The sequence below is a fragment of the Kitasatospora sp. NPDC043950 genome, from assembly GCF_056435345.1.
This window is the reverse complement of sequence record NZ_JBWKER010000003.1, coordinates 111,609-169,279: the sequence shown is the minus strand read 5'-3', so window position 1 is coordinate 169,279 and position 57,671 is coordinate 111,609. Positions and strand designations below refer to the sequence as shown.

The window sequence follows — 57,671 nt, the reverse complement described above, 5'->3', positions numbered from 1 at the left end:
TCTCACCCGGGTCGGGCGGAGTGCGCACCCAGAACACCGCCTGGGCGGAGGAACTGGCCAGCCACGGCTACGTGGTCGCCGCCCTCGACCACCCGTACGACTCCGCCGCCGTCGTCCTCTCCGACGGCCGGACGATCACCACCGAGACCACCTCCACCGGCGACCCGGACCAGGACGAGAAACTGGCGGCCGACTGGACGGCGATTCGGGCCGCCGACCTCGGCTTCGTCCTCACCCAACTGGACGGCCTGGACCGGGGGGAGGCCGCCGACCCGCTGAGCGGACACCTGGACACCGGCCGGGCCGCGGTGGCCGGACACTCCATGGGCGGCGCCGCCGCCCTCCAGGCAGCCCGGCAGGACCGCCGCTTCCACGCCGTCATCGATCTGGACGGCTACCCCCACGGCCCCGCCTCCCCCTCCCTCGACCAGCCGACGCTCGCGCTCACCCAGGCCATCACCCCGGCAACCGACCCGCGCTACCTGCCCCGCCTCACCGAGGCGCTCAAGTCCAGCACCGCGACGAGCTACCGGCTCACCATCCCCGGCGCCGCACATCTCACGTTCATGGACGGCCCCCTGTATCTGCCGCCCGTGCCCTCGATCGTCGGCTCCCTGGGCCGCACGGAGAGCCCGCGCGTCGTCGCCGCGGCCACCCTCGCCTTCCTGGACGCCACTCTGCGAGGCAAACCCGGCGACCTGGCCGGCGTTCTGCCGGCCTACGGCAACCTCACCGTCCACCGCCCGGACAACAGCGGCTGACCAACTGTTCCGGGGCACGTACGCCTGCCGGACGAGGACAACGGCATCAGACGAGATCATCAGCCGGACGGCCGTGCCCGAAACCGCTGGTAGGCGGCCCCGCGTCGTTGTTCACCTGTGGGCGAACGCGCGGAGCAGGCGTACGTACGGGGTCCAGCGGGCCGGGCGGGCCACCGTGCCCGTGCAGGCGAGCTCGGCGCGGTCCAGGCCGTCCTCCAGGCAGGCGTCGTGCATCGGGCGCCAGGCCGCCGGCCAGGTCAGGCGCGCCAGGCCGCCGGCCTTCATCGCGAGGGTGTGCCGCAGCACGGTGCGTTCTTCGTCGACGGGCAGCACCGTGAACTCGTGGAAGCCGTGGAATCCGCGCGGCCCGCTGAAGGTGAAGCGGACCCAGGCCCCGGGCACGTAGGCGGTGACCGTGTAGCGGACCGGGCCGTGGCCGCCGGTCGCGCCGACCGCCAGTGGGCGGTCGAACTCCATCGCGGGCCAGTCCGAGTGCGGCCAGAGCCGGTCCGCCGGGCCGCCTGACAGGTTGTCGACGAGCGCGCCCACCTCGCTCGCCTTGGCGGCCAGCAGGCGCTCGTGCACGTTGTAGACGCCCATGCGTCCTCCCCTTCAGATTATTAGAGACCATCCTCTAATAATCTGGAGGGTACCCTCTGATTCATGGCGAGACCACCCCGCTTCGACACCGACCAGATCCTCGACGCCGCCGTCCGGCTGGCCGCCTCCGCCGGGCCGGCCGGCGTGACCATGTCCGCCGTCGCCCAGGCGATCGGCGCGCCGAGCGGGTCCATGTACCACCGCTTCCCCGGCCGTACGGCACTGCTCGCCGAGATGTGGCTGCGCACCGTGGAGCGTTTCCAGGAGGGGTACTTCGCCGCACTCGGCAGCGCGCCCGACCCCCACCCGGCCGCCCGCGCGGCCGCCCGGCACGTCATCTCCTGGAGCCGCGCCCACCCGCAGGAAGCCTCGCTCCTCCTCTACGGCGCCGAGGAGTTCGGCCGCGCCGACTGGTCCGAGGACCACAAGGAGCGCGCGGACCTCGGCAGCCGGCGCGTGCTCGACTCCATCGCCTCCCTCGCCGAAGCCCTCGGCGCGGCGGGCCCCCGGGACCACGAGCGCATCACCCTGGCCCTGATCGACCTGCCGCTGTCGGTGGTCCGCCGCCATCTGCGCGCCGGGCAGCCACTGCCACCGCACGCAGAAGACCTCACCGAGGAATGCACGACGGCTCTGCTGGCCGGCGCGGGGGCTCCGTGATCGGACTCCCCGAAGCCGGAGTCCTCCGCGGAGCTACACCGTCAGGCCCTGGCCGCCGGGGCGACGAGCGCCTGACGGACGGCGCAGTACCAGCTGGCGGGGCCGGTGGGGCAGTCGGGGCCGTCGACGTTGCGGGAGAGTGCGTACTCCCAGCCCGCGGCACCGGCGAAGTCCGGGTACTTGTCGGCGAGAGCGCGCAGGGTCCGCTGGAGGACCGGCATGTCGACGTAGCCCCCGCAGTCCAGGTTGTCGTTGGTGATGCCGGCGGCGACGACCTTGGACGCGGGGAACTGGTTCTGGATGACCGCGTCGTAGTCGGCGGTGTCGGCGAGGCTGCCGTTGCCGCAGTAGAACTGGGTGTTGTACCAGCGGATCAGGGGGCCGACCTGCTTTTCGAGCGTGCGGTAGTCGAGGAAGGGGAGGTTGCCGCCCTCGGGCAGGGTGAGCTCTCCGGGCCCTGGGGCGAGAGTGATCAGGAAGTCCGGCCCGAAGTCGGAGCGCAGCTGGCGGATGAGCCTCTCGGCGGTCGCCTCGTGGAACGCTTCCTCGACGTCGAGGTCGATGCCGTCCAGCCGGTACGTCCTGAGGGCGTCGCGGACGGGCGGGTAGTACATGCCGAAGTCCTTGTCGAGCAGCCCGTACGTCCCCTGCGCGGCGCCGCCGAGGAGTGCGGTGACCTTGACGCCCTTCGCCTGCACCGAGGCGATGTCACGCCACATCTGAACGTACTTGAGCGCGGAGGGCGGGTCGTCGTTCAGGGTGAGGATCGGGTACTGGGTGGGGTTGTTGAGGTGGAACGCGGCCACCTCCACCACGTCCGCGTGACCGATCAGGGGCACCGGGGAGACGTAGTGGCTGTCCGGGTCACCTGTGGTCGTGCCGGTCTGGTAGAACGCGACGACGTGGCGGGTCGCCGACGTCTTCGCCGCGGGAGAGGTGCCTCGCACCCCATCCGGGTGTCCGTGACTGCTCATGGACGGGTTCCTCCTGGTGGTCGGCCACAGACCTGCTGTGGGTCACCAGGAAGCGTGCCGCCCCGCCTGGAGGGTCGCGCGCATTCCCACCACGCGTCCTGGAATTCCACTCCGCCAGCCCCGTACCACCGCCGCCGCCCATCGGCCCGGCCCGCCGGGTCGAGGCCGGCGAGGTCGGTGTCGCGCTCGGCCCGACGAGCTCCCCGCCTCGCCGGCTCGGGGGAGGCTCAGTCGACGCAGAACTCGTTGCCCTCGACGTCCTGCATCACGATGCACGAATCGTGGCCGTCGTAGAGCAGTTGCACGCGTACCGCGCCGAGCGCGACCAGCCGGGTGCACTCGGCTTCGAGCGTGGCGAGGCGCTCTTCGCCCACGAGCCCGGTGCCGACCCGCACGTCGAGGTGCACCCGGTTCTTGACGACCTTGCCTTCGGGAACGCGCTGGAAGAACAGTCGCGGGCCCTCGCCTGAGGGGTCGCTGCAGGCGGACCACGAACCCCGGTCCTCAGCAGGCTGGGAGCGGTCGTACTCGTCCCAGGTGGCGAACCCCTTCGGCGGCGGCGATTCGTACCCCAGCACCTCGCACCAGAAGCGGGCGACGCGCTGGGGTTCCGCGCAGTCGAAGGTGACTTGGAACTTCTTGATCAATGACATAAGCGCACCATAACAGGGGTGCTGTCGCTCATCTCCGGCCCAGGAGCCGCACGTTGGCGCTCCCGAAACGGCAGGGGCGCGGGTCCTCCAGGAGAACCGGGAGCCACGCAGCCGCGGGAGTGCTAGCCGAACGACGTGGTGACGGTGTGGTGGAGCCGGGCGATCTCGTCCTCCCAGTCGGGGACCGCGCGGGCGGGGACCAGGATGACGTGTTCGACGCCGACGTCCGCGAACTCGGCCAGGCGCTCGCGCAACGCCCGGTCGCCGCCGACGGCATAGACATCGCGGCTGGTGCAGCCCTGTTTGTGGGCCGAGACCTCGGCGTCCAGCTCGCGCCGGAGTTCGGGGGTGTCGATGGCGGGCGGCACGTAGACGAGCTGCACCGCGCGGGTGATGTGCTCGGTGCGGCCGAGGTGCTGCCGCTCCTCGTCGAGGACCTTCAGGCGCCGGCGGTACTCGGCAGGGGTGATGAACGCGGGGACCCAGCCGTCCGCGAGGGCGGCGACGCGCCGTACGGTCCCCTCCCTGCCTCCGCCCAGCCACACGGGCGGCACCCCGGTCGGGCCGCTGCCGCTGGATTCCCCGGCGGACTCCCCGACGAGGCGGCGCAGGCGGCGCAGGATGTCCTCCAGGGCGGCGGCCGCTTCGGCGGGGTCCCGGATGAGGGCCTCGCGGGGGCCTCCGATGCCGAGCTGGGCGACGAACCGGCCGTTGGACCGCCGGTACAGGTCGGTCAGTTCGCGGACCACGGCGGAGGGTTCCAGGCCGGCGGCGACCAGGACGTGCGGACCGAATACCAGGGCGGATGTCCGGTGGGCCACTTCCCGTGCCAGCTCAAGCGGCGGGGGCATGTCGTCCCCGTTGTTGTTGTAGAACCAGAACGAATCGAATCCGTGCTGCTCCACCGCGTCGAGCAATTTCCACAAGTGGTCCCGCGTCACGTCATGACGCAACGAGGTACCGAAACAGAAGCCGAATTGCAGACCCATGAGACCTCCCTGTCGAGATATTGCCTGCGGGGCACGGCCGCCTGCCAGGCGGGCGGTCGATGAATTGGCGGGAGCCATATGAATACCGACTTCAGGTCCGCGATCCACAGGATTTTCCACTCCTGTCGAACCCTTTCGAACCCTGTCGAAATAAGGGGTCTCCGCTCACCGTGCGCAGCCGACGAAGCAGATCAGATACACCTTCGCCTGGAACGTACCACAGGGGTCAAGCCTTCGAGAAGTGCGCCAATCCAGGCCCGAAGCTCATTTACCGAGCCATATAACATCCTTTAACCAATCTTCGCAAGGTCCACAGGTTTCACTCAAACCAACGGTGTGATTCGCCCCAAAGTGCGCTCTTGCGCCGCCCCCGAGGCGGCAGGGGCGTCGGCGGAAGCACTGGATCCGGTGTCGGGAGAGGCGGGCATAGCCCTATGTCCAGAAAGTCGCCTTCCCTGCACCTTCGAGAATGAGACATTCCGTTTGCTCGTTCTTGAAAAACTCCCAGGGTACATACAGACTCGTTTCGTGAACGGACCCCGGCGTGCCGGAGGTCCGACCCGGGGCACCGATCCCCGAGGGCGCCGACCGCACCTTCACGTACGCGCCCCTGGTTCCCCTCTCAATTCGCCGTCGCCGGCATCCGCCCGCTCACGGGCGAACTCTTCGAGTTTGCAGAGCCCCATGCCCGGATGGCCGCACGGCTTCATTCTTCCTCTCGACACCCCGCGCTCGGACCACCGGCCGAGTGCCGCCAGCACGTACGGAAGGGGCAACCGAAGTGAACAGGAGCGACCTGGTTTCGGATTCGGGTCCGGCGCCGGATGCCGAATTCGCGTTCCCGCTCTCGGCCCCGGAGTTCGGTATCTGGCTCACCTGTCGGGACCAGCCGGAGTCCTTCAACATCCACCGCGTCTGGGAACTGCGCGGGCAGCTCGACGAGCAGGCCCTGAAGGGCGCCGTCGAGGAGACCGTCGCCCGGCACCCCGTGTTCGCCCGCCGGCTCGTCGACGAGGACGGCGTGCCCTCCTGGGTTCCCGGCGTGCCGCAGCCGCGATGGACCGCGATGGACACGGCCACGACGGTCGACGCCACGCCCTGGGCGCCCGTCGGACGCCACCGGTTCGACCTGAGACGAGACTGCCCCGTCCGCGTCGACCTGTTCCGGCACCGACCGGACCACCATGTGCTCTCCCTCCTGGTGCACCACATCGCGTGCGACGGGGCGTCGCTGGAGAACGTGCTGGCGGACATCGGTGCCGCGTACAACGCGCGCACCGGCGGCGGGCCCCCCTTCACACCGTCACCGGCACCGCCCGCGGTGTCCGACCCGCCCGCGCCGGCGGAGCCCTCCCGCTTCTGGCCCCTCGAACTGGCGGACGCCCAGTGGCCGGAGGCCCTGCCGCGCACCCCGGGCCCCCGGACGGCCGAAGCCGACGTCCTGGTGCTCCCGCTGCCCCCGGACGAGGCCGACGCGGTGCGCGCGGCGGCCCGCCGCCTGCGCGTCACCCCGTACCTCATGGGACTCGCCGCCCTCTACGCGGCGTTCGCCACGCAGGGCAACGCCCCCGACGTCATGGTCGCCACACCGTTCGCCTCCCGGACACCGGCCACCGTGTCGCTGGTCGGCTGCTTCGCGCGGATGGTCCCGCTGCGCCAGCGGTGGCCCTCGGGAGCCTCCGGCACCGAGCTCTGCGACGGTGTGCGGCGGACCGTCGCCGAGGCGCTGTCCCACGCGCACGAGCCGATCCACGAGAGCGCGGACCTCTTCGACGCCGCGGCGCCCGGACTCACCGTCAGTTTCCAGCTGCGGGACCCCCTTCCGGGGCCGGCACTCGGCGGGCTCACCGTCCGTGCGATGGAAGCGGCGTGGGCGGCGGGCACCGTACCCGGGGCGGAAGCGGTGCGTGAGCCGGCGGCACCCGTCGCAGGCGCACCGGAGGCGCCCGGAGCGACTGAAGCGACTGAAACCCCCGGAGCCCCTGAAGCCCTCGAAGCTCCCGGAGCCGCTCCCCCGGCCGGGCACCCCGGCGGGACGAACGGCCTCACTCGTTTCGACCTCGAATTCGACCTGTGCTTACGGGCGGACGACGCCTCGGTGACGGTGACGCGCCGGGTGCGCGGCGGCACGACCCACGCGGCCGCCGCCGAACTGCTCGCCGTCTACCGCCGGGTCCTGCTCGCCCTCGCCCGCGACCCGGGGGCACCGCTGCCCCGCTCGACGAGCGCGGCGACGCCGTCCCTGATCGTCGCGCCGGCCGATCCGTCGGCGCACGCACAGCCCCTCATGGACCGGTTCGACGCCTGGGTGCGCACACAGCCCCGGCGGCCGGCGGTGCGGTGCGGCGACGACCTCCTCACCTTCGCCGGCCTGGACCGCGAGGTCGCCCGGCTCGCCGCCGCCCTGCGCCGCCACGGCGCGGGCCCGGGCACCGCGGTGGGCGTCCTGCGCGAGCGGGGCGTCGCCCTGGTCGCCTCCGTGCTGGCGGCGTGGCGGGTGCGGGCCCACGTCGTCGCCCTCGACCCCTCCCAGCCCGACTCCCGTCTCGCCTACGTCGTGGCGGACACCGGCACCCGTCTCGTGCTGTGCGACCCCGCGTCACGCCACCGGCTCGACGCCTCGCTCACGATCGTCGACGAGGACGCGCACGCCGGGGCCCCGGACGCGGAGAACGCGCACACCGAGGCCCCGGACGCCGAGAACGCGCACGCCGAAGACGCCCGCCCCCACGATCTGGCGTACGTCCTGCACACCTCGGGCACCACCGGCCGCCCCAAGGGCGTCATGGTCGAGCACCGAGGTCTCGCCGTCCTCGTCGACGCGCAGCCGGCGGGAGCCGGGGCCGCCCGGGTCGGCGTCACCGCCGCCGTCTCCTTCGACGTCTTCTTCCAGCAGCTCCTCTACCTCTTCCGGGGCAGCTGCCTGGTGGTGGCCGACCAGGCCACGTACCGCGATCCGCAGGCGCTGGTGCAGTGGGTCGAGCGCAACGACGTGCGCCTGCTCAGCACCTCGCCGTCGATGTTCGCCGCCATGCGCCCCTTCGGCGTGGAGGAGATGTTCCAACGCACGGGCCTGGAGCTGGACTTCGGGGGCGAGGCGGTCGACGCCACGACCTGGCGCAGGCTGCGCGAGCTGGGTGTCAGGGGATCCAACGGCTACGGTCCGACCGAGGTCACGATCCAGACCACGTGGTGCGGTTTCGACGAGTACGGGACCCCCAGCATCGGCCGGCCCCTCGACGGCACCTCGGCCTACGTCCTGGGCCCCGACCTCCGCCCCGTGCCGGTCGGTTCCCGCGGCGAGCTGTACCTCGCGGGGCCGCTGGTCACCCGCGGCTACCTCAACGCCCCCGCGCTCACGGCCGAGCGCTACCTCCCGGACCCCTTCACCACGGCACCCGGCGCCCGGATGTACCGCACGGGGGACCGCGTCACCCTCGGTGCCGACGGACACCTGATCTACCACGGCCGGACCGACCACCAGCTGAAGGTGCGCGGCCAGCGGGTCGACCCGTACGAGGTGGAGGAGGTGCTGCGCGGCACGCCGGGCGTCCAGGACGCCCACGTGGCACGCCAGGGTCCGATCGGGACGGCGGGGCTCCTCGCCTGGGTCACCCCCCGCCGCCCCGGGCCGGTTCCGGTGCCGGGGGAGCTGCGCAGCCTCGCGGCCCGGCGGCTGGCGCCCGCCGCGGTGCCCGCGCACATCGAGGTCGTCGACGCGTTCCCGCTCACGCTCAGCGGAAAGGTCGACGAGCGTGCCCTGCCCGTGCCCGTGCCCGTGCAGCCGCCGGACGGCGGCGCGGACCCCGCCGTCCGGCTCTGGACGCTGACGCTCGGCCGCCCGCCCGCCTCGAACGGGGACAACTTCTTCTCCTGCGGCGGGAGTTCACTGGACGCGGCCCGGCTCGTCGCCGAGGTCAACCAGGAGTGCGGGGTGCGCGTCGACCTCGCCTCGTTCTTCGGCGACCCGACACCGGAAGGGTTGCGGCACCTGATCGCGCGGGCCGCGCCCGCCGGCGGCGAGGACCCGTCCACGGCTGCGCCCGCCGGTCTGTCGGCCGCCCAGCGGCGGCTGTGGCTGCTGCACCGGGCGGAGCCGGACAGCCATGAGTTCACCGTGTACTGGGCGCTGCGGCTGAGCGGTCCGCTGGATCCCGGGCGCCTGGAGACGGCCTGGCACGACGTGCTCACCGCCCACCCCGAGACGCGGCTGCGGGTCATCGACGACGACGTGGCCCCCGGGCGCGGGCAGTGGCCCCTGACGGCGTTCACCGTGAGCGTGCGGGACGTGCCCGGGCACGCCCTGGCGGAGCACCTGCGGCGCGTGGCCCACCGGCCCTTCGACCTGTTCGAGGAGCCCTTGGTCGAGCTGCGGGTGCTCAGGACCGGCCCCGGGGACCACGTGCTGGTCTTCGTCGGCCACCACCTCGTGCTCGACCGCCGCTCCACGGAGCTGATCACCGAGCAGCTGCTGAGCCGGCTGGCCGGCGGCCCGGCGCTCCCGCCCGCCCCGGCGGGCGCCGTCCCCGGGCCGTCGCCCGCCGAGGCCGAACGGCTGCGCCGGTTCTGGGCCGAGGAGCTCGCCGGCGTCTCCGCCCACTCGCCGGTCGCCCTCGGCGGGCCCCGGCCGGGCCCGCACCGGCGCACCGCGGCGACGGTCGGCGTCCCGCTGGACGCGGCGCAGTGGCAGCGTGTGGCCGAGGCGGCGCGTACGCATCGCACCACTGCCCTCGTCCTCGTCCTGTCGGCGTTCGCGGTGACGGCCGACCGGTACGGCGCGGCGGGCGACGTCCTGGTCGGTACCACCATGGACGTCCGACCGCCCGGCTTCAACGAGGCCGTCGGCCTCTTCGTCAACCCCGTCCCGGTACGGCTGCGCCCCCGCCCCGGCGGCACCGCCGGCGAGGCGGTCACCCAGGCGCACGCGGCCCTCCTGCGGGCGCACGCACACCGCGCGCACCCCTTCGACGAACTCGTCAGGGAGCTCGGTCTGCGGGCCGGTCCGGGGCAGGCCCCCCTATTCCAGGTGCTGGTCGACCATGAGCAGCCGGCCACGGCGACGGCCGCGCCGCCCTGCGTCCGCGCCCGCCCGGTGGAGATCCCGGCGGCCATCGCGAAGTACGACGTCGAGATCCTGCTCCGGGAGACCGCTGACGGCGCCCGGCTGGACGTGCTCCACCGCACCGACCGGTGGACGACGGACCAGGCCTGGCAGCTGGCCGAGCGGATCCGCGGGGCGCTGCTCGCGCTGGCGGCCGAGCCCTCCGCACCGGCCGCGCTCCCCGTGGCGCTGGACCCGGGGCGCCTCCCCCTGGAGTGGGGGCGGGGCCCGGAGCCGTTCGCGCCGGTGGTCCCGGTGAGCGAGCTCATCGCCCGGATCGCCCGGGAGGCACCGGAGCGGACCGCCGTGGTCGCCGGGGGCGAGCAGCTCACGTACGGGCGGCTGCGGGCCGACGCCCTGGACCTCGCCGCCCGGCTGACGGCCCGGGGCGCGGGCCGGGGCGCCCGGGTGGCGGTGCTGACCGAGCGGTCCGCGGGCCAGATGACCGCGCTGCTCGGTGTGCACTTCGCCGGTGCCGCGTACGTCCCGCTCGATCCCCGGCACCCCGACTCCCGCATGACGGCGTGCCTGGCCGACTGCGGGGCCTGCGCCGTCGTCGCCGACGCGGCCATGGCCGGGCGGGCGGCGTCCTTCGGGCTGCCGCTGGTCCCGCTGGTCCCGCTGGTCCCCGTGGTCCCCCTGCGCCCGACGGCCGGGCCGGGGGCCGACCGGAGTGCCGAGCCCGCCGTCCCCCTCCCGCCCGGACCGCACGATCCCGCGTACGTCATCTACACCTCCGGGACGACCGGGCGGCCCAAGGGCGTGGTGATCGAGCACGGCACGCTGGCCGCCTCCACGGCTGCCCGCCGCACCGTCTATCCGGGGCGGCCGGTCTTCCTGCTGCTCTCGCCCGCGGCGTTCGACTCGGCCGCGGCCGGGATCTGGGGAACGCTGTCGGCCGGTGGCCGCCTGGTCGTCGCGAGCGACGACGAGGTCCGCGACCCCGAGGCCCTGGTCGCCCTGATCGCCCGGCACCAGGTCACCCGGCTGCTGTGCGTGCCCTCGCTCCACGCCCTGCTGCTCACCGCCGCCGACCGGGCCGGCCCCGACGCGGTGCGGAGCCTGCGCGAGGTCGTCACGGCCGGGGAGCCGCTCCCGGACGAGCTGCTGCGGCGCCACTTCGCCGTCCTGCCCGGGGTGGCGCTGGTCAACGAGTACGGGCCCACCGAGGCCACCGTCTGGGCGAGCTACCGCCGTTACCACGGGCCGGAGGCCGTGGACATCGGCGGCCCGGTGCCGGGGTACCGCCTCTACGTCCTGGACCACGCCCTGCGCCCCGTCCCCCCGGGGGTCGACGGCGAACTGTACGTCGGCGGCGCGGGGGTGGGCCGGGGGTACGTCGGCCGGCCCGCCGAGACGGCCGGCGCCTTCCTGCCCGACCCGTTCAGCGGCGAGCCGGGGGCCCGGATGTACCGCACGGGCGACCGGGTGCGGTGGCAGGGGCCGGAGGCGCTCGCCTTCGTCGGCCGGCTGGACCACCAGATCAAGGTCCGTGGCCACCGGGTGCAGCCCGCCGAGGTGGAGGCGGCGCTGCGCGGCGCCGAGGGCGTCCGGGAGGCGGCCGTGGTCGCCGACGGCGGCGCGCGCCTCGTCGGCTTCGTCACCGGCGGCGGGCGGCCGGAGGCCATCCGGCGCGAAGTCGCCGAGCTGCTGCCGGAGTTCATGGTCCCCGCCGTGGTCCACGCGCTGGAGCGGCTGCCCGTCACCCCCAACGGCAAGGTCGACCGGCGGGCCCTGGAGCAGGAGGCGGCCCGGCGCCGGGCCTCGGCGCTCGCCCGGCCCGCCGGGGACGTGTCGCCCGGGCACGCGGCGGTCACCGCGGCGTGGCGGGAGGTCCTGGGCGTCGTCGAGGTTCCCGGCGACGTCAACTTCTTCGACCTCGGGGGGCATTCGCTGCTGGTGCCGGCGCTCCAGGAGGCGCTGCACCGGCACACCGGCGTCCGGCTGCCGATCCTCGACCTCTTCCGCCACAGCACCGTCGCCGACCTCGCGGCCCGACTGGCCCGCGCGAAAACGGACCCGCCGCCCGCCCCCGGGACGGAACCACCGCCCTCAGCCGGGTCGTCCCGTCGCCGACGCGGCGACGCGGCCCGTACGCTCCGCGACCGCCGTGCCCAGGAGGCCGACCGATGAACCGCGACCGTTCCCTCGACATCGCCGTCACCGGCATGACGGGGCGCTTCCCCGGCGCGGCCGATGTGGCACAGCTGTGGCAGGCCCTGCGCGACGGGCGGGTGCTGACCCGGCGCCTGAGCCGGGAGGAGCTGTCGGCCCGCGGCGTCCCCGCGTCCCTCGCCGACGATCCGGCCTACGTCCCCGTCCACGGGTCGCTCGACGATCCCGACCGCTTCGACCACGCGTTCTTCGGCGTCAGCCCCCGCGAGGCCGGGCTGACGGACCCGCAGCACCGCCTGCTGCTGGAGTGCGCCTGGGCCGCCCTGGAGGACGCCGGCCACAGCGTCACGGCCGGCGACGGTCTGCGGACGGCGGTGTACGCGGCCGCCAGCGGCAGCGGTCACCTGCGGGCGCTCCTGGCCTCCGGCTCGCTGGCGCCCCCGGAGTTCGAGGAGGCGCTCCTCGTCAACGAACGCGATTTCCTCGCGACGCGCATCGCCTACAAACTGGGGCTGACCGGGCCCGCGCTCACCGTCCTCACGGCCTGCTCCTCCTCGCTCGTCGCGGCCCACCTGGCCGTCCAGGCGCTGAACAACGGGGAGTGCGACCAGGCCCTGGTGCTCGCCGCGTCGGCCAACGCCCCCCAGGCGGGGCACCTGCCCATGGCCGGCGGAGTGATGTCGCTCAGCGGGCACTGCCGCCCCTTCGACGCCTCGGCGGACGGCACCCTCGGCGGCTCGGGGGCGCTGGGCGTCGTCCTGCGCCGCTACGAGGACGTGGCGGACGGCCCGCTCCCCCTGCACGGAGTGCTGCTGGGCTCCGCCGTCAACAACGACGGCACCGCCAAGGCGGGCTTCCTCGCGCCGTCGGCGGCGGGCCAGGAGCAGGCGATCCGCGCCGCGCTCGCCGCCGCCGACGTCGACGCCGCGTCCGTCGGCTACCTGGAGAGCCACGGCACCGGCACCCGCGTCGGCGACCCCATCGAGTGGTCCGCCGCCTCCTCGGTGTACCGATCGCTGGGTGCCGCTCCCGGCAGCATCCCGGTCGGCGCGCTCAAGGCGACCATCGGCCACCTCGACGCCGCCGCCGGACTCGCCGGGCTGGTGAAGGCGCTGCTGGTGCTCCGGCACGGGTACGTGCCCGCGATTCCCGGGCTGAGCCGGGCCAATCCGCTGCTGGAGCGGGAGGACTCGCCGCTGTCCCTGCCCACCGAGGCCGGGCCGTGGCGGGGCCCGCAGCCGCGCCGGGCCGCGGTGAGCTCGTTCGGCGTGGGCGGGACCAACGTGCACATGGTGGTGGAGCAGCCTCCGGAGCCGGCCGCCCCACCGCCCGCCCCGCCGTCCGGGCGGGAACGGCTGGTGGTGCTCTCCGCGAAGGACCCACGGTCCCTCGCCCGCATGCGGGAGCGGCTCGCCGCGCACCTGGAGGACGCCGAAGCCGCCCCCTCGCTGGAGGACGTCGGCCGGACCCTCACCCGGCGGGCGGAACTCCCCTACCGCTCCTCGGCGGTGGGCGCGAGCGTGGCCGAGGTCGTGGCGGCGCTGCGCGCCCCGGCCGAGGCGGCACCGGAGCCCGCGGCGCACCCCGCCCCGGCGCTGCTGCTCTTCCCGGGGCAGGGGACGCAGTTCCCCGGCATGGCGGCGCCCTTCGCCGCCGCCCTGCCCCCGTTCGCCGACGCGCTGGACGCCTGCCTGGCCGCCTTCTCCCCCGGGCTCGCCCGCGAGGTGGACGAGGCGCTGCACGACGCCGCCTTCCCCGCCGAACGCCTCGCCCGGACGGCGCTCGCCCAGCCCGCGCTCTTCGCCGTCGAGTACGCCGCCGGGACGGCGCTGCTCGCCCTGGGCCTGGTCCCCTGCGCGCTGCTCGGGCACAGCCTGGGGGAGATCACGGCGGCGACCCTGGCCGGCGCGCTCGCCCTCGACGCCGCGGCCCGTCTCGTGGCACGCCGGGCCCTGCTGATGCAGGACTGCGCCCCGGGCGCGATGGTCTCGCTGGCCTGCGGCGAGGCCGAGGCCCGGGCCCTGCTGGCCGAGACCGGCGCCGAGCTGAGCATCGCGGCGGTCAACGCCGCCACGAGCACCGTGCTCGCCGGGTCCCCCGGGGCGGTGGCGGCCTTCCGGGAGCGGATCGGCGGCCGGTACGCGGCCAAGGTGCTGCGGTCGTCCCGTGCCTTCCACTCCCCGCTGATCGAACCGGCGGCCGACGCACTGCGGGGCACACCGGCGGCCGATGAGGTGCGCCCCGCCGCCCTGGCGTGGATCGAGAACACGGAGGGGCAGCTGCTGCCCGAGGGCTCGCTCACCGACCCCGGCCACTTCGCCCGGGCCGCCCGCCGGCCGGTGCGCTTCGCGGACGCGCTGGCGACGGCCCGGGCGAAGTTCCCCGACGCCATCGCGGTCGAGGTCGGGCCCGGCCGGGTGCTGAGCGGCTTCGCGGAAGCCGCCGGGCTGCCCGCGATCCCGCTGCTGGGCTCCTCGCCGCCGGCCCCCACCGCGCCGTCGCACGCCCCGGCCGCTGCCACCGCCCGCCCGGTGCTGGCGGCGATCGGCCGGCTGTGGTGCTCCGGCCTCCCCCTGGACCTCTCCCCGCTCCAGGCCCCGGGGCGCTCCGTCCCCCTGCCGACCTATCCGTTCCACGGCCCGCGCCACCCGGTGCCGGCCGCCCCGGCGCCCGGAGCACCGCCAGGACCACCGCCCGGACCACCCGTCACCGACGCGGCCGAGCCCGTCGCGGACACCCCCGTCGCGATCCTCCGCGCCCTGTGGGCCGAACAGCTGGGGGTGACCGACGTGCCCGACACGGCCGACTTCTTCCAGCTGGGCGGTGACTCGCTCACCGTGGCCCGGCTGGCGCGCGGGATGAGCCGCCGGTTCGGCGTCGACGTCCCCGTCGGCGAGCTGCTGCGGGCCCGGTCCATCGGGCTCCAGTACGCGCTGGTGGAGCGGTTGATCGCCCAGCAGATCCTCGACGAGGCCGGGGAGGAGCTCGGATGACCGCCTCACCCCTCGACCGGCTCACCCCCGGGCAGCGCGCCGAACTGGCCGCCCGGCTCCAGGGGCGCAGCCCCGCGGCCGCGTCTCCGGCGGCTGCCGCACCGTCATCGGCGGATTCGGAACCGGCGCTCCCGCCCCGCCCGGAGGCCGCGGCCGGCAGCCACCCCCTCTCCGTCACCCAGTACCGGATGTGGCTCGCCGAGCAAGCGTCCCCCGCCGCGTCGGCGGCCTACACCGTGCCCCTGGCCCTCCAGCTCGCGGGCCCGCTCGACATCGACCGGCTCCGCGCGTGCCTGGACGCCCTCGCCGGGCGCCATCTGGCCCTGCGCACCCGTTTCGGCCAGGAGAACGGGGTGCCCCGGCAGCGCTTCGACCTGCCCGCCCGCATCCCGCTGGAGGTGCGGCCGGTGCCCCCGGGAACGCCGGAGCGGGACCGGGCCCTCGACGCCGAGGCGGCGCGCCCGTTCCGCCTGGACCGGCCCCCGTACGTCCGTGCCGTCCTGCTGGCCCAGGGGCCGCAGCAGCACACCCTCCTCCTGACCTTCCACCACGCCGTCTGCGACGGATGGTCGTTGGGGGTGCTGATCGACGACCTGCTGGACGCGTACGCCGCCGGGGGCGGCCCCGGTTCCGCCCGTCCCGCGCCGGCCGCCCAGCACCTCGACTACGTCCACTGGGAGCAGTCGCCGGACGGGCGGGCCGCGCTGGCCGCCCACGCCGCCCACTGGGCCCGCTCCGGCGGCAGCGCCGACGACGGGGCCGAACTCCCCTTCGCCGTCGACCCGACCGCCTCGGAGCAGGCCGCCACGGAGCAGGCCACCGCGGAACAGGCCGCCACACGGCAGACCGCCTCGCAGCAGACCGCCCGGATGCCGCACGCCGAGCTGGCGCTGCCCCCGGACCTCACCCGGCAGGTCCACGCGTTCGCCCGGCGGTACGCCTGCACGGCGCACGCGGTGTGGCTCGCCGCGTTCGCGGCCACCTGGAGCGCGGTCACCGGCGCCCGGACGGCCTCCGTGAGCGTTCCCACCGCCAACCGGGCGGCGGAGCGCTACGACCTCACCGTGGGCGCCTTCGTCTCCGCTATGCCCCTCGCCCTGTCCCTGCCCCCCGCGCTGGGCTTCGCCGCGCTGGCCCGGCGGACCGGCGAGCAGCTCCTGACCGGTTCCCGACACCCGACCCTCCCCCTGACCTCCGACGACACCGCCGTGCCCGTACCCGCCGCCGCCTTCGTCCTGACCCACGAGGACAACCGGCCGCGCCCGGCCGGCCCCCTCACGGTCACCCCCCTGCCGGTGCGCGTCCAGGGCGACCAGGGCGCCCTGACCGTGCAACTCACGGAACACGCCGACACCGCCGCCGTCCGGCTGACCGGCTCCCCGCAGCACTACACCGACGCGGCCCTCGCCCGGCTCGGGCGGGCCTACCGACGTTGCCTCGCCTCCGTGCTCGCCGCCCCCGACGCGCCGCTGGCCGCGCTGGACGCACGCGACCCGGCCGAGCGCGAGACCATCGCGGCCGCCTCCACGGCGCCGCCCGCGGCCGGGGCCCGCCTGCCCTACGACGCCTTCGCGGACTGGGCGCGGCGCACCCCCGAGGCCTTCGCCGTCTGGGACGCCGCCGGCGGTCACCTCACCTACCGGGCGCTGCACGAGCGCACCGAGCGCGCGGCGGCCCACCTCGCCCTGGCCGGGGTCGGCCCCGGCTCGGCGGTGGCCCTGGACGTACCGGCGGGCGCCGACTACCCGGCGCTGGCCCTGGCGGTCTGGCGGCTCGGCGGCTGGATCATCGCGCTGCGCCCCGACGACCCCGTGGAACGCCGCCGCGCCCTGCTACGCAGCGCCCGGGCGGACTTCCTCGTCCGCACGGCCGACGCCCCCGGGCACGATGCCGACGGGGACCATGCCGACGAAGACCGTGCCGACGGCGGCGCGCCGGGGAGGGTGCTCCGGACGATCCGGCTCCCCCGAGGGGGCGCGCGCGAGCTCCCGGCCACCGGGGCGGCGGTGCCGCCCGTGGCCCGCACGGGCCCGCAGGACCTGGCCTACGCGGTGTTCACCTCCGGCACGACCGGTACGCCCAAGTGCGTCCCGGTGCCGCTGGGGGCGCTGGCCAACGAGCTCGCCTGGCGCCGCGAGGCGATCGGCCTCGCCGCCCCCGACCGGGTGCTCCAGACCATTCCCCTGGTCTTCGACCCGTCGCTGTGGCAGTGCTTCGGACCGCTGGTCGCCGGGGCCGGCGTGGTCTTCCCCGGCGTCGACCTCGGGGCGCATCCGGCCGCCCTGGTGGAGGCCGCCCTGGAGCACTCCGCGACCGTGGTCGACGTCGTCCCGTCCCTGCTCGCGGCCCTGGACGACGAGGACCTGCGCCGGCTGCCGGCCCGGGTCGTCTTCTGCGGCGGGGAGGCGCTGCCCTCGGCGCAGGCCGACCGCTACCTGCGCGTGGGCCGCGGTGAACTGCGCAACCAGTACGGGCCGTCCGAGACCTGCATCGACGCCACGTCGTACCGGTGCGCGGCGGGGGCCGAGGGCGGCACCGCCCCCGTCGGCCGCCCCATCTCCGGCGTGCGCCTGCACATCCTCGACGGCGCGCTGCGTCCGGTGCCCATCGGGGTCACCGGCGAGCTGTACATCGGCGGCACCGGGGTGGCGCGCGGCTACCGGGGCCGTCCGGCCGAGACGGCGGCCCGGTTCCTGCCCGACCCGGCCGGTCCCCCGGGCTCGCGGATGTACCGCACCGGGGACCGGGTGCGGTGGAACGCCGACGGGAGCGTGCAGTTCGTCGGCCGCAGCGACAACCAGGTCAAGGTGCGCGGCCACCGGGTGGAGCTGGAGGAGGTCGACCGGCACGTCGTGGACGCGCCGGGGGTGCGGGAGGCGGCCACCGTCGTCGTCGGGGAACGCGTCAGCCGCCTGGTGGGCTTCGTCACCGGCGAGCCCGCCCCGGACCCGGCGGCGGTGCGCGCCCATCTGGCCCGTACCCTCCCGCCGTACATGGTGCCCGGCGAGATCCGGGTGCTCCCTCGGCTGCCGGTGACCGCCAACGGCAAGGCGGACCGCCGCGCGCTGCTGACGATGGTGCGCTCCGCGCGCACGGCGGCGGGCCCCGCCGCCGCCCACGACCGGGTGGCCGCCGCCGTGGTGGAGGCGTTCGCGGCGGCGCTCGACCGGCCGTCGGCCACCCTGGACGACCATCTCTACGACCTCGGCGGGGCGTCGCTGGGGGCGGCCCGGATCGCCTCCGCGCTGAGCCGCCGCCTCGGGTCGGAGGTCCCCGTGCGCACCGTCCTGACGCATCCGCTGGCCGCCGAACTCGCCACCGAGGTCAGGACGTTGCTCGCAGCAGCAGCAGCACCGCCGCCTCCCGCCGACGCCGGAGCCGACGCTTCCCAGACACCCGAACAGCTCCTGGTGGCCCAGCAGGAGCGGGCCCTCGGACACACCGCTCCCCCGATTCCGCTGCTGCTCAGGCTCGACGCCCCCGTGGATCCGCGGGACGTGGAGCGGGCGGTCCGCGCACTGGTCGCCCGGCACGAGGCCCTGCGGCCGGCGGCCCCGCAGGCCGTGCCCGGGACGACGGAGGCGACACCGGGGGCCGCCGGAACGGGACAGCACGACGCGTGGCAGCCCTGCCCCGTGGCCCCACTGCCGGACCAGCCCGCCCAGGTCCACTGGGACACCGCACTGATCGAGCGGCCACTGCCCGCAGGATCACCGGGGCTGGAGGTCGTCCTGCTGACCGGAGAGGACGGCACCGTCCGGCACCTGCTGCTGAGGCTGGCCCGCCACCGGGGCGACGGTGCCTCCGTGGGCATCCTCGCCGACGAGCTCCTCGCCCTGCTCGCCGGACGCGACCTGCCCCGGCCGGCCCCGCGCTACAGCGACTACGCCCGCGCCAGGGCCTCCCGCCGCACGGCCCGGCGCGCCGAACTGGAGCGGTACTGGCGCACCAGCCTGGGCCCGGTCCCCCCGGACCCGTTCGCCGAGCGCCGCACCGGCCCGAGGACCTTCCGCAACCACGGGGTGCGGAAGGTCCTCCCCGCCGACGCGTACGCGCGCCTCCAGCGGGCGGGCCGGACGGCGGGCACGACCACCACGGCCGCCTTCCTCGACCTGCTCGGCCGGATCGTCTCCCGGATGTCGGGCGGCACGTCCACGGTGATCGGCATGCCGGTCTCCCACCGCTCGGCGGCCACCGAGGAAACGCTCGTCGGCCGCGCCGTCGACCTGCTGCCGGTGGTGCTCGGCGCCACCGGGGCCGGCCACGCCCACCGGGCGCTGCTGTCGGCCCTGGACCACGCCGACCTGCCGCTGCTGCACATCGCCGAGCTCGCCGATCCGGTCGACCCCGCGCTCCGGCCGCCGGTCTGCGCGGCCGGGCTGGTCGTCCACGGGCAGGAGGAGAACCCGGCCGTGGTGCCGGACGACCCGCCCCACGACACCGTGCCCGAGCACTGGGCGGACCTCGACCTCGTCCTCCACGTGCAACCGGCCCGCTCGGGAGGGTGTTCGGTGCTCCTGACCGGAGCCGTCGGCCTCTTCCCGCAGGCCGAGCTGCGCGAGCACCTCGCCCGGGCCCTGGCGGAGCTCGAACCCGACCAGGGCTGAGGCCCGGCCCCGCCACAGCCCTACGCACCCCAGCCCTACCCGCCCCAGCCGTATCCCCCGCGCGGTGCGCCCGTCGCGCCCGCGTCCCAACCGCCCGCTCTCCGACACATCCGACACAAGGGGAAAAGTCATGGACGAAGAGCAGAAGTACCTGTTCGACCTGCGCGGCTACCTGGTCCTGGAGGACATCCTCTCCGCGCAGGAACTCGCCGCCGTCAACGCCGCCCTCGACGGCCACGGCCTGTGGGACGGCGAGAACAAGCTCGACTACCCGCTGCTCAAGCGGTACAACCCGTTCATCGCCAACGCCGGCCCCCTCCACACCACCCCGCGCCCGGTGCGCGACCTGATCAGCCACGAGAAGGTGCTGCCGCACCTGGAGGAGGTGCTCGGCCCCGACCTGCGCTACGACGAGGGGCAGGTGCTCTACGCCCGCAAGGGCGCCGGAGCGCTGATCCTGCACAACGGGAACACCCCGTGGGAGTACCCCCCGCTGACCTACCAGGTCCGCGACGGCCGGATCTACGGCGGACACCTGATCGTCGCGTTCTGCCTCACCGACGCCCTCGCCGACCAGGGCGGCTTCGCGGTGGTCCCCGGCAGCCACAAGTCGGCCTTCGAGATCCCGGAGGACTTCCAGACCTGGCAGAAGGTCGGCGACTGGGTCTCCCGCGTCCCGGTCAGGGCCGGCTCGGTGGTCCTCTTCGCGGACACCGCCACCCACGGCAGCTGGCCCTGGGCCGCCGACTTCGAACGCCGGGTCGTCTTCTGCCGCTACACCGCGGGCATGGTGCAGCACACCGCTCCCGCGCCCGTGCCCGAGGACCTCCCGGGCGAGGAGTGGACCCCGGTCGAACGCCGGCTGCTCCGCCCGCCGTTCGCCTGGCACTTCCACGACCGGGGCAGGGGCTACACGGAGCAGCAGCGCACCTCGGTGCGCACCGCCGAGGGCTGGACGATGAACGACCACTCCCAGCAGATCATCACGCTCGCGGAAGACGCGGAGAAGTCCGCCGAGGGGCGGGGCTAGCCATGGCGAGCATCACCGTGAGTTCGGTCGGCTACGAGGAGTTCGACCAGGAGCTCGGCAGCGACCCCCTGGGGCTGATGACGCGGCTGCGCGACGAGGGGACGGTCAGCGCCGTCCCGCTGGACGACGGCACCCGGCTGATCGTCGCGGCGGAGCCCGCCGTCGCCGCCGCGGCCCTCGCCCACGGCACCCGCAACCACCGCGGGCTGCTGCGCGAACTGGTGGGCAGCGGACTGTTCGTGGTCGCCTCCGGGGAGCAGTGGCGCCATCGCCGCGCCCTGCTGCGCCCGATGTTCTCGGCCCGGGCCGTGGCGGAGTTGCACACCCTGGTGCTGGAGAGCGCGGAGGACTTCGTGCGCCGTCGGCTGCTGCCCGCGGCGGGCCGCGAGTTCGACCTCGGACACACCCTCCAGCAGCTGAGCATCGAGATCATCCTCCGGCTCGTGGACCCGGAGCTGACCGGCGCCGAACTGGCGTCCCTGGCCTCGACGGTGGACACGGCCGTCCACTACCTGGACCGGCGGCTGTTCTCCCCGCAGACCGTCACCGACGCGGACGGCGAGGCGTTCGCGCGGGACAGGGCGGTGCTGGAGGAGTTCATCGCGCACCGGGCGGCCCAGGTACCCGCTGCGGCCACGGCCGACGGGGTCCTGCCGTCGCTCGTCGCCGCCCTGCACCAGCGGGGGGACACGCTCGGCGACCGTCCCGAGGACGTGCTGCGCGAGGAACTGATGTCGATCTTCGTGGCCGGCGTGGAGACCATGGGCACCCTGCTCACCTGGACCTTCCACAACCTGGCCGGCTCGCCCCCGGCCCTGGCCCGCACCCTCGACGAGGTCCGCTCCACCGACCTCGGCGCCCTGCGCGCCGCGCCGTCGATCCCCCAGGGGACCTTGCCGTACACCCTGGCGGTGGTCGAGGAATCCCTGCGGCTGCACCCGCCCGCGTGGGCGCTCTTCCGCCGCATCGACACCCCCGTCGAAGCGGCCGGCGTACGGCTGGAGCCCGGCGACCTCGTCCTGGCCAGCACCTACGCCATCCACCGCGCCCCGGCCCTGTGGGAGGCACCCGAGGAGTTCCGCCCGGATCGCTTCCTGGGCCGGCGCCCGCCCGTCCAGCAGTACTTCCCCTTCGGGGCGGGCCCCCACCAGTGCCTGGGGCGGCAGTTCTCGCTGCTGGAGGCCCAGCTGGCCACGGCGACGATCCTCGCGCACGGCCGGTTCACCCTGCTGGGCGACCGGGCCGCGACCGGGCTCCGACCGGCCATCGCCCTGACGCCGGACCCCAGCCCGCGCGCCGTGTTCACCCCGCACCCCGACACCGCCAACGGCACCACCAACGACACCGGCACCGGCACCGGCACCGCAACCATCGGCCTCAGCAACACCCGCAAGCACCCCTCGGGGGCACGATGACGACCGCGCCGCACGCCCGGATCGAGCAGTGCTTCACCGCCGTCGCCGAGGCGTTCCCCGAGCGCGTGGCGTTGGCCGACCGGTACGGCGAGATCCGCTACGGGGAGCTCCTGACGCGGGCGCGCACCGCGGCGGCGTCGCTGCGGGCGAAGGGCGTCGACTCCGGTACCGCCGTGCTGATCGTCGGGCACGGTGACCGCCGGACCGTCCTCGCCATGCTGGCCGTCCTGATGGCGGGCGGCTGCTACGTGCCGGTGGACCCCCGGTACCCGGCTGACCGCGTCCGGCTCATGGCCGGCACGGCCCGGGCGGCCCTGGCCCTGCACGCCGGCGACGGCGGTGACAGCGCCGACAGCGCCGACAGCGCCGACAGCGCCGACAGCCCGACCGTGGCGGACCTGGGCATCCCCGTGCACGACATCGCCTCCCTCCTCGCGGAGCGGACCACCACGGCGGTGCCGTCCTCACCGGCCGGCCCCGACGACCTGGCCTACGTCATGTTCACCTCCGGCACCACGGGAGCCCCCAAGGCCGTGGGCGTCACCCACCGGGGGGTCACCGGGCTGGCGCTCGGGGCGGAGTCCCTGCGGCTGGGCCCCGGCGACGGTGTGCTCCTGCACTCCACCCTCGCCTTCGACGCGTCGACGTTCGAGATCTGGTCCCCGCTGCTGGCCGGGGCCCGGATCACGGCCGCGGACCGCAACCCCCTCGCACTCCACGAACTGGCCGCCCTGCTGGCCCGGCCGCAGATCACCACGGCCTGGCTGACGGCCCCGCTCTTCCGCCTCATGGCCACCCACCACGGTCTGGCGCTGGGCACCCTGCGCACCCTCGTCACCGGCGGTGACACCGTCCCGGCCGGCACCGCGCGCTCCTTCACCGCCGCCCACCCCGCCACCCGGCTGGTCAACGGCTACGGCCCGACCGAGAACACCACCTTCAGCACCCTGGGGGACGCCTCCGCGTGGGACCGCGAGCACTCCGCCGCGTTCCCGATCGGCACCGCCGTCGCGGGAACGACGTGCCACGTCCTCGACGAACGGCTGCGGCCCGTCGCCCCGGGCGCGGTGGGCGAGCTCTACCTCGGCGGCCCCCGGCTCGCCCGCGGCTACCTGCACGACCCCGCCGCGACCGCCGCGCGGTTCGTGCCCGACCCCTTCTCCGCGCGGCCCGGTGCCCGCATGTACCGCACCGGTGACCGCGTACGGCACCTCCCCGACGGCGCCCTGGACTTCCTCGGGCGCGCCGACGACGAGGTGAAGGTCAGGGGCTTCCGCACCGATCCGGCGGAGGCGGCGGCGGTCCTCGCCGCCGACCCCGCCGTCGACGACGCCGTGGTCATCGCCGGTACCGGTCCCGACGGCGCCGTCCTGACCGCCTTCCTCACGCCGGCGTCCGTCGACACCGACGCGGTGCGCCGGGGCGCGTGGCAGCGGGCGCCGCGCCATCTGGTGGCCGAGCGGATCATCGCGGTCGACGCCCTTCCGCTGGGGCCCACCGGAAAGGTGGACCGCGCCGCCCTCGCCCGTCTCGCGGACGCCCGGACGCACGACGCGCACGACGCGGACGACGCGGACGACGCGAATCCTCGGACGCACGACGCGGACGCCCGGACGCACGACACCGCCGCCCCGGGCCACCCCGCACTCGCCGCGGCCTGGGAGTCCCAGACGGGGCACCACCCGCTGCCCGACTCCGACTTCTTCGCCGACGGCGGCACCTCCCTGGGGCTGATGCGCCTGGTCGAACAGGTGCGCACCCAGCTCGGACCGACCCTCGACTTCGCCCAGCTCTACGCCGCTCCCACGTACGCCGATCTGTGCCGGCTGACCGCCCCGAGCGCCACCCCGGCACCCCCCGGCGACCGAGCCCAGGAGACCGTCGCATGACGCAGGTGATGCAGGATCAGGACAATGATCTGGCCAGAATGGACGGCCTGTGGATCCGGGTGATCGAACCCCAGTCACCCGCCCGGCACGCCCGGGACTTCGCCCAGGTCCACACCTGGCTGCGCCAGTACATCAGCCGGCCCCACGACGAGATCGGCCGCACCGGGCCGGTCTGCCCCTTCATCCCACCCGCCCTCAGCGGCAAGGACGCCCAGTTCAGCTTCCGCTACGACGTCACCGGGAAGGACGAGCAGCAGCTGCGCGAGGCCCTGGAGGCGGAGATGTCCACGTTCGCCCTCGGCACGGAGCGCAGCCGTACGCACACCGGAGCCTCCCTCGACTGCCGCATCGTGGTGCTGCCGGCCACCGGGCCGGAGGGCTGGCGGGTCCTCGACGAGGCGTACGAAGACCTGAAGAACAACGCGGTCGCCCACGGGCTGATGGTCGGCCAGTTCCACCCGCACTGCGACGAACGGGCCGTGCGCAACCCGCTCTTCCCCGTCTCCGTGGCCCCTGTCGGCCTGTTCGCGATCCGCCGGATGGCGCCCCACGATGTGCTCTTCTTGTACAAGCACCGCGCCTGGTTCAGGATTTACGATCAGAACTTCCGCGCCCACTACGAACGGGGCCGCGTACGCGACCCGCTCCTGCGCGAGTTGTACGTGACCGCTGTGGAACGTCACGGCCTGCCCGAGCTCGCCCCGAAGGCAAAGGAGAACGACGCGCCGTGACCGAGGACCAGTACCGCATCGTCGTCAACCACGAGGAGCAGTACTCGATCTGGCCCACCTACCACGACGTCCCCCAGGGGTGGCGGACGGTGGGCGAGCCGGCGTCCCGCGAGGACTGCCTGCGCAGGATCGAGGAGGAGTGGGACGACATGACCCCGAAGTCCGCCCGGCGCGAGGCGGCCCCCGCCGCACCGGCCCCCGCGGGCCCGGCCGGCTCCCCGGGGTCCCCGTGACCGACACGCTTCCCACGGTCGCCGTCGTCTACGGCAGGGGGTCGGCGGGGCCGGCCGAGATCCTCGGCGCCGCCCGCGGCCTGTGCGACGTGGTCTTCGTCTGCGACCCGGCCGTACCGGGCGTGGCGCCGCTGCTCGCGGGGATGCGCCGGCGGGCGCGGGTCTGCGAGATCAGCGGACACGACACCCCCGCCGCCGAACTGCTGCGCGAGCACGGCCCCGCGGGCATCGTCACCTTCAGCGAGTACTGCCTCGCCGGCACCGCGCGGCTGGCCCAGGCCCTCGGCCTGCCCTACCACCGGCCGGACACCGTCCGGCTGCTCACCGACAAGGCCGACCAGCGCGCGGCGTTCGCGGCGGCGGGGGTCGACCACACCCCGAGCGTCGTGGTGCGCTCCGCCGCCGAGGTCGACACCGCCGTGGCCCGCCTGGGCTACCCCGTGGTGCTCAAACCCCGTACCGGGGCGGGCAGTCAGGACACCGTACGGCTGGCAGACCCCGAGCAGCAGCGGCGCGCCCTGGCCGACGTCGGCCTCGCCCCCGGGCCCGGTGACGGGCCGGCGGGCCCGGGCGGCGGCCCGCGCGACTTCGTCGTGGAGAAGTACCTGCCCGGGGACCCCGCGGTGGCCGGACCGGGCTGGGGGGACTACGTCTCCGTCGAGGCCGTCGTGCAGCACGCGGAGGTCACGACCCTCTGCGTCACCGGCAAGTTCGCCCTGGCGGACCCGCTGCGGGAGACCGGACTGTTCCTGCCCGCCACCCTCACGCCCGCCGTGGAGAAGGACGTCGCCGAGCTCGCCGCGGCCGCGGTCCGGGCCCTCGGCGTGACGACCGGGGTGACCCACACGGAGGTGAAGCTCACCCCGGACGGCCCCCGCGTCATCGAGGTCAACGGACGCGTCGGCGGGCGCGCCGTGGGCCTGCTGGACCGGGCGCTGGGCATCGATCTTCTGGCCCTCGCCTTCGAGTTGGCCCTGGAGCGCGGCGTCGAGCCCGTCACGGCCCCCCGGCCGGCGGCGGTGACCTTCGAGTACTTCATCGTGCCACCGCGCACGGTCGGCACCGTCCGGGCGATCGACGGCGCCGACGCCGTACGGGCCCTCCCCGGCGTCGGCGAGGTCGACGTGGCGACGGCCCCTGGGCAGCCCGTCGACTGGCGCCACCCCGCACAGCGCCTGGCGTTCGTCCGGGGCGCCGTCGCCACCCATGACGAACTGCTCCGGCTCATCACGTCCGTCCATGACAGATTCCACCTGGAGTTCGCACCCCAGTGAAGAGAACGTTCCCCACCACAGACCGGCCGCGCACGCCCCGCCGAGAGCGTCGAAGAGCAGGTGCCCCGCAGTGTCCCGCAGTCCTTCATCGTGGAAAAGTGGAACAGCAGAGAGGTAGTCGATGCTCGACAAGGTGCGACAGCCGCTGAAACACCGGCCCTTCCGGCGGGTGTGGCTGGGCGAGACCGTCTCCCTGGTGGGGGACTACAGCTTCGAGGTCGCCTTCATCTGGTTGATCCTGAACGAGACCGGATCGACGACCACGCTGGCCACGATCCTGCTCGTCCAGGCCGTCCCCCGGGGCGTGCTGATGCTGGTGGGCGGCGCGGTGACCGACCGGCTCTCCCCGCGCGCCGTCATGTTCTGCTCCCACACGCTCAGGGGGCTCGCCGTCGCCACGCTGGGGCTGATCGCCCTGACGGACCACGTGAGCACGTGGCACCTCTACGCCCTCGGCGCGCTCACCGGCGTCGCCGAAGCGTTCTTCTGGCCGGCCGCCGGCAGCATCATCCCCTCCCTCCTGCCGCCCGAGCACCTCGCCCGGGGCAACGCGCTCGTCGGCTTCGGGGAGCAGGGGGCCCGGCTGCTGGGGCCGATCCTGGGCGGCGCCCTCGTGGCCGCGGTGGGGACGTCGACCACCATCCTGCTCAATGCCTTCACCTTCTTCTTCGCCGCCCTGACGGTCTTCGGCGCACCCCGCAGACAACCGTCCGACCAGGCGGGCGACCAGGCCTCCGACCAGGCGGGCGAGGCCGACGAGGGCGCCAAGTCGTTCACGGCGATCCGGCGGGAGATCGTCGAGGGTCTCCGCTACGCCGGACGCAGCAGGGAGATCCGCACTGTCCTCCTGCTGATCGGCGCGGCGGCCCTCAGCTACAGCGGCCTCTTCAGCGTGGGGCTTCCCGCGCTGGCCAAGACCTTCCCCCAGGGCTCGCTCGCACTGGGCGTCCTGCTGTCCGCCTGGGGACTGGGGCAGCTGATCGGCACCATCGGCGCGGTCTTCACCGGGCTGCCGCGCCGCTGGGGACTGCTCATCATCGGGATGACGCTCTGCGAGGGGACCGCCTTCGTACTGCTGGGCTTCCTTCCCAGCGTGTGGAGCGCGGCGGTGGTGCTCACCCTGCTGGGGATCGGCGTCGCGTACTCCAGCGACGTCGCGCTGCCGACGTTCATCCAGACCAGGACCCCGACGGACGTGCTGGGCCGGGTCAGCAGCGTGATGGAACTGCCCCGGGCCACGCTGGAACCGCTCTCCATCGCGGCCATGGGCCTGCTGGTCGGCTGGGACATACAGTGGGCGTTCGTGCTCGCCGCGATTCCCATGCTGGCCGTCGGCCTCCACCTGGCCCTCGACCGCGAGGCCCGCGCGCTGAGCACCACGGCCTCGGAGGAGCATCCGGCGGCGAAGGATCCGGATCCCGTCGTCTTATAGGCCCTGTCCGCCGGTGGTGGCCGGCGGCCGGCGTCTCGTCGACCACCTCATAGCCTGGGACCCGTCCACCTGGGACGCGACGAGGCGCCGCCTCGTGCACCCGAGGACGACGTGGGGAGGGGAGGGGAGTCGATGAGTCTTCGTCAGTTCGAGTACGCCCTGGCCGTTGCCGAGGAGGGTTCGGTGACGGCCGCGGCGGAGCTGCTGCACGTCGCCCAGCCGTCGGTGTCCCAGCAGATCCGCGCCCTGGAGCGGGAGCTCGGTGTGGAGCTGTTCGCCCGCACGCCGACCGGGCTGGTGCCCACCGTGGTCGGCCGCGCGTTCCTACGGGAGGCAGAGGCCGCGGTGAGCGCGGCGCGGCGGGCGAGGGCGACGGCGCGGGCCGGCGCCGACGAGCTGGTGGGCGAGCTGACGGTCGCGGTGCAGATGGGCTTCGGCACCCGGCAACTGCCGGGCGCCTTGGGCGCGCTGCGCCGCCGCTTCCCCCGGCTGGAAGTCACCGTCTTCGAGGAGCCGAGCTCCGCCGAGATGGAGCGGCTGGGCCGCCGGGGCACGCTGGACCTCGCCCTGATGGCGGTGTGCGAGCGGAGCCCCGCCGACGCCCACCACCTCGGCGACGAGGAGTTCGTCGTGGTGCTGGGCGCCGGGCACCGGCTGCTCGCCACGGACCGGGTCGAGCTGCGCGACCTGGACGGGGAGCCGTGGGTGCGGTTCGACCGCGACAGCGCGCTCGACGGCGTGCTGCTGGACGTGCTGCTCGAGAACGGGCTGACCCCGACCACGGTCGCCCGGGTGTCCCAGACGGCGACGGCCGTACGCTGGGCCGCCCACGGTCTGGGGGTGACACTCGTCCCGGCCTCCGCGGTGCCCCACGGCCACGAGCACCTCGCGCGCCCGGTGTCCCCGCCCGTCTCCCAGCCCGTCATCGCCGTCGTCCGCCACGCTGCGGGCCCGGCGGAAACGGCCCTGCTCGAACTCCTGCGTCAGGAGACCTGGTCCGAGCCCTTCTTCGCTCCACCGCCTGGGCTCATTCCCGCGATCGGCACACCGGGAATCCGCCCAGGTCGGTGATCTCGAATGGCCGCGCTTTCCGGCCGCATCCCCGGATTCCTCGGACAACGCGACAGAATATCGCTGTCGAACCTCCTCCGGAACGGGTGCGACCACGGCTACCACCGAGCCGATGGTCGCCCGGGCCAACGGATGCGGCGGCTCACGGGTTCACGATCCCGAGCAGAAGATTCGGGAAAGGAATTTCCACCGGTCAAAGGATTGCAGCAATACCAGAATTGTGAAGTGTGCATGGCATTTGCCCTTGCTTACTTGATTCGCCCAAATCCCTTCCGTTCCCGGAGCGAATCTGACAGCATCGTCCGCTATCCGGCGACCGAATGTCGGTGATCACTGCGCCGGTGCGCCCGCGGGTGTCCGTCCACGGCCGATCTGTGCCTGGATCGGACCAATGGGTGGGCCGGGATACGACCGGGGGGAGAACCTGATGCTCGGCTTCGTCGTGCACCGACCGCGCGGGCGACTGCCGCTGGCGGCTGCCGCCCCGCTGCTGTCGGCCTTCCTCATCGGACGCCGCCGTCGGGACGTGGCCACCCGGCTGCGCCACGTGGAGGAGAGGTGACCCCCCGGACCGGCACCACCGTACCCACCACCGCGCCCACCACCGGGACCGCTCCCGGGACCGCCCACCGCCCCGCGCGCTGGGTCCGCACCAGGCTGCGGGCGAACCCGCTGGCCGCGCTGCTCATGGCGGCCCTGGCGTTCGTCGCCGTCTTCCTGGCGGCGGCCTTCCCCCGCATCGCGGACCGGGGCGCGGACACGGCGCTCCAGGACTTCGTCGGTCACAAGGGCCTCAACCAGACCAGCCTGCAGACCACGTCCAAGACGCGGGACGACGACAAGGCCGCCGAACTCGACCGGGTGCAGCGACAGCTCACCGAGATGGTCGGTCGACAGCTGACGCTGACCCAGTCGGGCCAGGCCTACGGCGCCCGCGCCCTGGGCGACCGCGGCATGGGCAATCCGGAGTACGACCGGTTCGCGGAAAGGAGGACCGACCCGGCCCTCGGCCTGCTCTACCTGCACGACCTGGCCGCCCGGGCCACCCTCACCGACGGCACCTGGCCGACCCCCGGCGCCGCCGGCGGTCCGCTGCCGATCGTGATCAGCGAGAAGGCCGCCGAGAGCATCCACATCAAGCTCGGTGACGTCATCGACAACGGCACCGAGGGTTCGGGCGCCAAGCGGACCACCGTGGTGGTCGGCCTCTACCAGGTCAACGACCCCCAGGACCCGTTCTGGGAGGAGCTCGGCTGCCCGGCCCGCGCCTGCCTGAGGGCCGACCCCGAGCACGAGCACTGGATGACCAGCGGATTCGTCGACGGCGACAGCCTGCCCGCGCTGGCCCGCTGGGGTTCGAACGCCGAGAACTTCTGGCGGCTGCCCGTCGACGCCGCCTCGCTGCACGCCGACCAGCTCGACCGCACCCGCGGCATCCTCAGCTCCTTCCTGACCGGGCGCGACGCCACCGCCCTGGCCGACGCGACCCGGCGTCCCGACCTGCACACCTCCTCGGGCCTTCCCGAAATCCTCAACCGGGCGGACGACCGCTACCAGGCCTCGCTGCCGCTCAGCACGATCGGCCCGGCCGCCGTCGCGGGCGCCGCCACCGTGGTGCTGTTCCTGGCCGCCGCCCTCACCACCGACCGGCGCACCGCCGAGATCAGGCTGCTCCAGGCCCGCGGCGGCTCCCGTGCCGGGGTGCTGCGACGGCTGATCGCCGAGGGCGCGGTCACCGTCCTGCCGGCCACCGTGCTCGGAACGGCCCTCGCCCTGGTGCTGCTGCCCACCCCCCGCTGGGACCGCGCGGTGCTGGCGGCCCTGGCCGCGGCCCTGATCGCGCTGCTGGCCTTCCCGGCCCGCGCGGCCCTGCTGTGGGCACGCCGGCGGCCGGCCGGCGGCCGACGCCGACTGGTCGGCGAACTCGCCGTCCTCGCCGTCACCGCCGCGGCCGTGGCAGAGGTCCGGCACCGGGGCGTCGGCACCGGCTCCGGGCCGGATCCACTGCTGGTGGCCGCCCCGCTCCTGCTCGCCGTCACCGGCGGCCTGCTGCTGGCCCGGATCGAGCCGGTGGTGGTCGGCCGGCTGGCCGCCCTCGTCGGCCGGGGCCGCGGCCTGATCGGCTTCCTCGGCCTGGCCCGCGCCGCCCGCGACGACTCGGGCCGCCGCAGGCCCTCCGCGCTGCCGCTGCTCGCCCTGGTCATCGCCGTCACCACGACCGGCTTCGGCGCCACCGTGCTCGACACCGTCGATCACGCCCGGACCCGCGCCGCGCGCATCGCCACGGGCGGGGACATCGGCGTCTCCCTCCCGGGCTACGCCACCCTGTCCGAGTCGTTCACCAAGGCCGCCGACGCCCTGCCGGGCGTGCGGGCCTCGACCGCGGTCTGGGTCGAGCCCAACGCCCGCATCGTCGGCGCCGACCAGCGCTACACCGAGGCCTACCTGATCATGGTGGTCGATCCGGCGGCGTACGCCGAGATCGCCCGGACCCTCGGGGCCGGCGAGTTCGATCCGGCGAAGCTGGCCGGGGCGGCCGGCGGCCGGGACACCCCGGTGCCCGCGCTGGTCAGCCGCGACCTGGCCGAGCGCCTGGCCGCAGGGTCGTCCCAGGTGCGCACGCCCAACGGCAACGACCTGCGCCTCGCCGTCGCCGGGACCATCGGCGCCACCCCCGCCCTGCCGGACCCGGGCAAGCCGTTCGCCGTCGTTCCCGCCGGCCCCGCCTGGGAGCGACTGCCGGACGCCAAGCGGGTGAACCAGTGGTTCGCCGTCGGCGAGATCGACCCCGAAGGGGTCAGGACGGCACTGCGGGACAACGGCGGGGTCCAGCCGACCGGCCTGGCCAAGATGATCGCGGACGACGCCGCGGCCGTCGGCAAGGCCGTCCGCGGTCTGCCCGCGGGATACACGGTGCACAGCAGCCGGGAGACCGTCGCCGAGCTCGGCGACGACCCGCTGCAGCACGCCGCCGGGCGGCTGTTCCGGTACTCGGGTGCCGCCGGCGCCGGGTTCGCCCTGCTCGCGGTGCTGCTGACGCTGTTCCGGGCCGCGCCCGACCGCACGGCCGTGCTCGCCCGGCTGCGCACCATGGGCCTGCGGCCCCGCCAGGGGCTGGCGCTGATCGTCGCCGAGGCGCTGCCGCGGACCCTGGTGGCGGCCGTCGGCGGCGGGCTGGTCGCGGTGGCGGCGGTCGCCCTGCTGGGCGGCGCGTTCGACATCTCGACCCTGGTCGGTGCCAGGGTCGGGGAGGTCGTCACCCCCGCGCTGATGCCGGTGCTGCTGCCCACCGCGGGCCTGGCCCTGCTGGTCGGCCTCGGGGTGGTGCTGGAGACGCTGGTCGCCGGCCGGCGCCAGATCGCCACCGAACTGCGGGCGGGGGAGCAGTCGTGACACCGCGACGGCGGCTCTCCGCGATCACCGGATGACCGGATGACCGGCCCTCGACCCGGTGGTCGAGGGCACGCGGTGGCGCCTCAGTCCTGGTCCAGCTTGGACAGGGCGTCGGTGATCAGGCGGGTGGCGAAGTCGTGGTCGTCGCCGGACACCCGGTTGACGTGCTCCGCGAGCAGGGTGGCCGTGGCTTCCAGGGGGTTCATCTCGGCGTCGGTCCAGGGCCCGTACTGCGCGCGCCACAGGTTGGGGCTCAGGCCGCTGCCCGCGGCGATCACCAGGCCGGCCATGGTGGGGATGACCTCGGGGCGGAAGGTCCTGGGCATCATCCGCATCGTGGCCACGAGGGTGGGCACCACGTGCTCGATGACGTCCTTGTCGTGCTCCTCGCAGGCCGACCGCAGCCAGTTCATGAACAGGTAGATGAGCGTGCACGCGCCGTCCAGCAGCGCGTTGAACTCTTCGGGGCCCACGGATGCGGCGAACTCGTCGACCAGCCGCTGCTGTACGGGGTCCGTCCCGGTCCTACCGTCGTAGACGGCCTTGAGCCGGGAGTCGATCATCATGAGCGCGGTGCTCACATCGCCGACGGCGGCGTATCGGGGGTCACAAGGCGATGACACGGGACTCCTTCTCACACGGCCGCGGCGGGTGCGCGGCAGGTCCGGTCGCAGGGTTCGTCGGCCGGTCGGGTCACCGCCCGACGGTACCGCTCCCCGTTGCGGCCGGGCGCCCGTTTCCGCCCCTCGCCCACGCCCCGGCGGGCCGCCCGCGCTCACCCGTCTGCGGCGGCTTTCCGCAGGTCCCGGTGGTACGGCGGATCGCCGGAGGCGGTGGTGCGGCCCCCGGCGATCCGGTTCCACTCGTCAACAGCGCGCCCTCAGTACGTCATCAGTACGGGTGAGCCGTCCGCGCGGTCGCGGCGGCGCTCGGGGCGGCGGAGGATGAGGGTACGGGCGGGACGCGATGCGGAAGGGGCGTGGCGCCATGGACGTCGGGCCGGTCGAGTACGCCGTCATGGCCTTCCCAGGCAACCGGTTCCGGGGGGCGATCCTGCCGGAGCTCAAGCGCCTGACCTCCGAGGGGATCATCCGCATCCTCGACCTCACCTTCATCAAGAGGGACGAGCGGGGGACGGTCCGCGTCCTCGAACTCGATGCCCTGGACAGCGACGAAGCCGCCGTGTTCGCCGAACTGGACGGCGAGATCATGGGCCTGCTGAGCGACGAGGACCTGGCCAGCGTCTGCGACGAGATCCCGGCGGGGTGCTCGGCGGCGATCATCGTCTGGGAGCACCGCTGGGCCACGCCGCTGCTGCGGGCACTCGACGACGCGGACGGGGTCCTGGTCACGCGCGAGCACGTGCCGCACACCGTGGTGGCGGCCGACCTCGCCGCGATCGGTCTCTGAAAGATCGGACTCCAAAAGGGGAGCCGGACTCCGAGAAGGAGCTGTCATGATCGGCCGTCGTCTGTCGCGCAGCGGGCGCCCGGGGCTCATCGGCACCGCCGCCCGCACCGCCGTCATCGCCGGGACCGCCACGTCCGTGTCGAGCAGGGTCGCCGCCCGGCACCAGCAGGCAACCGCGCAGGCGGCCCCGGCACCGCCGTCGCCCGCACCCGCGTCTCAGGCCGTGCCGGGCGCCGCGCCGAACGACCAGACGCTCGCCCAGCTCGAACGCCTCGTCGAACTGCGGCAGAGCGGGATGCTGACCGACGACGAGTTCACGGCGGCCAAGCAACGCCTCCTCACCTCGTGAACCCCCTCCGCCGGACGGCGCCCGCACGGGGGCAGGGCCCGACCGGGCCCGCGCGCTGCGCCGCCGTGGTGCGGTGATGGAGCCCGTGGCGGCGGTGCTCGCCGAACTCGTCGAACGGCACCGCGCCGATACCGCCGGTGACGTCGCCCGCTACATCCCCGAACTCGCCCGCGCCGACCCGCACGCCTTCGGCCTCGCCATGGTCAGCGTCCAGGGCCACACCTATCAGGCCGGTGACGCGTCGACCGCCTTCACGATCCAGTCGGTCTCGAAGCCCTTCGTGTACTCGCTGGCACTGTCGGAGCTGGGCCTGGCGGAGGTGGCCAGGAGGGTCGGGTTCGAGCCGAGCGGGGAGCCGTTCAACGCGATCAGCCTGGAGGCCGGCACCGGGCGCCCGGCGAACCCACTGATCAACGCCGGGGCGATCGTGACGACCGCGCTGATCGGCGGCGACTGCGAGGCCGCGTTCGAACGGATCCGCGACACCCTGTCGGGCTTCGCAGGCCGCCGGCTGACGGTCGACGAGGACGTCTACCGGTCCGAGGCCGCCACCGGGGACCGCAACCGGGCGCTGGCCTACCTCACGCTCTCCCAGGGCGTGCTGGAGCGCCCGGCCCAGCAGGCCTGCGACGTGTACTTCCGCCAGTGCGCGATCGAGGTCACCGCCGTCGACCTGGCCGTCATGGGCGCCACGCTGGCCAACGGCGGGCGCAACCCGGTGACCGGGCGCCGCGTCGTGGACGCCGACGCGGCGAGCGCGACGCTGTCGGTCATGGCCACCTGCGGCATGTACGACCACAGCGGGGAATGGATGCTGAGGGTGGGCCTGCCGGCCAAGAGCGGCGTCGGCGGAGGGGTCTGCGCCGTGGGCCCCGGCCAGTTCGGCGTCGGCGTGTTCAGCCCCCCGCTGGACCCTCGGGGCAACAGCGTCCGCGCGAGCGCCGTCCTGCGGGAGCTGTCCGCCGAACTGGGCCTGCACGTCCTGCGGCACACCGAGCGTGCGCGCTCACCGCTCCAGGCGGTGCGCACCGACCACGGCGCGCACCACCTGGAGCTGTTGGGCGACCTCGGTTTCGCCGCCGCCGAGGAGATCGTCCACTGCGTCCGTCGCCTGGCCCGCGATCAGCCCCGGCCGCTGGTCACGGTCGACCTCTCCCACGTCACCGCCGTGCGCCCGATCGCCCGCAGGCTGCTGGCCGACTGCGCCGCCGGCCTCCGGGCCCGGACGACGGTGCGCTTCGTCGACCCCGCGGGCCTGGTCCGAAGGCCGTCCGCAGACCGGAGCGACACCCCGGCCGAGAGAGCCGAGTGAGCACCGGCAAGCACAGGTTCACAGTTTGACGGGTGCGCCCGGCCCCATCGGGATGCCGATGGCGTACCAGGCGACGAAGAACAGCAGCCAGGCCACCGCCACGATGACCGTGTAGGGGATCATCAGGGAGATGACGGTGCCGACACCGGCCTGCTTCCTGAACTTCTGGCACTGCAGGACGATGAACGGCAGGTAGACCATCAGCGGGGTGACGACGTTCGTCGGGGAGTCGCCGACCCGGTAGGCGGCCAGCACGGTCTGCGGCGCGACGCCGAGGCGGATGAACAGGGGCACGAAGATCGGCGCGAAGATCGCCCACTTGGGGATGATCCCGGGGATGATCAGGTTGATGACGTAGGTCAGCAGGATGAAGGCGATCAGGAGCCAGATCGCACCGATGTTCGCGCTCTCCAGCTGGTCGGCGAGCTGCACGGCGACCACCGTGGCGATGTTGCTGTAATTGAAGTACGAGATGAACTGGGCGATGATCAGCAGCAGGAAGATCAGGCCGCCGAGCCCGGCGAAGGTCTTGGTGATCGCGTCCATCGCGGCGGCGCTGCCGCGCAGGGTCCTCGCGCCCGCGCCGAAGGCCAGGCCCATCACCAGGAACGCGATCATGATGATGACGATCAGGCCGTCCATGAACGGCGAGTCCTCGAACAGGCTCCCCGTTTCCGGGTTGCGCAGCGGCGCGCCGGGGATGAACGCGAGCAGCGTGACGGCCACCACGAGCGCGATCAGCGAGAGGCCGGCGTAGCGCAGCCCCCGGGCCTCGGCCGCGGTGTCGACGGGGGGCTCCTCGCTGTCCGCGACGGCGGCGGTGTCCCGCGGCTGCCAGGGGCCCAGGCGGGGTTCGATGATGCGTTCGGTGATGAAGGTGATGACGATGGTGAGGAACAGGGTGGAGCCGATCGCGAAGTAGTAGTTCGCGGTCAGGTTGAGGGACTGCCCGGGGTTGACGAGCCTGATCGCCTGGTTGGTGATCTCGGTCATGATGCCGTCGATCGGGGCGATGAGCAGGTTGACGCTGAAGGCCGCGCTGACCCCGCCGAAGGCCGCGGCGATCCCGGCGAGCGGGTGGCGCCCGGCGCTGATGAAGGCGACCGCTCCCAGCGGGATGAGGACGAGGTAGCCGGCGTCGGAGGCGATGCTGGACAGGATGCCGGCGAAGACGATGATCGCGGTGAGGGTCTCCGGTGGTGAGATCCTGACCAGGCGTCGGATCAGGGCCGCGATCAGTCCGGCCTCCTCCGCGAGCCCGACGCCGACCATGATGACGAGGATGACCGCGACGACGCCGAAGTCGTTGAAGTTGTGCGCCGCGGAGGTGAACAGGAACCGGACGCCGTCGCCGGACAGCAGGCTCTCGACCTTCGTCGTCTCGACGACGGTCTCGTAGTGGTGGGTGTACGTCGACTCCGGCGGCAGGTGGGTGCCCGCGTACTCGGTGCCGCCCTCGTGGACCTGCGTGGCCGGGTAGGGAACGGACTTGACCGTCTCGCCGGTGACGTGGACGTCGAACGCGGCCAGGACCGCCGACAGCACGATCACCAGGACGCACAGCAGCAGGAAGATGATGGCCGGGTGCGGGACCTTGTTCCCGATCTTCTCGATGGCGTCCAGGACGCGCCCCGACCCTCCGCCGGACTTTCCGTTCCCGGAGGCGGTGGCGCTCTTGTCCTGCGGGCCGTCGGCCTGGGCGTGGGCGAGGGCGCTCACCGGCCGGCCTCCTCACTGATCGAGCGGGTGGAGTCGGTCCGCGCGGCCGTCGACGGAGGGGTGAAGGCCAGCGCGAGCTCTGCGAGCAGGCGCGCGCCGAAGCCGGTGCAGCCCTTGGTGCGCCAGCCGCTCGGCTTGTCGTTCTGGGCCGGCCCGGCGATGTCGATGTGCGCCCAGGGGCGGCCGGCGACGAACTCCTCCAGGAACAGCGCGGCATGGATCGCCCCGCCGTTGGGGCCCCCCATGTTCTTCAGGTCCGCCACCTCCGAGTCCAGCTCCGGCCGGTAGCGCCGCGACAGCGGCAGCTGCCAGGCCGGCTCGCCGGTGCGGGCGGCGGCGTCCAGGACCTGGTCGACCAGCGGCTGGGCGTTGCCGAACACGCCCGCGGTCTCGGCGCCGAGCGCCCGCAGACACGCGCCGGTCAGGGTGGCGATGTCCACGATCGCGTCCCCCGGCTCCTCGCCGGCCAGGACCAGGGCGTCCGCCATGACCAGGCGGCCCTCCGCGTCGGCGTTGACCACCTCCACGCTCGTGCCGCCGCGCATCCACAGCACGTCGCCCAGCTTGAGCGCCGAGCCCGAGGGCATGTTGTCCGTGCACATCAGGTAGCCCGTCACGGCCGTCCGGCAGCCGAGCCCGGCCAGGACACACAGGGCCGCCAGGATCGCCCCTGCACCGGACATGTCGTTCTTCATCGTCGCGTGCACCGCGTCGGCGGGCTTGAGGCTGATGCCCCCGGAGTCGTACGTGATGCCCTTGCCCACCAGGGCCAGCCGGGGCGTCCCGTCACCGGCGCCGGAGGGCAGGTAGGTGAGCTTGACCATGCGGGCTTCGTCCACGCCGCCCCGGTTCACGCCCAGCAGGCCGCCGCAGCCCAGCTCCTCCAGCTCCCGCTGCCCGAACACCTCCACCTTCAGGCCGCACTGCGCGCCGAGCCGCACCGCGACCTCGGCCAGGTCCGGCGCGGTCAGCAGGCTGGGCGGCGCGCTGGCCAGGTCCCGGGCCAGCATCGTCGCGCGGGCCAGCCACACCCCGCGCTCTGCGCCCTGCTCGACGGCCTCGCGCGAGTCCGAATCCGAACCCGCCACGACCGTGACAGTCTCCAGCGCCGTGCCGGACGGCTCGCGCTTGAGCGGATCGAAGCCGTAACGGGCCAGCAGCACCCCCTCCACCAACGCCTGCGCCGCCTCCGCCGGCGTCGCACCCGCCCCGGACGGCACCACGACGGCCAGCCGCGAACGGCCCGGCACCGCGAGCGCCACGGCCGCCCCGGCGTCCCTCAGCACATCGGGACCTGCCGCACCCTCCGGCCCCGTCCCGTAGAGCACGACGTCCGGCCCGTCCTCCCGGGGCACCAGCAGCACCCGGCCCGCCGCCCCCGTCATCCCGGCGGCCTCCACGGCCCCCGGGCCCAGCCCGATCCACGCCGGCACCGCCACCGCCCCTTGGACCACCGGCAGCCCCACCGCCTCCGGATCTCGCACCGCCTCCGGATCCCGGGCCGGCGCGACGTCAACCCTCGGAACGCGGCTCCACGAAGGAATGAGATCGAGGGCTGCCCTGCTCTGCGCCACTGTGCTCTCCTCTGCTGGGGCGGCGGTCCAGAGGCCGCCGGTCCCAGCAGCCGCTCCCCAGTAAGACGCACGGTCAGGGCGCCTCCAGGACACGCCACGCGCTGTGCCCCCCAAACGCACGAACGCCCGGCGCACCGGCGTCGGCGCGCAGGCGGGGGTGGGAAGGCACACCCTAGGCTTGAGGCCGCACTGTTCCGAGGGACGGGGAGTCGGCTGCCGTGACCGATCGCAGCACAGAGGATGATCAGTCGAAGCCGAGCATCGCCCGGGTCTACGACTATCTGCTCGGCGGCAAGGACAACTACGCCGTCGACCGCGAGATCGGCGACTTCTTCATCAAGGACCTGCCCGGGTCGCGGGCGATGGCCTTCGCCAATCGCAGGGCCCTCATTCGCGCCGTGGCGGCCATGGCCCGCGACGGCGTCTCCCAGTTCGTCGACATGGGCAGCGGTCTGCCCACCGCCGACAACGTGCACCAGGTCGCCCAGCGGCACCGTGCGGACACGCGCGTCGTCTACGTCGACCACGACCCGGTCGTGGTCGCGCACAGCCGGGCCCTGCTGGCCGCCGACGACCGCACCACCGTGATCCGGGCGGACCTGCGCGCGCCGGAGGAGCTCTACCACGACCCCGGCCTACAGGAGTTGATCGACTTCGACGAGCCGGTGGGCGTCGTCTTCAGCGCCGTGCTGCACCACCTCACCGATGCCGAACGCCCCGCCGAGCTTGCGCGCTGGTGGGTGGACCGGGTGCCGTCAGGCAGTCAGGTCTACATCTCCCACTTCCGCTCCGGCGGGAACGAGGAGACCCGGCTCATGGAGCAGAAGCTGCAGAGCAGTTTCGGCCGCGGCCGCTGGCGCACCGACGAGGAGATCACCGGCCTGTTCGACGGCCTTGAGCTCCTCGAACCGGGCCTGGTCCCCTGCTCCCTGTGGCGGCCGGACCCCGCGCCGGACGACGACGGCACCGGGAACGGCGTGGACAGGCCCGCTCCGACGGTGTGGGAACAGCTGATCTCCTGCGCACTGGCCCGCAAGCCGTAGCCGGCTGTTGGCCCGCGCGCCCCGTACACCGGTCCCTCCACGATCCCGTTTCGCCATCGCCGCAACCGCTGTCGCGTCGGCTCCGCGACGTCGCCGACGGCTTCCGGTGCAGGCGGACCGAACGTGTCAGCCGCAGCCGCCGTACGGGTGCCGCCCGGCGCGCGGGTCGTCCCCCACCCCGCGGCAGGCCGGGAGGCGCCCGGCCGACAGTCAGTCGAAGTCGTCCGGATCGACGCCGCGTATCAACTCGGCGAGCCGGGCGCGGTCGTGGAACGCCTGGCTCAGGAGCGCGGCGAGGCGTTGCAGAGCGTCCAGGTCCCGACTGCGGGCGATGAACATCCCCGCCTCGGGATCGTAGGTCAGCCGCTCCGACACCTCAGGCGCGTGCGCGAGCACCGCGGCCCGGGCGACGCCCGCCCAGCCGTACCCGTTGCCGTACTGGCCGCAGGCCTCGAACTCGTCCTCGACGGCGACCATGGCGTCGTCGGTGAGCATCAGGTAGTAGGACTCCGGCTCGTGGTCGTAGGCGGAGAGGATCAGGGGTGCGTAGGTCGTCCGATCGGTCATGGGACCGACCTTAGCGGCGGGGTCCGACAGCGGCGGGCGAAGGCTCCCGGGCCGCACTGCCGGATCGTCACTCCCGTTACCCGACCCGCCTGCGACTCTGCACGACAAAGGCGACGATCTCCTCGGGCAGTTCGTCGTCCACCGCGATCCGGACCTCCGTCACCGTGCCGGGCCAGTCGGCGATCAGGTCGTTGCTCAGCGCGTCGTTCTCCATGGCGGCCATGAGTTCGCCTCCCCGGACCGTCTGTCCGGGCACCACCAGGACCTCTGTCACACACCACGGGACGCCCATCTTGGGCGTCACCACGAACTCCACCGGCCCGAGCTCGCGCCAGACCGGGGGCGTCGGCGGCCCGCCGATGCGCTGCTCGACCAGGTCCAGAGCCGTTCCGGCGCGCCGGGCAAAGTCGGAGTCGCCCGCGAGGTGCTCACGCAGCAACGGCCCGACCGCGCGGGCATCGCCCAGCCGGGCCAGCGTCTCCACCGCCTCGGACCGCATCGCAGGGTCCACCAGGCACCCGACGACGGCCTCCGTGTGTTCAGCGGACCCGTTCTCTGCCAGGCCGAGCAACGCCCGGCGACGGAACTCCGTGCTACCGGACCGAAGTTGGCGCTCCAGGAACGGCACCGTCCGCGGGTCCCTGACATGTGCGAACGTCTCACGGGCCAGCAGCGATTCGAGCGAGGGGTCGTCCGCCAGCGCGTCGAACAACCCGTCCGGGAGAGCCTCCGCCAGGAGTACCTGCAGCGAGGCGGGGCGCCGGTACTCGTCCCGGTCGCGGCTCACGATCTCCGCCAGGTCCCAGCTCTTCTCCGCCCGGCCCGCGAACACGTCGAGGAGTCGGCGAAGGCTCACCGGTCCGGCAGCCACCAGGTCCTCCAGGGCGCCGCCGTCCCCGTGCATGTAGCGCGCGAGGAGGCTGTCGATCCCGTCGGTGGTCAAGTCCATGGAAGTCAGCCGGCTTTCGGTGGGTCAGCGGGTCGCGGTAGGTGCCCGGACAGTCTCTCGCGGCCGCCCGGGCGTTCGACATTCCGTCATGTGCGAGTACTTCCCGGCCACTCACCTCCGCGCCTTGCTCGGGGACACTGCGCGCGTTGCCCTTGCCGTTCTCTGCCAGCTAGGCCGGGTGTGCCTCGTTCCTGGCCGGCGCCGTGTGGCTCGGGGGTTGGAGGCGTACGGGGAGGGTCTTCAGGTGCCAGTTGAGCGGGTTGGTGCCGCGCTGCAGGTGCTCCGGGTCGACGGCGAGTTGCAGGTCGGGTACCCGGCTGAACAGCGCGGCCAGGGCGACGGCGGCCTCCTCCTGGGCGAGGTGCGCGCCCAGGCAGCGGTGCGCGCCGTGCCCGAAGCCGAGGTGGGGCTCCTTGCTGTGGCGGGTGCGGCCGAGGTCGAGGCGGTCGGGGTCGGCGAAGGCGGCGGGGTCGCGGTTGGCCGCGGACACGATCGGGAGGACGGCTTCTCCGGCGCACACCGGGGTGGCGCCGACGGTGGTGTCGCGGGTGGCGTAACGGGGCAGCGCGCGCACGACGGGCCCGCAGTAGCGCATGAGTTCATCGACGGCGTGCGGCATGAGGGCGGGGTCCTCGCGCAGCAGGGCGAGCTGGTCGGGGTGGGCGAGGAGCGCTTCGGTGCTGTTGGCGATGAGGTTGACGGTGGTGATGTGCCCGGCGACGACCAGGTTGGTGATGAGCGAGACGAGCTCGTCGGTGCTCAGGCGGTCGTCGTGGTGGGGCGCGAGCAGTTCGGAGATGAGGTCGTCGCCCGGGTCGGCGGTGTGGAGGCCGACGAGGAGGTGGGCGTCGGCGACCATGCCGGCGAGCGCGTCGCCCAGTTCCTCGCCGCAGGTGCCGGCGGCCAGGGTGGCGCTGCGACTCCGCCAGCGGTCGCGGTCGGCTTCGGGGACGGCGATGAGTTCGCAGATGACGGTGATGGGCAGCGGTCGGGCGAAGTGTCCGATCAGGTCGACGACGCCGTCCTCGGCGTGGTCCGGCAGGCGGTCGAGCAGGTCGGCGGCGATGGCTTCGATCCGGGGGCGCAGCGCGGCCACGCGGCGCGGGGAGAACGCGGCGGCGACCAGGCCGCGCAGACGGCGGTGGTCGGAGCCGTCCGAGTCGAAGATCCCGGCGCGCAGGTACTTCTCGTAGCCCGCGTACATGCCGCGGGCCTGCCAGGTCTGTTCGGTGCGGTGGGCCACCTTCGCGCCGGGGACGGTCGCGGCGTCGATGGTGAAGTCGGGATCGCTCATGATCGTGCGGATGTCGTCGTGGCGGGTCGCCACCCACATGGGGTCGACGCCTCGGACGCAGCCCCGCACCAGGTGCTCGCGTTCGCGGATGTGCGCGTAGGAGGTGAACGGATCGCGGACCAGCTCCTGATCCGCCAGGTCCAGTGGTTCGTCGCCGGACTCGGTGGTGGTCCGGCCTTGCGTCGTCATGGTGAGCGCTCCCAACGGGTGGTCGTTCCGTGACGGCATCATGGCGGCCGGACCGCGCCCCACCTGCCGCTATCGGTGCCAATCCACCCGAACGAATGCATTCGCCCTCGACCCCGGAGACGAGGACGCCCGGTCGTCGTCCGGGGCCGCGGTCGGTGTCCGTTCGGGTCGGTGTCCGTTCGGGTCGGTGTCAGCCGCGACCGGCGGTGGAAGCCCGGACGCGGAGTTCCCAGGCGTGGGTCCGTACCACGCCCGGTTCCGCCGCGCCCGACAGCAGGTCGCTGAGCAGGGCCGCGCATTCGCGGCCGTACTCCGCCGCGCGCAGGTCCACCGCCGTCACCTGCGGGCTCGACCCGCGTGCCGCGGCGCCGTCGACGCAGGCGGCCACCAGCACCTCGGTTCCGGCCCGCAGGCCTGCCCGGGCCACGGCTGCCAGCACGCCGGGCACCGCGCCGTCGGGGGCGCAGACCACGGCGTCCAGGCCCGGGGTGCCGGCGAGCAGGTCCGTGGTGGCGGCCTCGGCCTCGGTCGGCGTGGCCGCGAACGGGACCGTTCGCACGGCGACCTCGACGCCGTGGCGCCCGGTCCAGTCGGCGGCGGCGGCCCGCAGGGCGGCCGCCCAGTCGGATCCCGGGCCGGGGGCCAGCAGTGCCGGGCGGCGTGCGCCGCGGTGCGCGAGGTGGTCCAGCAGCGCGGCGAGCGAGGTGGCGTTGTCGCACACCACCGATCCGCTGGGTGCGGCCCCGCCTCCGAGGTAGCGCTCCCCGGTGACCACGGGTACGCCGGCGGCCAGCAGACCGGGCACGGCCGGGTCGTCGACCTCCGGATCGATGACCATCAGCCCGTCGACCCGGGCGGCCAGCCCGCCCTCCGCCGCCTTCCCGGGGGCCAGCAGCACCACGTCGAGGCCGTCCTCGCGGGCTCGCTCGACGGCGCCGAACGCCAGCTTCATGTAGTAGTCGAGGCGGGTCGCCGTGCGCGGCAGGTACAGGCCCACTGCCCCGGTGCTGGAGCGGCGCAGGCTGCGCGCCGCCGAGTTCGGCCGGTAGCCGAGCTCTCGGGCCGCGGCCTGGACGCGTTCACGCGTCGCCTCGGCCACCCGGCCGGATCCGAGGAGGGCGTCGGAGGCGGTGCTCTTGGACACCCCGGCCGCCCGGGCCACGTCGAACAGGGTCACGGATCGGCTGGTCACAGCCCGGAAGTCTAGACGCAGAACCGGAGGCCACCCGTGGTCCGGGCGCCTGCCATGCTCCTCGAACCCCCTTGCCGGAACGTTCCGGCAAGGCTTAGGGTCATCCGTGCCGGAACGTTCCGGCACAGCTTCGGCCGCTGCTCCCGACACCATGACCCGAGATGACCCGAGGACCCGCCATGCGCCTGATCACCGCCCTGAACCCGCCCGCGTCCCCGGCCCGCACCCGCGCGCCCCGGCGCGCCGCCCTGCGGGTCGCCCTCGTCCAGCAGCGCTGGCACGCGGACCCCGAGCAGCACCGGGCCGGCCTGCTGGAGGGAATCCGCCTCGCCGCCGAACAGGGCGCCGCCCTCGTCGCCCTCCAGGAGCTCACGCTCTCCCCGTACTTCGCCGTGCTGCGCCAGTCCGACCACCCGCAGGCCGTCGAGCCCGAGGACCTGCGCACCGGCCCGACCTTCGCGTTCGCCGCGGCCGCCGCCCGCGAGCACGGCATCCACGTGCACGCCTCGCTCTTCGAGAAGGCCGACGGGCCGGACGGCCCCGACGGCCTCGGCTACAACACCGCGATCCTCGTCGCCCCCGACGGCACCCTGGTGCAGCGCACCCGCAAGCTGCACATCCCCGTGACCGAGGGCTACTACGAGGACACCTGGTTCCGCCAGGGCCCGGCCGGCGAGGACGCCTTCCCCCTCGCCGAGGTGGGCGACGCCGCCGTCGGCCTGCCGACCTGCTGGGACCAGTGGTTCCCCGAGCTCGCCCGCGCCTACTCCCTCGCCGGCGCCGACGTGCTCGTCTACCCGACCGCCATCGGCTCCGAGCCGGGCCACCCCGGCTTCGACACCCAGCCGCTGTGGCAGCAGGTCATCACCGGCAACGCCATCGCCAACGCCACCTTCATGGTCGTCCCCAACCGCATCGGCACCGAAGGCGAACTCACCTTCTACGGCAGCTCGTTCATCGTCGACCCGTACGGCCGCGTGCTCGCCCGGGCACCGCGCGACGAGGCCGCCGTCCTGGTCGCCGACCTCGACCTCGACCAGCGCCACGACTGGCTCGAACTCTTCCCCTTCAACACCACCCGCCGCCCCGACGCCTACGCGCCCCTGACCTCCCAGCGCTGACGCCCCCGGCCTCCCCGGCCCGGTTCCGGCCAGGAAACGGGGAGGCCCGGCTGCGGGGCTGCGGGGCTGAAGGCGAGCGAAGTGGTGAGCCCGGGGCTCGCGGTGTCAATGGTGTTGCGCCTGGCCGATTGTCACAGTCCGGTCCTCGGGATGTCCTGGCGATTGTGACGCCACACGTGCCACCGAAAGCCACTGACCGACCGTCATGGTGGGTGTCCAGCAAGCCAGCACGCACCGTCATCGGGGAGCCACCATGTCCGTCCGCCGCCGTCGCCCGCTGCTCGTCACCGCCGTCCTCGCCGTCGGCGCCGGACTCGTCCTGACCGCCTGCGGGCCCGACAACACCGACCCGGCCGCCGGCCCGAAGGCCTCCCCCACCACCGCGGCCGTCACACCCGCCCCCACCGGCGCGGCCCCCGCAACCGGGGCACCGACCGCCCCGACCACGGGCCCGGCCTCGCACACCCCCACGGGCGCACCCCACACACCGTCCGGCACCAGCCCCTCCACCAGCACCCGACCCGGCACCGGCAACGCACCCGCCCCCACCGACGCCACCCCCTGCGACATCAACAACCTCTCCATCCACGTCACCACACGCCCCGGAACACCCAGCCAGCGGGTCATCGAAGTCCACAACACCGGCACCAAGGCCTGCAGCCTCAGCTCCTCCCCCGGCGTCAACCTCGGCAACTCCACCGCCCGCGACCAGAGCAACAACATCCGGCCCGTACTCGCCAGCGGCACCCAGCGCTTCCCCGTCCCCGCCGGCCAGAACGCCTACGCCGTCATCGACCTCAACCCCGGCGGCGCCACCACCGGCACCACCCCCGACATCAACGAACTCAACGTCCTCGCCGACCAGGACGACACCAACATGCCCCTCGCCGCCACCCACAACTTCCCACTCACCAGCGACACCCGCGTCCTCAACCCCCACCTGGGCAACTACCGCGCCACCACCGCCGACGCCGTCACCTCCATGACAGCCGCCGGCAAGTAACCCCGACACCCTCGGCGAGGCCGCGAGGTCAGAAGGCCAGGGCGGGGCGGTGGTGGTCGAGCCACAGCGCGAGGTCGACGACCCGCTCCAGGCGGAGCCGGTGGCCCCACGGCAACTGCTCGGCAGGCGTGTCGATGGCCGCCCCGACGACCGTCTCGTCGGCGATGTCCCGTACGTGCGGTGCGTCCAGCGCCTCGCGGGCCAGCCGCTGTAGACCTGCGTTGTAGTCGGGGTGGTGGGTGGCCGGGTAGTGGTTCTTCGGCCGCCACAGCACCGAGTCGGGGGCGATGCCCCGGCCGAGGTCGCGCAGCAGGCTCTTCTCCCGGCCGTCGTGGTTCTTCATCGCCCAGGGGGTGTTGAAGGCGTACTCGACGAGGCGGTGGTCGCAGTAGGGCACGCGCACCTCCAGGCCCTGGGCCATGGAGAGGCGGTCCTTGCGGTGCAGGAGTTGGCGCAGCCAGCGGGTGAGCGAGAGGTGCTGCATCTCGCGCAGGCGGTGTTCGGCGGCGCTCTCGGAGTCGAGGCGGGGGACGGCGGCCACGGCGGTGCGGTAGGTGTCGGCGCGGAACTCGGGGATGCGCAGCCGGGCGGCGAGGTCGGGGTGGAGCGGCATGGCGGCCTGGTCCCCGGTCACCAGGAGCCAGGGGAAGGCGCGAGCGGCGAGCGCCTTCGGGTGGTGGAACCACGGGTAGCCTCCGAAGACCTCGTCGGCGGCCTCGCCGGAGAGGGCGACGGTGGAGTGCTTGCGGATCTCTCCGAACAGCAGGTAGAGCGAGGTATCCATGTCGCCGACGCCGATCGGCGAGTCCCGGGCGACGACCACGGCGCGCCGGTTGTCCGGGTCGAGCAGGGCACGGGGGTCGAGGACGACGGTGGAGTGCCGGGTGCCGATGAACGCGCCGGCCTCGGCGGCGAAGGGGGTGTCGTGGCCGGTACGCAGCACGTCGCCGGTGAACTGTTCGGCCTGGTCGCTGTAGTCGACGGCGTAGGAGCGCAGCGTGGCCTGCGGCCCTTCGCGGAGCCGGAGTTCGTCGGCGATCAGGGCGGTGACGACGGTGGAGTCGAGGCCGCCCGAGAGCAGGCTGCACAGCGGGACGTCGGCCTCCAGCTGGGTACGGGCGGCGCGGTCGACCAGGCCACCGATCAGCTCGGTGGTGGTCTGCGGGTCGTCGGTGTGCGGGCGGGCGGTCAGCTCCCAGTAGCGCCGTTCGCGGATGCCGTCGCGGTCGAGGACGAGCATGCTGCCGGGGTGCACCTCGCGGACGCCGGCCCAGACGGTGGGGCCGGTGTTGAACAGGAGGCTGTAGGCCTCGCGCAGGCCGTCGGCGTCCACGGTGGGGGTCACCTCGGGGTGGGCGAACAGGGCCTTGGGTTCGGAGCCGAAGGCGAGGCCGCCGTCGGTTTCGGCCCAGAACAGCGGCTTGACCCCGAGCCGGTCGCGGACCAGCAGCAGGCGCTGCTCGCGGTCGTCCCAGACGGCGAAGGCGTACATGCCCTCCAGGTGGTCGACCAGGGCGTCTCCCCACTCCTGGTAGGCGCGCAGGACCACCTCGGTGTCGCTCCGTGTCTCGAACCGGTGGCCCCTGGCGGCGAGTTCGGATCTCAGCCGGTGGTGGTTGTAGACCTCGCCGCTGTAGGTGAGCACCACCTGCGGGTGTTCGGGGCGGTCGGTCATGGGCTGGGTGCCGCCCTCGATGTCGATGACGGCGAGGCGGCGGTGGCCGAGCGCGGCGTGGCGGCCGAGCCAGACCCCGCCGGCGTCGGGTCCGCGCAGGGCCATGGTGTCGGTCATCGCCTGGATGACGGAGGCGGCCCCGTGGCCGATGTCCTGGTGGAAGGACTGGTGGAAGGACACCCAGCCGGTGATCCCGCACATGCTCGCGCTCCTGGGGTGAAGGGGTGTGCTCTGCCGGACGCTGTCGGCGACGGCGCCCGGCCCAGAAGTCGGGCCGGACGTCCGGGAAGTTCCGGGCAACCGCAGGATTCCCGGGGCGGGTCGGGCGGTGCCCGCGCGAAGCCCACCGGGGGTGCACCGCCGGGCGTCGGGCTCGGACGGAGGGGCGTCGGGCTCGGACGGCCGGACCGGTACGTCGGCCGGCGGCGTTCAGTTCCGGGGATCGGGCAGCGCGGGGTACGGGATGAAGGTGCTGGTGTGCTCGTCGAGCGCCAGCGGCCGGCCGATGGCGGGCGCGGCGCGCTGCGGGCACGCCGGGCGTTCGCACACCTTGCAGCCGAGCCCGATCGGGGTGGCAGCCGCCACGTCGCCGAGGTCCAGTCCCGCCGAGTACACGAGCCGTGCGGCGTGGCGGAGTTCGCAGCCGAGGCCGATGGCGAAGGTCTTGCCGGGGCGGCCCCAGCCGCCGGGTGAGCGGGTGACGGCGCGGGCGGTCCAGAGGTAGCGCCGGCCGTCGGGCATGGCGGCGACCTGGACGTGGACCCGGCCGGGGGCGGCGAAGGATTCGTAGACGTTCCACAGCGGGCAGGTGCCGCCGGTGCGGGAGAAGTGGAGGAGCCGGTTCCCCGGCGGGGTTCGCAGGTTTCGCAGGTTCGCAGGAATCCGCCGTACGGATTCCACCGATTGGCATGCTGGATCATCGGCCGTCCGACGAGCAGGCTCGGTCATGCAAGACCGAGAGCCATCGAGCGCCCCCGAGGAGTCCCGTGATCGAGCACCACGTCCGCGTCCACCCCAGTGCCGACCGGCTGCCGCGTGAGGAGCAGCTCGCCTGGAAGCTGGCCGCCGTCGCCACCGGCACCGAGGAGCTGGACCCGGCCGGCGCGGGCATGGCCGTCAACCGGGTGATCGACAACGCGGCGGTGGCCGTCGCGTCGCTGCTGCGCCGGCCCGTGACGGTGGCCCGCGCCCAGGCGCTCGCCCACCGCGGCGCGCCGGGCGCCCGGGTGTTCGGCAGCCTGGCCCGGGTCTCACCGGAGTGGGCGGCCTGGGCCAACGGGACGGCGGTGCGCGAGCTGGACTTCCACGACACCTACCTCGCCGCCGACTACTCCCACCCCGGCGACAACATCCCGCCGCTGCTGGCCGTCGCCCAGCACACCGGCCGCAACGGGGCCGACCTGCTGCGCGGCATCGTCGCCGCCTACGAGGTCCACGTCGCACTGGTGCGGGGCATCTGCCTGCACGCCCACCGGATCGACCACGTCGCGCACCTGAGCGCGGCCACCGCCTGCGGGCTCGGGGCGCTGCTGCGGCTGCCGACCGAGACGGTGTACCAGGCGGTGCAGCAGGCCGTGCACACCACCACGGCCACCCGGCAGTCCCGCAAGGGCGAGATCTCCAGCTGGAAGGCCTTCGCCCCCGCCTTCGCCGGCAAGGCCGCGATCGAGGCGGTGGACCGGGCGATGCGCGGCGAGACCTCCCCGTCCCCCGTCTACGAGGGTGAGGACGGCTTCCTCGCCTGGCTGCTCGACGGCCCGCGGTCCGACTACACCGTGCCGCTGCCCGCGCCCGGCGAGCCGAGGCGGGCGATCCTGGACACCTACACCAAGGAGCACTCCGCCGAGTACCAGGCCCAGGCGATCATCGACCTGGCCCGGCGGCTGCGCGAGAGGACCGGGCCGCTGGACGGCGTCCGCTCGGTCGTCCTGCACACCAGCCACCACACCCACCACGTCATCGGCTCCGGCTCGGGCGACCCGCAGAAGTACGACCCGCGCGCCAGCCGGGAGACCCTCGACCACTCGATCCCGTACATCCTCGCCGTCGCCCTGGAGGACGGCGCCTGGCACCACGAGCGCTCCTACGCCCCCGAACGGGCCCAACGCCCGGAGACCGTGGCGCTCTGGCAGAAGATCACCACGGTCGAGGACCCGGAGTGGACCGCCCGCTACCACGACCCCGACCCGGCCCGGCGGGCCTTCGGCGGGCGTGTGGTGATCACCCGGGACGACGGCACGGTGATCCAGGACGAGCTGGCCGTCGCCGACGCCCACCCGGCCGGCGCGCGCCCCTTCGACCGCCCCGCGTACGAGCGGAAGTTCCGCACCCTGGCCGAGGGCATCGTCTCCCCCGCCGACCAGGACCGCTTCCTGGCAGCCGCCGCAGACCTCGCCGAGCTGAAGGCCGCGGACCTGGACGAGCTCTTCCCGGCCGTCGACACCGCGGCCGTGCGCGCGTTCGACGCACTCCTCCCGAAGGGCCTGTTCTGATGCTGCACACCCGCACCACCCCCGCCCAGCGCCGCCGCGCCCTGCGCGAACGCCTCGCCACCGGGCGGCTGTTGACGATGCCCGGCGCGCTCAACCCGCTCTCCGCCCGGCTCATCCAGGACCTCGGCTTCGAGGCCGCCTACCTCTCCGGCGCCGTCCTCGCCGCCGACCTCGGCCTGCCCGACATCGGCCTCACCACCGCCACCGAGGTCGCCGCCCGCGCCCAGCAGACCACCCGGGTCACCGACCTCCCGGTGCTGATCGACGCCGACACCGGCTTCGGCGAACCCATGAACGCCGCCCGCACCGTCCAGCTGATGGAGGACGCCGGCCTCGCCGGCCTGCACCTGGAGGACCAGGTCAACCCCAAGCGCTGCGGCCACCTCGACGGCAAGGCGGTCGTCCCCCGCGAGGACATGACCCGCCGCCTGCGGGCCGCCGTCGACGCCCGCCGCGACCCCGACTTCCTGCTGATGGCCCGCACCGACGCCCGCTCCGTCGAGGGACTGCGCGCGGCGATCGACCGGGCCAAGGCCTACGTCGACGCCGGAGCCGACGCGATCTTCCCCGAAGCCCTCGCCGACGAGGCCGAGTTCGAGGCCTTCCGCAAGGCCGTCGACGTCCCGCTACTCGCCAACATGACCGAGTTCGGCAAGTCCCCGCTGCTCGACGCCCGCACCCTCCAGGACCTCGGGTACGAGATCGCGCTCTACCCCGTCACCCTGCTGCGCCTGGCCATGGGCGCGGTGGAGGACGGCCTGCGCACCCTCGCCTCCGAGGGCACCCAGGAGTCGCTGCTGCCGCGCATGCAGACCCGCTCCCGGCTGTACGAGCTCCTCGGCTACGAGCAGTACGCGGCCTTCGACACCGCCGTCTTCGACTTCACCCTCCCGCCCGGTGCCTGACCCCGCATCGGAGACCAGCCATGCCCACCACCGCGCCCGGGATCCACCGCGGACTCGCCGGAGTCGTCGTCGACACCACCGGGATCTCCACCGTCATCCAGGAGACCAACTCCCTCACCTACCACGGCTACCCCGTCCAGGACCTCGCCGCCCAGCGCTCCTTCGAGGAGGTCGCCTACCTGCTGTGGCACGGCGAACTGCCCGACCCCGGACAGCTGCGGGAGTTCCGGGCCCTCGAGGCCGCCCTGCGCCCGCTCGACCGCACCACCACCGAACTGCTCGCCAAGCTGCCCGAGACCTGCCACCCGATGGACGTGCTGCGCACCGCCGTCAGCTTCTTCGGCGCCGAGGACCCCACCGAGGACGACGGCCGCCCCGCGCCCCACCTCGCCAAGTCCCTCACCCTGCTGGCGAAACTGCCCACCGTCGTCGCCGCCGACCAGCGCCGCCGCCGGGGCCTGGCGCCCATCCCGCCGGACCCCGGGCTCGGCTACGCGGAGAACTTCTTCCACATGTGCTTCGGCGCGGTGCCCGCCCCGGAGGTGGTCCGCTGCTTCGAGATCTCCCTCGTGCTGTACGCCGAGCACAGCTTCAACGCCTCCACCTTCACCGCCCGCGTCGTCACCTCCACCCTCTCCGACCTCTACAGCGCCGTCACCGCCGCGATCGGCGCACTCAAGGGCCCCCTGCACGGCGGCGCCAACGAGGCCGTGATGCACATGCTGGAGGAGATCGGCGACACCGCCCGGGCCGCGCAGTGGCTCGACGAGGCACTCGCCGCCAAGCGGAAGATCATGGGCTTCGGCCACCGCGTCTACCAGCACGGCGACTCCCGCGTCCCGATCATGCAGGCCGCCCTGGACGCCCTGGTGGCCCGCAGCGCCGACCCCCGGACGGCCCGGCTGGCCGCCCTGCACGCCGCACTGCGCGAGGCGATGCTGGAACGCAAGGGCATCCACCCCAACCTCGACTACCCCGCCGGCCTCGCCTACCACCTGATGGGCTTCGACACCCCCGTCTTCACACCCGTCTTCGTGATGAGCCGCATCACCGGCTGGACCGCCCACATCACCGAACAGCTCGCCCACAACTCCCTGATCCGCCCGCTCGCCTGCTACGACGGCCCCGGCCAGCGCCCGGTGCCGGGGCTGTCACCGAGCACGGCGTAGGGAACGCGGCTGCGGCGGTCCGGCTCGACCGCCAGGCGCCCGCCCGCCGGCGGGCGGGCACGCTGGACGCAGTCGCGGCGCTCGCAGATCCGGCAGCCCAGCCCGATCGGGGTCGCCGCTCCCGGAGCGTCGAGCGCGACGCCCTCGGCGTAGACGAGGCGGTGGGCGTGGCGCAGCTCGCAGCCGAGCGCGACGGCGAACTCGCTGCGCGGTGCGCGGTGCCCGAAGCCGCCGTGGGAGACGGTGCGGGCGATCCAGAAGTAGCGCTTCCCGTCCGGCATCTCGGCGACCTGGGTGAGGATCCGGCCGGGCGCGGAGAAGGCCTCGTAGACCGTCCAGAGCGGGCAGGTGCCGCCCAGGCGGGAGAAGTGGAAGTCGGTCGCGGACTGGCGCTTGGAGATGTTGCCCGCCCGGTCGGCGCGCAGGAAGGAGAACGGGACGCCGCGTCGGCCCGGACGCTGGAGGGTGCTCAGCCGGTGGCAGACCGTCTCGAACCCGACCCCGAAGCGGGCCTGGAGCAGCTCGATGTCGTACCGAAGCTCCTCGGCGGCCGTGTGGAAGGCGGTGTACGGCATCAGCAGGGCGCCGGCGAAGTAGTTGGCCAGGCCGATCCTGGCCAGGTCGGCGGCCTGGGGTGAGGTGAGGCCGGGCCCGGCCGCCGCCACGAGCGTGTCGAGCAGCGGCCGGTGCTCCAGCAGGGCCAGTTGGGTGGCGAGTTGGAAGGCACGCCGGCCGCCGGCCAGCCACGGTGAGAGCCGCAGCGTGCCGGCCGCCGGATCGTAGCGCCGCAGGTCGCCGGGCCGCCGGTGGTCGGCGTCCAGCACCCGCACCCCGTGCCGCTCGCCGAGGCGGGCGGCCAGCGCGGCGGCGGTGCGGCCCGCGGTCGTCGTCGCCAGGCACCGCGCGGTCCGCTCCGCCGCCTCGTCCAGGGCGGCGATGTGGTTGTGATGGGTGTAGAAGAAGTCCCTGACCTCGTCATGGGGTTCGGCCGGGCGGATGCCCGCCCCGGTGCCGGGCTCACCGAGGTCGACGACCCGCGCGAGCGCCTCGCGGTAGCCGCGGTGCAGCGCGACCAGGGCCCGTGCCACCTCCGGGTGGTTCCGGCTCACCTCCGCGATCTCCTCCGTCGGCACGGCTCCGCCACAGGCCTCGTCCGCGAGCGCGGTGCGCAGGTCGGTGCCGAGGCGTTCCTCCTCGGCCTCGGAGAAGAACTCCGGGTCGACCCCGAGCACCTCGGCGATCCGCAGCAGCACGGCGGCGGTCAGCGGGCGCTGGCTGTGCTCGATCTGGTTGAGGTAGCTGGTCGAGATGCCGAGCTCGCGCGCCAGCTCGACCTGGTTCATGCCGTGCTCGCGGCGCAGTCGGCGCAGCTTGGCGTGGGCGTAGATCTTCCGCCCGGTCGGACGTGGCATGGCCCGCACTTCCTCTCTCAGACCCGGTTGGTTCGGATCGCGGCCTCGACCCGGACGGCGTCGGCGGTGTCACGGACCTCGTGCACCCGCACCGCCCACGCGCCCTGCGCGGCGGCCAGGACGCTGGCCGCCGCGGTGGCCGCGTCGCGTTCACGGGCCGGACGGGCCTCGCCCGTCCGCGGGTCGGCCAGCAGCTCGCCCAGGAAGCGCTTGCGCGAGGCCGCCACCAGGAGCGGGCGCCCCAGTACGCGCCAGGCGTCCAGTGACGCCAGCAGCGCCCAGTCGTCCTGCCGGCGTTTGGCGAAGCCGAGGCCCGGGTCCACGATGACCTGGGCGGGGTCGACCCCGGCCGACACCACCGCGTCCATCTGCCGTGCGACCTCGCGGATCACCTCGGCCGCGACGTCCTCGTACGCGGCCAGCTCGTCCATGTGGGCGGACTGCCCGCGCCAGTGCATGACGACGAAGGGCACTCCGGCCCTGGCCGCGGCGCGGGCCATGCCCGCGTCGGCCCGGCCCCCGCTGACGTCGTTGATGATCCGGGCGCCAGCCTCCACCGCCGCTTCGGCGACCCGGGCCCGCATCGTGTCGATGCTGACCAGGACGCCCTTGTCGGTGAGCGAACGCACCACCGGCAGGACCCGGCGCAGTTCCTCCTCCTCGGACACCCTGGTCGCTCCCGGCCGGGTCGACTCCCCGCCGACGTCCACGATGTCCGCGCCCTGCTCGGCCAGCAGCAGTCCACGGTCCACCGCGCGCCCCGGGTCCAGCCAGCGGCCGCCGTCCGAGAACGAGTCGGGGGTCACGTTCACGACTCCCATCACCGCGCACCGATCCCATCCGGGCAGTCCCGACAATACCTGCGAAGGTCTTTTCATGCGCCCATTGTGCCGCCCGCCCCACCCGTCTCCCAACTCGTACCACCGAGAGAATTCGTATCACAGAGTGGACACCTGAGGACTACCGCGAGCCCGGCTGGTTAACCTCCTGCCATGACACTCGGAATTCCCTCCACGCGGACGGATCGGGCGACCTCCATCCGCGAACTCCTCGCGACCGGCAGGCTTTCCTATTCGTTCGAATTCATGCCGCCCCGGAGCGCCGAAGCGGAGGTCGGCCTGTGGAATGCGATCCGGCGCCTGGAAGCGCTGTCCCCCACCTTCGTCTCCGTGACCTACGGTGCCGGCGGGTCGACACGGGAGCGGACGGTGAACGTCACCGGCCGCATCGCGCAGGAGACCACCCTCACGCCGACCGCCCACCTGACCGCGGTCGGCCACAGCGTCGCCGAACTGCGGAACATTCTCGGCCACTACGCTGACCAGGGAGTTCGCAACATCCTGGCGCTACGCGGCGACCCGCCGGGCGATCCGCTGGGCACCTGGCACCGCCACCCCGACGGAGTGGAGTACGCCGCCGACCTGGTGCGGCTGATCAAGGAGTCCGGCGACTTCTGCGTCGGTGTGGCCGCCTTCCCGGACCTGCACCCGAGGTCCCCCGACTGGGATTTCGAGATCAGGCACTTCATCGAGAAGTGCCGGGCGGGAGCCGACTACGCCATCACCCAGATGTTCTTCGACGTGGACAGCTACCTCCGTTTCCGGGATCGACTGGAATCGGCCGGCTGCACCGTTCCGGTCATTCCGGAGATCATGCCGGTGACCAGTATCCGGTCACTTCGGAGGATTCCGGCACTGACCACCGCCGCCATTCCCGACGAGCTTTCCGAAAGCATGCTGAAGCAGCAGGACAACCCGAAGGCCGTCCGGTCGATCGGTATCGATCACGCCACCGGAATGTGCCGACGCCTGCTCTCCGAGGGAGTTCCCGGGCTGCATTTCATGACCATGAACTTCTCCACGGTGACGACGGAGATCTACCAGAACCTCGGGCTTCCCGGGTCCGGGTGAAACGGGCCGGGCCGCCGTTGCGGCAGCCCGCCCGGGGACGGTCCCGGGCCCACCCGGCCGGGCGCCGCACGGTGTGCGGGGCCCGGCCGGGGCGCGTCACCGGGGGGTCAGCCGGCGAGCTCCGCGCGCAGGTGGCGGGCGGCGCCGACGAGGCTGTCGAGCGAGGCGCGGGTCTCCGTCCAGCCGCGGGTCTTCAGGCCGCAGTCGGGGTTGACCCAGAGCCGCTCGGCGGGGATGGCCGCGAGGCCCGCGCGCAGCAGGGCGATGGCCTCGTCGGTGCTCGGGACGCGCGGGGAGTGGATGTCCCAGACGCCCGGGCCGACCTCGCGCGGGTAGCCGGCCCCGGCGAGTTCGCCGGCGACCTCCATGTGCGAGCGGGTGGCCTCCAGCGAGATGACGTCCGCGTCGAGTTCGTCGATCGCCGTCATGATCGCGCCGAACTCGGCGTAGCACATGTGGGTGTGGACCTGGGTGTCGGCCCGCACCCCGGAGGTGGCGAGGCGGAAGGACTCGGTCGCCCACGCCAGGTACGCCGGGCGGTCGGCGGCGCGCAGCGGCAGGGTCTCGCGCAGGGCCGGCTCGTCGACCTGGACGACGGCCGCGCCGGCGGCCTCCAGGTCCGTGACCTCGTCGCGCAGGGCGAGGGCGACCTGGCGGGCGGTGTCGCCGAGCGGCTGGTCGTCGCGGACGAAGGACCAGGCGAGCATCGTGACGGGGCCGGTGAGCATGCCCTTGACCGGGCGGTCGGTCAGGCCCTGCGCGTAGCCGAACCAGTCGACGGTCATCGGGTGCGGGCGGGAGATGTCCCCGGCCAGGACCGGCGGGCGCACGTACCGGGTGCCGTAGGACTGCACCCAGCCGTGCCGGGTGGCGAGGTAGCCGGTGAGCTGTTCGGCGAAGTACTGGACCATGTCGTTGCGCTCGGGCTCGCCGTGCACCAGGACGTCCAGTCCGGCCTTCTCCTGGAAGGCGATGACCTCCCGGACCTCCGCCTCGATGCGCTCGCGGTAGGCCGGGGCGTCGATCCGGCCCGCCGTGAGATCGGCCCGCGCGACCCGCAGTTCGGAGGTCTGCGGGAACGAGCCGATGGTGGTGGTCGGCAGCAGTGGCAGGCCGAGCCGGGCGCGCTGGGCCTCGGCCCGCTGCGGGTAGGCCTGGGCGCGGCGGGCGTCGTCGGCGGTGACGGCGGCGGTACGGGCGCGCACCGCCGGATCGTGGGTGATCGGCGAGTTGGCGCGCGAGGCGAGGTCGGCGCGGTTGGCGGCCAGGTCGGCGGCGATCGCCCCCGTGCCCTCGCGCAGGCCCCGGGCCAGCAGCGCCACCTCCCTGGCCTTCTGCTTGGCGAAGGCGAGCCAGCGCAGGATCTGCGGGTCGACGTCGCGTTCGGCGGCGGCGTCCAACGGCACGTGCAGGAGGGAGCAGGACGGCGCGACGTCGACCCGCTCGGCGAGGCCCAGCAGGGTCGCCAGGGTGGCCAGCGACTTCTCCAGGTCGTTGATCCAGATGTTGCGCCCGTCGACCACCCCGGCGACCAGCCGCTTGCCGGGCAGCCCGCCGACGGCGGCCAGATCATCCAGGTTCGCCGCGGCGGGCCCCGTGAAGTCCAGCGCCAGGCCCTCGACCGGGGCCTTGGCCAGCACCGGCAGGGCCTCACCCAGGCGGTCGAAGTAGCTCGCGACCAGCAGCTTCGGACGGTCCGCCAGGCCGCCCAGCTCACGGTAGGCGCGGGCGGCGGCGTTCAGCTCGGCCGGGGTGCGGTCCTGCACCAGCGCGGGCTCGTCCAGCTGCACCCACTCGGCGCCGGCCGCCTTCAGGTCCGCCAGCAGCTGCGCGTAGACGGGCAGCAGCCGGTCCAGCAGGGTGATCGGCTGGAAGTCCTCGGCGACACCGGGGGCGGGCTTGGCGAGCAGCAGGTAGGTGAGGGGGCCGACCAGCACGGGGCGTGCGGTGTGGCCGAGCGCCAGCGCCTCCCGGAACTCCCCGACGGCCTTGGCCGGGTCCGCGGTGAAGACGGTGTCCGGGCCGAGTTCGGGCACCAGGTAGTGGTAGTTGGTGTCGAACCACTTGGTCATCTCCAGCGGCGCGACCTCCTGGGTGCCGCGCGCCATGGCGAAGTAGCCGTCCAGCGCGTCCGCCTCGACGGCCGCCCGGTGGCGGGCCGGGATCGCGCCGACGGCGACCGTGGTGTCCAGTACGTGGTCGTAGAGCGAGAAGTCGCCGGTGGGCACTTCCGAGGCCCCGGCCTGGGCGAGCTGCGCCCAGTTCTCCCGGCGCAGGCCGACCGCCGTCTCCCGCAGGGCGTCGGCGGTGACCGTGCCCTTCCAGTAGCCCTCGATGGCCTTCTTCAGCTCCCGGCCCTGGCCCTGCCGGGGGTAGCCGTACACGGTGGCCCTGGTTGCCGCGGCTGCGGACTTCGTGGTCAAGGGACTCTCCTTCGCGAGTCTGGCTCCTCAAGTGCCCGGGGA

The 57,671-nt window shown here is 73.9% G+C and carries 40 protein-coding genes and 1 pseudogene (1 of these 41 only partly in view); 25 read left to right on the top strand and 16 right to left on the bottom strand.

The window, feature by feature from the left end:
- Positions 1 to 761, top strand: partial view of an alpha/beta hydrolase family protein gene (locus AC07BF_RS02930; RefSeq protein ID WP_478317257.1) — the 3' portion only. Its footprint begins 739 nt before the window's first position; 761 of the gene's 1,500 nt are visible here — the last part of the coding sequence; the start codon falls outside the window, past its left edge; it ends in the stop codon at positions 759 to 761.
- Positions 762 to 872: 111 nt separating this feature from the next.
- Here the strand turns inward: AC07BF_RS02930 and AC07BF_RS02925 are convergent, their stop codons facing one another.
- Positions 873 to 1,361 carry an SRPBCC family protein gene (locus AC07BF_RS02925; protein WP_478317254.1) on the bottom strand — a complete coding sequence of 163 codons (489 nt, stop codon included), beginning with the start codon at positions 1,359 to 1,361 and terminating at the stop codon, positions 873 to 875.
- A 63-nt stretch (positions 1,362 to 1,424) separates the two neighbouring features.
- Between AC07BF_RS02925 and AC07BF_RS02920 the strand changes: the two genes are divergently transcribed.
- On the top strand, positions 1,425 to 2,021 hold the full coding sequence (locus AC07BF_RS02920) for a TetR/AcrR family transcriptional regulator (protein ID WP_363586191.1): 597 nt from the start codon (positions 1,425 to 1,427) through the stop codon (positions 2,019 to 2,021).
- 41 nt (positions 2,022 to 2,062) lie between these two features.
- On the opposite strand, the gene AC07BF_RS02915 is transcribed toward AC07BF_RS02920, so the two are convergent.
- From AC07BF_RS02915 to AC07BF_RS02905, 3 genes are all read right to left on the bottom strand, one after another.
- Positions 2,063 to 2,995, bottom strand: a complete 933-nt coding sequence (locus AC07BF_RS02915; RefSeq protein WP_478317253.1) for a glycoside hydrolase family 18 protein — start codon at positions 2,993 to 2,995, stop codon at positions 2,063 to 2,065.
- 227 nt (positions 2,996 to 3,222) lie between these two features.
- A complete protein-coding gene (locus tag AC07BF_RS02910) occupies positions 3,223 to 3,648 on the bottom strand; it encodes a VOC family protein (protein ID WP_478317252.1) in 426 nt (141 codons plus the stop codon).
- Between the two features lie 122 nt (positions 3,649 to 3,770).
- Entirely contained in the window at positions 3,771 to 4,589 is an 819-nt protein-coding gene (locus AC07BF_RS02905) for an LLM class flavin-dependent oxidoreductase (RefSeq protein WP_363631840.1), read from the bottom strand.
- An 829-nt stretch (positions 4,590 to 5,418) separates the two neighbouring features.
- On the opposite strand from AC07BF_RS02905, the gene AC07BF_RS02900 reads away from it, so the two are divergent.
- The 13 genes from AC07BF_RS02900 (at position 5,419) to AC07BF_RS02840 (ending at position 31,921) form a co-directional block, all read left to right on the top strand.
- Entirely contained in the window at positions 5,419 to 11,871 is a 6,453-nt protein-coding gene (locus tag AC07BF_RS02900; protein WP_478332854.1) for an amino acid adenylation domain-containing protein, read from the top strand.
- Positions 11,868 to 14,846, top strand: coding sequence for a type I polyketide synthase (locus tag AC07BF_RS02895; RefSeq protein WP_478332853.1), 2,979 nt, complete (start codon positions 11,868 to 11,870; stop codon positions 14,844 to 14,846). The genes AC07BF_RS02900 and AC07BF_RS02895 overlap by 4 nt, the downstream gene beginning before the upstream one ends.
- Entirely contained in the window at positions 14,843 to 19,453 is a 4,611-nt protein-coding gene (locus AC07BF_RS02890) for a non-ribosomal peptide synthetase (protein WP_478332852.1), read from the top strand. The genes AC07BF_RS02895 and AC07BF_RS02890 overlap by 4 nt, the downstream gene beginning before the upstream one ends.
- Positions 19,454 to 19,583: 130 nt before the next feature.
- Complete coding sequence (locus AC07BF_RS02885) at positions 19,584 to 20,483, top strand: phytanoyl-CoA dioxygenase family protein (protein ID WP_363586184.1); 900 nt, start codon at positions 19,584 to 19,586, stop codon at positions 20,481 to 20,483.
- A gap of 2 nt (positions 20,484 to 20,485) precedes the next feature.
- Positions 20,486 to 21,898 carry a cytochrome P450 gene (locus AC07BF_RS02880; RefSeq protein ID WP_478332851.1) on the top strand — a complete coding sequence of 471 codons (1,413 nt, stop codon included), beginning with the start codon at positions 20,486 to 20,488 and terminating at the stop codon, positions 21,896 to 21,898.
- Positions 21,895 to 23,787, top strand: coding sequence for a non-ribosomal peptide synthetase (locus AC07BF_RS02875; protein ID WP_478332850.1), 1,893 nt, complete (start codon positions 21,895 to 21,897; stop codon positions 23,785 to 23,787). Before AC07BF_RS02880 ends, AC07BF_RS02875 begins: the two co-directional genes overlap by 4 nt.
- A complete protein-coding gene (locus AC07BF_RS02870) occupies positions 23,784 to 24,518 on the top strand; it encodes a DUF6875 domain-containing protein (protein ID WP_363631851.1) in 735 nt (244 codons plus the stop codon). The genes AC07BF_RS02875 and AC07BF_RS02870 overlap by 4 nt, the downstream gene beginning before the upstream one ends.
- A complete protein-coding gene (locus AC07BF_RS02865; protein ID WP_400808226.1) occupies positions 24,515 to 24,751 on the top strand; it encodes an MbtH family protein in 237 nt (78 codons plus the stop codon). Before AC07BF_RS02870 ends, AC07BF_RS02865 begins: the two co-directional genes overlap by 4 nt.
- A complete protein-coding gene (locus AC07BF_RS02860; RefSeq protein ID WP_400987354.1) occupies positions 24,748 to 26,025 on the top strand; it encodes an ATP-grasp domain-containing protein in 1,278 nt (425 codons plus the stop codon). The genes AC07BF_RS02865 and AC07BF_RS02860 overlap by 4 nt, the downstream gene beginning before the upstream one ends.
- Positions 26,026 to 26,146: 121 nt before the next feature.
- The gene (locus tag AC07BF_RS02855; RefSeq protein ID WP_478332849.1) at positions 26,147 to 27,457 is read left to right on the top strand and encodes an MFS transporter; all 1,311 of its coding nucleotides are present in this window, start codon (positions 26,147 to 26,149) and stop codon (positions 27,455 to 27,457) included.
- A 132-nt stretch (positions 27,458 to 27,589) separates the two neighbouring features.
- Positions 27,590 to 28,528 (top strand): LysR family transcriptional regulator, encoded by a 939-nt coding sequence (locus AC07BF_RS02850; RefSeq protein ID WP_363631853.1) that lies wholly within the window; start codon positions 27,590 to 27,592, stop codon positions 28,526 to 28,528.
- Between the two features lie 427 nt (positions 28,529 to 28,955).
- Positions 28,956 to 29,090 (top strand): hypothetical protein, encoded by a 135-nt coding sequence (locus AC07BF_RS02845; RefSeq protein WP_478332848.1) that lies wholly within the window; start codon positions 28,956 to 28,958, stop codon positions 29,088 to 29,090.
- Positions 29,087 to 31,921, top strand: coding sequence for a hypothetical protein (locus AC07BF_RS02840; protein WP_478332847.1), 2,835 nt, complete (start codon positions 29,087 to 29,089; stop codon positions 31,919 to 31,921). Before AC07BF_RS02845 ends, AC07BF_RS02840 begins: the two co-directional genes overlap by 4 nt.
- Positions 31,922 to 32,004: 83 nt before the next feature.
- On the opposite strand, the gene AC07BF_RS02835 is transcribed toward AC07BF_RS02840, so the two are convergent.
- Complete coding sequence (locus AC07BF_RS02835) at positions 32,005 to 32,544, bottom strand: hypothetical protein (protein ID WP_363586174.1); 540 nt, start codon at positions 32,542 to 32,544, stop codon at positions 32,005 to 32,007.
- 364 nt (positions 32,545 to 32,908) lie between these two features.
- On the opposite strand from AC07BF_RS02835, the gene AC07BF_RS02830 reads away from it, so the two are divergent.
- The 3 genes from AC07BF_RS02830 to glsA all read left to right on the top strand — a co-directional run bounded on the left by AC07BF_RS02830 (position 32,909) and on the right by glsA (position 34,992).
- Positions 32,909 to 33,331 (top strand): DUF6325 family protein, encoded by a 423-nt coding sequence (locus AC07BF_RS02830; RefSeq protein ID WP_478332846.1) that lies wholly within the window; start codon positions 32,909 to 32,911, stop codon positions 33,329 to 33,331.
- A 46-nt stretch (positions 33,332 to 33,377) separates the two neighbouring features.
- Entirely contained in the window at positions 33,378 to 33,680 is a 303-nt protein-coding gene (locus AC07BF_RS02825; protein WP_363586172.1) for an SHOCT domain-containing protein, read from the top strand.
- A 76-nt stretch (positions 33,681 to 33,756) separates the two neighbouring features.
- Entirely contained in the window at positions 33,757 to 34,992 is a 1,236-nt protein-coding gene (gene glsA, locus AC07BF_RS02820) for a glutaminase A (RefSeq protein ID WP_478332845.1), read from the top strand.
- A gap of 18 nt (positions 34,993 to 35,010) precedes the next feature.
- Here the strand turns inward: glsA and AC07BF_RS02815 are convergent, their stop codons facing one another.
- Together AC07BF_RS02815 and AC07BF_RS02810 are read right to left on the bottom strand one after the other, a co-directional pair.
- Positions 35,011 to 36,711: an AbgT family transporter gene (locus AC07BF_RS02815; protein WP_363631859.1), complete on the bottom strand. Its 1,701-nt coding sequence runs from the start codon at positions 36,709 to 36,711 to the stop codon at positions 35,011 to 35,013.
- Positions 36,708 to 38,195 (bottom strand): leucyl aminopeptidase family protein, encoded by a 1,488-nt coding sequence (locus AC07BF_RS02810; RefSeq protein WP_478332844.1) that lies wholly within the window; start codon positions 38,193 to 38,195, stop codon positions 36,708 to 36,710. The genes AC07BF_RS02815 and AC07BF_RS02810 overlap by 4 nt, the downstream gene beginning before the upstream one ends.
- Positions 38,196 to 38,503: 308 nt before the next feature.
- Between AC07BF_RS02810 and AC07BF_RS02805 the strand changes: the two genes are divergently transcribed.
- Entirely contained in the window at positions 38,504 to 39,328 is an 825-nt protein-coding gene (locus AC07BF_RS02805; RefSeq protein WP_478332843.1) for an SAM-dependent methyltransferase, read from the top strand.
- Positions 39,329 to 39,538: 210 nt separating this feature from the next.
- Here the strand turns inward: AC07BF_RS02805 and AC07BF_RS02800 are convergent, their stop codons facing one another.
- From AC07BF_RS02800 to AC07BF_RS02785, 4 genes are all read right to left on the bottom strand, one after another.
- Entirely contained in the window at positions 39,539 to 39,895 is a 357-nt protein-coding gene (locus tag AC07BF_RS02800) for an immunity 51 family protein (protein ID WP_363586167.1), read from the bottom strand.
- 76 nt (positions 39,896 to 39,971) lie between these two features.
- Positions 39,972 to 40,844, bottom strand: coding sequence for a HEAT repeat domain-containing protein (locus AC07BF_RS02795; RefSeq protein ID WP_478332842.1), 873 nt, complete (start codon positions 40,842 to 40,844; stop codon positions 39,972 to 39,974).
- 169 nt (positions 40,845 to 41,013) lie between these two features.
- On the bottom strand, positions 41,014 to 42,327 hold the full coding sequence (locus AC07BF_RS02790) for a cytochrome P450 family protein (RefSeq protein ID WP_478332841.1): 1,314 nt from the start codon (positions 42,325 to 42,327) through the stop codon (positions 41,014 to 41,016).
- A gap of 190 nt (positions 42,328 to 42,517) precedes the next feature.
- Positions 42,518 to 43,519 (bottom strand): LacI family DNA-binding transcriptional regulator, encoded by a 1,002-nt coding sequence (locus tag AC07BF_RS02785; protein WP_363631861.1) that lies wholly within the window; start codon positions 43,517 to 43,519, stop codon positions 42,518 to 42,520.
- A 179-nt stretch (positions 43,520 to 43,698) separates the two neighbouring features.
- Here AC07BF_RS02785 and AC07BF_RS02780 point away from each other — a divergent pair, with 179 nt between their 5' ends.
- Together AC07BF_RS02780 and AC07BF_RS02775 are read left to right on the top strand one after the other, a co-directional pair.
- Positions 43,699 to 44,640: a nitrilase-related carbon-nitrogen hydrolase gene (locus AC07BF_RS02780; RefSeq protein WP_478332883.1), complete on the top strand. Its 942-nt coding sequence runs from the start codon at positions 43,699 to 43,701 to the stop codon at positions 44,638 to 44,640.
- A 253-nt stretch (positions 44,641 to 44,893) separates the two neighbouring features.
- Complete coding sequence (locus tag AC07BF_RS02775; RefSeq protein ID WP_478317242.1) at positions 44,894 to 45,643, top strand: DUF4232 domain-containing protein; 750 nt, start codon at positions 44,894 to 44,896, stop codon at positions 45,641 to 45,643.
- Positions 45,644 to 45,671: 28 nt separating this feature from the next.
- Here AC07BF_RS02775 and asnB read toward each other — a convergent pair whose 3' ends face one another.
- Positions 45,672 to 47,519, bottom strand: a complete 1,848-nt coding sequence (gene asnB / locus AC07BF_RS02770) for an asparagine synthase (glutamine-hydrolyzing) (RefSeq protein WP_363583518.1) — start codon at positions 47,517 to 47,519, stop codon at positions 45,672 to 45,674.
- A 228-nt stretch (positions 47,520 to 47,747) separates the two neighbouring features.
- A pseudogene (locus AC07BF_RS02765) lies at positions 47,748 to 48,149 on the bottom strand (short-chain fatty acyl-CoA regulator family protein); the annotation flags it as partial.
- A gap of 155 nt (positions 48,150 to 48,304) precedes the next feature.
- On the opposite strand from AC07BF_RS02765, the gene AC07BF_RS02760 reads away from it, so the two are divergent.
- The 3 genes from AC07BF_RS02760 to AC07BF_RS02750 are packed head-to-tail and all read left to right on the top strand — an operon-like array spanning position 48,305 to position 51,884.
- On the top strand, positions 48,305 to 49,810 hold the full coding sequence (locus AC07BF_RS02760) for an MmgE/PrpD family protein (protein WP_478332840.1): 1,506 nt from the start codon (positions 48,305 to 48,307) through the stop codon (positions 49,808 to 49,810).
- Positions 49,810 to 50,715, top strand: a complete 906-nt coding sequence (gene prpB / locus AC07BF_RS02755; RefSeq protein ID WP_478332839.1) for a methylisocitrate lyase — start codon at positions 49,810 to 49,812, stop codon at positions 50,713 to 50,715. Before AC07BF_RS02760 ends, prpB begins: the two co-directional genes overlap by 1 nt.
- A gap of 20 nt (positions 50,716 to 50,735) precedes the next feature.
- Positions 50,736 to 51,884 (top strand): bifunctional 2-methylcitrate synthase/citrate synthase, encoded by a 1,149-nt coding sequence (locus AC07BF_RS02750; RefSeq protein ID WP_478332838.1) that lies wholly within the window; start codon positions 50,736 to 50,738, stop codon positions 51,882 to 51,884.
- Here the strand turns inward: AC07BF_RS02750 and AC07BF_RS02745 are convergent.
- Both AC07BF_RS02745 and folP read right to left on the bottom strand, forming a co-directional pair.
- Positions 51,830 to 53,296, bottom strand: a complete 1,467-nt coding sequence (locus AC07BF_RS02745) for a short-chain fatty acyl-CoA regulator family protein (protein ID WP_478317238.1) — start codon at positions 53,294 to 53,296, stop codon at positions 51,830 to 51,832. The two genes, AC07BF_RS02750 and AC07BF_RS02745, sit on opposite strands and share 55 nt — an antisense overlap.
- A gap of 17 nt (positions 53,297 to 53,313) precedes the next feature.
- Positions 53,314 to 54,174 carry a dihydropteroate synthase gene (gene folP, locus AC07BF_RS02740; protein ID WP_363583506.1) on the bottom strand — a complete coding sequence of 287 codons (861 nt, stop codon included), beginning with the start codon at positions 54,172 to 54,174 and terminating at the stop codon, positions 53,314 to 53,316.
- A gap of 114 nt (positions 54,175 to 54,288) precedes the next feature.
- On the opposite strand from folP, the gene metF reads away from it, so the two are divergent.
- The gene (gene metF / locus AC07BF_RS02735; protein ID WP_478332837.1) at positions 54,289 to 55,206 is read left to right on the top strand and encodes a methylenetetrahydrofolate reductase [NAD(P)H]; all 918 of its coding nucleotides are present in this window, start codon (positions 54,289 to 54,291) and stop codon (positions 55,204 to 55,206) included.
- Positions 55,207 to 55,313: 107 nt separating this feature from the next.
- On the opposite strand, the gene metE is transcribed toward metF, so the two are convergent.
- Positions 55,314 to 57,629, bottom strand: a complete 2,316-nt coding sequence (metE, locus tag AC07BF_RS02730) for a 5-methyltetrahydropteroyltriglutamate--homocysteine S-methyltransferase (protein ID WP_478332836.1) — start codon at positions 57,627 to 57,629, stop codon at positions 55,314 to 55,316.
- Positions 57,630 to 57,671 lie beyond the last annotated feature (42 nt).

What these genes read in the sequence shown, in the direction of transcription:
- AC07BF_RS02925 (WP_478317254.1), bottom strand. Translation starts at nt 1,361, where the DNA reads ATGGGCGTCTACAACGTGCACGAGCGCCTGCTGGCCGCCAAGGCGAGC.
- AC07BF_RS02920 (WP_363586191.1), top strand. Translation starts at nt 1,425, where the DNA reads ATGGCGAGACCACCCCGCTTCGACACCGACCAGATCCTCGACGCCGCC.
- AC07BF_RS02915 (WP_478317253.1), bottom strand. Translation starts at nt 2,995, where the DNA reads ATGAGCAGTCACGGACACCCGGATGGGGTGCGAGGCACCTCTCCCGCG.
- AC07BF_RS02910 (WP_478317252.1), bottom strand. Translation starts at nt 3,648, where the DNA reads ATGTCATTGATCAAGAAGTTCCAAGTCACCTTCGACTGCGCGGAACCC.
- AC07BF_RS02895 (WP_478332853.1), top strand. Translation starts at nt 11,868, where the DNA reads ATGAACCGCGACCGTTCCCTCGACATCGCCGTCACCGGCATGACGGGG.
- AC07BF_RS02890 (WP_478332852.1), top strand. Translation starts at nt 14,843, where the DNA reads ATGACCGCCTCACCCCTCGACCGGCTCACCCCCGGGCAGCGCGCCGAA.
- AC07BF_RS02885 (WP_363586184.1), top strand. Translation starts at nt 19,584, where the DNA reads ATGGACGAAGAGCAGAAGTACCTGTTCGACCTGCGCGGCTACCTGGTC.
- AC07BF_RS02880 (WP_478332851.1), top strand. Translation starts at nt 20,486, where the DNA reads ATGGCGAGCATCACCGTGAGTTCGGTCGGCTACGAGGAGTTCGACCAG.
- AC07BF_RS02875 (WP_478332850.1), top strand. Translation starts at nt 21,895, where the DNA reads ATGACGACCGCGCCGCACGCCCGGATCGAGCAGTGCTTCACCGCCGTC.
- AC07BF_RS02870 (WP_363631851.1), top strand. Translation starts at nt 23,784, where the DNA reads ATGACGCAGGTGATGCAGGATCAGGACAATGATCTGGCCAGAATGGAC.
- AC07BF_RS02855 (WP_478332849.1), top strand. Translation starts at nt 26,147, where the DNA reads ATGCTCGACAAGGTGCGACAGCCGCTGAAACACCGGCCCTTCCGGCGG.
- AC07BF_RS02850 (WP_363631853.1), top strand. Translation starts at nt 27,590, where the DNA reads ATGAGTCTTCGTCAGTTCGAGTACGCCCTGGCCGTTGCCGAGGAGGGT.
- AC07BF_RS02845 (WP_478332848.1), top strand. Translation starts at nt 28,956, where the DNA reads ATGCTCGGCTTCGTCGTGCACCGACCGCGCGGGCGACTGCCGCTGGCG.
- AC07BF_RS02830 (WP_478332846.1), top strand. Translation starts at nt 32,909, where the DNA reads ATGGACGTCGGGCCGGTCGAGTACGCCGTCATGGCCTTCCCAGGCAAC.
- AC07BF_RS02825 (WP_363586172.1), top strand. Translation starts at nt 33,378, where the DNA reads ATGATCGGCCGTCGTCTGTCGCGCAGCGGGCGCCCGGGGCTCATCGGC.
- glsA (WP_478332845.1), top strand. Translation starts at nt 33,757, where the DNA reads ATGGAGCCCGTGGCGGCGGTGCTCGCCGAACTCGTCGAACGGCACCGC.
- AC07BF_RS02800 (WP_363586167.1), bottom strand. Translation starts at nt 39,895, where the DNA reads ATGACCGATCGGACGACCTACGCACCCCTGATCCTCTCCGCCTACGAC.
- AC07BF_RS02795 (WP_478332842.1), bottom strand. Translation starts at nt 40,844, where the DNA reads ATGGACTTGACCACCGACGGGATCGACAGCCTCCTCGCGCGCTACATG.
- AC07BF_RS02790 (WP_478332841.1), bottom strand. Translation starts at nt 42,327, where the DNA reads ATGACGACGCAAGGCCGGACCACCACCGAGTCCGGCGACGAACCACTG.
- AC07BF_RS02780 (WP_478332883.1), top strand. Translation starts at nt 43,699, where the DNA reads ATGCGCCTGATCACCGCCCTGAACCCGCCCGCGTCCCCGGCCCGCACC.
- AC07BF_RS02775 (WP_478317242.1), top strand. Translation starts at nt 44,894, where the DNA reads ATGTCCGTCCGCCGCCGTCGCCCGCTGCTCGTCACCGCCGTCCTCGCC.
- asnB (WP_363583518.1), bottom strand. Translation starts at nt 47,519, where the DNA reads ATGTGCGGGATCACCGGCTGGGTGTCCTTCCACCAGTCCTTCCACCAG.
- prpB (WP_478332839.1), top strand. Translation starts at nt 49,810, where the DNA reads ATGCTGCACACCCGCACCACCCCCGCCCAGCGCCGCCGCGCCCTGCGC.
- AC07BF_RS02750 (WP_478332838.1), top strand. Translation starts at nt 50,736, where the DNA reads ATGCCCACCACCGCGCCCGGGATCCACCGCGGACTCGCCGGAGTCGTC.
- AC07BF_RS02745 (WP_478317238.1), bottom strand. Translation starts at nt 53,296, where the DNA reads ATGCCACGTCCGACCGGGCGGAAGATCTACGCCCACGCCAAGCTGCGC.
- folP (WP_363583506.1), bottom strand. Translation starts at nt 54,174, where the DNA reads ATGAAAAGACCTTCGCAGGTATTGTCGGGACTGCCCGGATGGGATCGG.
- metF (WP_478332837.1), top strand. Translation starts at nt 54,289, where the DNA reads ATGACACTCGGAATTCCCTCCACGCGGACGGATCGGGCGACCTCCATC.